The organism is Geodermatophilus sp. DF01-2, assembly GCF_004571065.1.
GTDB lineage: Bacteria > Actinomycetota > Actinomycetes > Mycobacteriales > Geodermatophilaceae > Geodermatophilus.
This window is the reverse complement of sequence record NZ_SPQN01000002.1, coordinates 1-54459: the sequence shown is the minus strand read 5'-3', so window position 1 is coordinate 54459 and position 54459 is coordinate 1. Positions and strand designations below refer to the sequence as shown.

Sequence of the window (54459 nt, the reverse complement as noted above, 5' to 3'; positions counted from 1 at the left end):
GCTCCCGGGTCGCCGGTCAGGACGGGAACCGCCGCGAGGGCCGCGCTCCGTGCGGCAGCGGCTGGGCGGTGCGGTCGGGAGGCGGTAGAACGAGGCCATGACCGTCAGCTACTTCGCCCTCTACCGGACGCCGGACGACCCGGCCGACTTCGAGCAGCACTACTTCGGCAGCCACGTGCCGCTGGTCGAGAAGACACCCGGCCTCGTGGCCAACCGGGTGCACCGGGTGACCCGCCAGTTCGTCGGCGAGCCCGGCTACCACCTGCTCGCCGAGCTCGTCTTCGAGTCGCCCGAGGCGATGAAGGAGGCGTTCCGCTCCCCGGAGTGGGCCGCGGCCGGAAAGGACCTGGGTTCGTGGGGCGGGACGGACCTGGTCACCATGTTCTCCGCCGAACCGCACCGGCCCGAGGGCGACTGACCTCCTGGTGGTGGGGCGGCTCCGCGCTGGTGGGGGACGGCGCTTGGCCGGGGTGGCCCGGTCGTGGGGGTCGGGAGGATCTCCCGGCCGGGACATGGGCAGCGGCTCCGCGCTGGTGGGGGACGGCGCCTGGCCGGGGTGGCCCGGTCGTGGGGGTCGGGAGGATCTCCCGGCCGGGACATGGGCAGCGGCTCCGCGCTGGTGGGGGACGGCGCTTGGCCGGGGTGGCCCGGTCGTGGGGGTCGGGAGGATCTCCCGGCCGGGACATGGGCAGCGGCTCCGCGCTGGTGGGGGACGGCGCTTGGCCGGGGTGGCCCGGTCGTGGGGGTCCGGAGGATCTCCCGGCCGGGACATGGGCAGCGGCTCCGCGCTGGTGGGGGACGGCGCCTGGCCGCGGTGTCGTCCGGTAGGACGACAGTGCTATTGGTCGAAGTCCACGGTCACGGCCTCCGACAGCGGCAGCGTCTGGCAGGTGAGCACGTAGCCGCCCTCGACCTCCTCCGGCTCGAGGGCGTAGTTGCGCCGCATCGCGACCTCGCCGTCGGTGACCCGAGCCCGGCAGGTGCCGCAGACGCCGCCCTTGCAGGCGAAGGGGAGGTCCCCGCGCACCCGCTGGGCCGAGTCGAGCACCGGGACGTCACGGGGAAGGGCCATGGTCGTCGTCCGGCCGTCGAGGACGACGGTGACCTCGCTGCTGGGCCCCGACACCGTCTCCTCGTCGCCGCGGACCGGCTCGGGCGGGACGTCGTCGACGTAGAACAGCTCCTGGTGGACCTTCTCGGCCGGGACGCCGAGCCGGGCCAGGAGCTCGCGGGCGTCGCTGACCATCCCGTGCGGACCGCACAGCCACCAGTGGTCGACGTGCTCGGCGTCGACGAGGTTGTCGACGAGCGTGCGCAGCCGGGCGCCGTCGAGCCGGCCGCTGGTCAGCTCGGCGTCCCGTGGCTCGCGGGACAGGACGTGCACGAGCTGCAGCCGGGTGCCGTAGCGGTCCTTCAGGTCGGCCAGCTCGTCGGCGAACATCACCGTGTTCGTACGTCGGTTGCCGTAGAGGACGGTCACCGTCGACTCCCCGTCGCGCAGCACGCTTGCGGCCAGCGAGAGGGCCGGGGTGATGCCGGAACCGGCGACGACGAAGACGTGGTCGGCCGGAACGGCGAGGTCGGCCGTGAAGGTGCCCGACGGCGGCAGCACCTCGATCTCGTCACCGACCGCGACCTCGTGCACCAGGTAGGAGGAGAAGAAGCCCCCGGGCACCTCGCGGACGCCCACGCGCGGAGCGGCACCCACCGGGGCGCAGATGGAGTAGGAGCGCCGCTCGTCCCGGTCGCCGTCGACGCGGCGCAGGGTCAGCGCCTGGCCGGGCTTGAACGCGTAGTCCTCGACCAGCTCCGACGGGACGTCGAAGGTGATCGCGACCGCGTCGTCGGTCAGCTGCTCGACGCGGGCCACCTTCAGCGGGTGGAACTGCGGCCGGCGCCGGGTGCTCGCGGTCACGCCGTTCCTCCCGTGCCACTCCGCGCCCGTTCCGCTCCTCGCTCGACCGCATGGGTCGCCTCCGCGCTCGCTCCGCTCCTCGCTCGCTGGCGCTCGCTGCGATGCTCACTCGCTGCCGGCTCCTGGTATCTCGCTGCGATGCTCGCTCGCTGTCGTGGCACCTAGATCTCCTTCACGTGCTCGAAGGGCTCCCGGCAGCTGAGGCAGCGGCGCAGTGCCTTGCAGGCGGTCGCGCCGAACTCGCTCAGCTCCTCGGTGTCGGGCGAGCCGCACAGGGGGCAGGACGCCGTCCGGCGCGGAGGCCCGAGCTGGAGCGGCACCGGGCCGTCGGCGCGGACCGGCGCACTGCCCGGCGGCGCGATGCCGGCCTCGGCGAGCTTGCGCCGGCCGGCTGCGGAGATCCAGTCGGTGCTCCACGCGGGGGCGAGCACGGTGCGGACGTCGACGTCGGGGAAGCCGGCCGCGTGGAGTGCGTGCATCAGATCGGCGCGCATCGTGCCCATCGCCGGACAGCCCGTGTAGGTCGGGGTGATCTCCACGACGACGATGCCCTCCACGACGCGGACGTCGCGCAGGACCCCGAGGTCGGCGAGGGTCAGCTGCGGCAGCTCGGGGTCGGTGACCGTCTCGGCGATCGTCCGGGGATCGACGGTGTCGATGTCGCGATATCGGCTGCTCACCGCGGTCACCAGGTCGCCGCCGGGTGCTGCCGCGCCAGCCCCTGCAGGTCCGTGAGCAGCTCGGCCAGCTCCGGGGTGTGCTCGCCGCGCCGGCCGCGGGGTGGTGCGGCGGCCGGCCAGTCGGGTGCCGTGAGGGTCGCCCGCTCGAGCACCTGGGTGAGCACGTCGCTGACCTCGTCCCGCACATCGGCCGGGTCGACCGCGACGCCGGCCGCGGTGAGCCGCACCTCGAGGTCGGTGGCGGTGCAGACGTCGTCCAGGAGCGGCCAGACCGTGTCGACGCCGGCCTGTGCGCGCCGGTGCGACTCCTCGGTGCCGTCCCCGAGGCGCAGCACCCAGCGGGCGGCGTGGTCGCGGTGGTAGGCCAGCTCGTTGACGCCCTTGGCGGCGATCGCGGCGAGCACCGGGTCGCGGGAGTCGCGGAGCCGGGCGAAGACGGCCAGCCGCACGGTCGCGGCCGCCAGCAGCCGGACCATCGTCCGGGCGAAGTCGCCGTTGGGTGCCTCGACCAGGCCGGTGTTGCGGTACTCGTCGGGGTCGCGGAAGTAGGCGAGCGCGTCCTCGTCGGGGATCGACTCGGTGGCCTGCTCCCGGGCCCGGCCGAGGACGCCGACCGAGCCGGCGCGGGCCAGCAGGAGACGGGCCTGGCCGAGCAGGTCGAGGGCGACGTTCGCGACGGCGACCTCCTCCTCCAGCTCCGGCGCCGCGGTGACCCACCGGGTGAGCTGCTGCGCCAGGACCAGGGCGTCGTCGCCGAGCATCAGGCAGTACTCGCCGAGGTCGGCCGGGTCGATGCCCTCGGGGACCGTGGTGTCGACGCCGGCCAGCGGCTCGTCGAAGCCGGTGCCGAAGGCCCAGTGTCCGTCGCCGCCGGAGGCGTGGTCGAGCGCCTCGTACACGGTCTCTTCGTGCGCCATGCGTGTGCTCCTCGTGCGGAGTCGCTCGAGTGCGGAAACCGTCACCGAGCGACTCCGCTCACATGTGGGGGACGTTCTCTGGAATCTCGTAGAACGTCGGGTGGCGGTAGACCTTGTCGCCGCTCGGGGCGAACATCGGGTCCTTCTCGTCGGGGCTCGACGCGGTGATGTCGGCGGCCTGGACCACCCAGATGCTCACGCCCTCGTTGCGCCGGGTGTACAGGTCGCGGGCGGCGTGCACGGCCATCTCGTCGTCCGCGGCGTGGAGCGAGCCGACGTGCACGTGGTTGATGCCGCGCTTGCCGCGCACGAACACCTCGTAGAGCGGCCAGTCCCGCCGGCTGGCCGCCGGTGTGGCCTCGACCGGCACCTCGGGGCCGGTGGGGACGGCGCCGTGCCCGCCCTCGGCGGTGACGTCGGTGCTCATGCCGAGTGCTTCCGTGCGGCGTGCTTGGTGGCGTAGGCGGTCGCGGCCTCGGTGACCCACGCGTTGTCGTCGCGGGCGGCCCGGCGGCGCGCGATCCGCTCGGCGTTGGCCGGGCCGTCGCCGCTGATGACCCGCTTGAACTCGTCCCAGTCGATGGCGCCGAACCGGTGGTGGCCGGTCTCCGGGTCCAGGCGCAGCTCCGGGTCGGGCAGGGTGACGCCGAGGAACTCGGCCTGCGGCACGGTCATGTCGACGAACCGCTGGCGCAGCTCGTCGTTGCTGTGCCGCTTGATGCCCCACGCCATCGACTGCGCCGAGTTGGGGCTGTCGTCGTCCGGCGGGCCGAACATCATCAACGAGGGCCACCACCACCGGTCGACGGCGTCCTGCACCATCGCCCGCTGCGCGGGCGTGCCGCGCATCATCGTCATCAGCAGCTCGTAGCCCTGCCGCTGGTGGAACGACTCCTCCTTGCAGATGCGGATCATCGCCCGCGCGTAGGGCCCGTACGAGGAGCGGCACAGCGGCACCTGGTTGCAGATCGCCGCGCCGTCGACCAGCCAGCCGATGACGCCGACGTCGGCGTAGGTGAGCGTCGCGTAGTTGAAGATCGAGCTGTACTTCTGCTTGCGCTCGATGAGCTTGTCGGTGAGGTCGGCGCGGTCGGCGCCGAGGGTCTCGGCGGCCGAGTAGAGGTACATGCCGTGCCCGGCCTCGTCCTGGACCTTGGCCAGCAGGATCGCCTTGCGCCGCAGGCTGGGTGCGGCCAGCAGCCAGTCACCCTCCGGTTGCATGCCGATGATCTCCGAGTGCGCGTGCTGCGCGATCTGGCGGATGAGCGTCCTGCGGTAGCCCTCCGGCATCCAGTCACGCGGCTCGATCCGCCGATCGGCGGCGATGGTGGCGTCGAAGTGCTCATGGAACGCCGCCTCGTCCAGCGAGTGCTCCACAGTCGGCGTGGACATCGCCCCTCCTCAGGTATTTACTGACCGCCTGGTCAGGAATAGTGTGGCCCAGGACACGGCGGGACACAAGCGCCCCAGAGGTGGGCGCCGGAAGGACGGGGGACGGCGGGCCATGACGACGACCGCGGACCGGCGCGTGGGCGCCGCCCCCGAGCCGGACACGCTCGACCCCGAGGAGCGGATGGGGGTCGACGAGCTGCGGGTCCTGCAGCTCGAGCGGCTGCGGTGGACGCTGCGTCACGCCTACGAGAACGTGCCGCACCACCGCCGGGCCTTCGACGCCGCCGGGGTGCACCCCGACGACTGCCGCGAGCTGGCCGACCTGGCGCGGTTCCCGACGACCGGCAAGGCCGACCTGCGCGACAACTACCCGTTCGGGATGTTCGCCGTCCCCCAGGAGCAGGTGCGCCGGGTGCACGCCTCCTCCGGCACCACGGGCAAGCCCACGGTCGTCGGCTACACGGAGAAGGACATCGACACCTGGGCCACGGTGATGGCCCGGTCGATCCGCGCGGCCGGCGGCCGCACGGGGGACCGGCTGCACAACGCCTACGGCTACGGGCTGTTCACCGGCGGGCTGGGCGCGCACTACGGCGCCGAGAAGCTGGGGTGCACGGTCATCCCCGTGTCCGGCGGGATGACGCCGCGGCAGGTGCAGCTGATCGCCGACTTCCGCCCGCGGATCATCATGGTGACGCCGAGCTACATGCTCACCGTCATCGACGAGTTCGAGAAGCAGGGCCTGGACCCGCGGGCCAGCTCCCTGGAGATCGGCATCTTCGGCGCCGAGCCGTGGACCGAGCAGATGCGCCGCGAGGTGGAGGACCGCCTCGACATCGAGGCCGTCGACATCTACGGCCTGTCCGAGGTCATGGGCCCCGGTGTCTCCCAGGAGTGCGTGGAGACCAAGGACGGTCTGCACGTCTGGGAGGACCACTTCTACCCCGAGGTCATCGACCCGCTCACCGGCGAGGTGCTGCCGGACGGCGAGCTCGGCGAGCTGGTCTTCACCTCCCTCACCAAGGAGGCCATGCCCGTCGTCCGTTACCGCACCCGCGACCTCACCCGCCTGCTGCCAGGCACCGCGCGGCCGGGGATGCGCCGGATGGAGAAGGTCACCGGCCGGACCGACGACATGATCATCCTGCGCGGGGTCAACCTCTTCCCCACGCAGGTCGAGGAGGTCGTCCTCCGCACGCCGGGCCTGTCCCCGCACTTCCGACTGGTGCTCACCACCCGCGGCCGGCTGGACCACCTCGCCGTCGAGGTCGAGGCCCGCCCGGACTGCCCGTCCGAGCGTCGCGACCCCGCGGCCCGGGAGGTCGAGCGCGCGGTCAAGGACACCGTGGGCACCAGCGTGGAGGTGGTCGTGGTGGCGCCGGAGAGCCTGCCGCGGTCGGTCGGCAAGCTCCAGCGGATCAGCGACCGGCGTGAGCGGACAGGGGCGTGAGCCTGTCCGGGACGACGACCGGACGGCGCGGCCGGCCCGGGCACTCGCTGGGGTCCCTGCTGGACGTCGCCGTCGCCGTGTTCAACGAGCGCGGCTACGAGGCGACCAGCATGGACGAGCTGGCCGCGCGGCTGGGGGTCACCAAGTCGGCCATCTACCACCACGTCCCCAGCAAGGTCGACCTGCTCCGGCTCGCCCTGGACCGCGCCCTCGACGCGCTCTTCGCCGTGACCGAGGAGCCGGGCGCCACCACCGGCCGGGCGATCGACCGGCTGGAGCACGTCGTCCGCGGCTCGGTCCGGGTGCTCGCCGCGGAGCTGCCCTCCGTGACCCTGCTGCTCCGGGTGCGGGGGAACTCCGAGGTCGAGCGCGCCGCCCTCGACCGCCGGCGCACCTTCGACCGGATCGTCACCGACCTGGTGCGCGCCGCCGAGGAGCAGGGCGACGTGCGTCCCGACATCGACCCCGCCGTCACCAGCCGACTGCTGTTCGGCACCGTCAACTCGCTCATCGAGTGGTACCGCACGGACGGTGGCCTCTCGGCGGACGACCTCGCCGACGCGCTGGTCGCCACGACCTTCCAGGGCTTGCGCGCCCGACCCTGACCTTCGGGCGTCGGGCGTCAGGGGTGTGCGCGGACGTGCTCGGTGACCAGCTCGGCGACCCGCTCGGGTGCCAGCTCGGGGATCCAGTGGGTCACGCCCTCGAGGACCTCCAGCCGGTAGGGCGCGTCGACGAACTGCCGGGTCTGCTCGGTGGCGGTGCGGCCGAGGAACGCGTCGCCGGTGCTCCACAGGTGCAGGGTCGGCACGCGCACCCGGCCGACCGGGTTCCGGGCGCCGAGCGGCAGCGCCCGGTACCAGGCGATCGCGGCCGAGAGCGCACCGGGCTCGCGCATCCGCTGCACGTAGTGCTCGGCCACGTCGGGTGGCAGGTCGCTGCGCAGGAGCATGCGGCGCAGCGGCTCACCACCGACCGCCAGCAGCAGCCGCTCGGGCAGCACCGGCACCTGGAACAGCGCCATGTAGTAGGAGCGCAGCGCCTGGTCGCTGGAGACGAACGCCTTGGCCATCGCCGCCGGGTGCGGCACCGAGAGCGCGGTGAGGGTGCGCACCCGTTCCGGGTGCCAGGCCGCCAGCGCCCACCCGACGATGCCGCCCCAGTCGTGTCCGACGACGTGCGCGCTGCCGAGCTCGGCCTCGTCGAGCAACGTCAGGACGTCGGCGGTCAGCTCGCGCAGCCGGTAGGCCGAGCGGCCCGACGGCCGGGCGCTGGGGGAGTAGCCCCGCTGGTCCGGTGCCAGCGTGCGCAGCCCCGCTTCGTGCAGCTCGCCGGCCACCGCGGTCCAGGCGGCGGAATCCTGCGGGAAGCCGTGCAGGAGCACCACCGGCTCGCCGTCGGCCGGGCCGCCGTCCCGGACGTCGAAGACCATGCCGTCGCGTCGGAAGCTGTCCACCCCGGGACGGTGCCCGGGGAGCACGGCGGTCATGCCCGCCGCTGGTCGTGATCGCCGACCGCACCGCCGGGTCTCCGTCCTCGCGCTCGAACCCGGGAACGGCTCCGGGCCGTGGTTGCGGTCGAGGAGGTGGGGCCGGAGGTTCCCCGAGGAGGCCGCGGACCGGCTCAGCGGCGGCCGGGAACGGCTCCGGGCCGCGGTTGCGGTCGAGGAGGTGGGGCCGGAGGTTCCCCGAGGAGGCCGCGGACCGGCTCAGCGGCGGCCGGGAACGGCTCCGGGCCGTGGTTGCGGTCGACGAGGTGGGGCCGGAGGTTCCCCGAGGAGGCCGCGGACCGGCTCAGCGGCGGCCGGGAACGGCTCCGGGCCGCGGGTGGAGTCCGGTAGGACGACAATGGACAGAGTGACGGCCACCTCCGATGAGCTCATCGTCCTGCTCGACGACGACGGGACGGCGATCGGCACGATGCCCAAGCCGCTGGTGCACCACGGCGAGACGCCGCTGCACCGGGCCTTCTCCGCCTACCTGTTCGACGACGCCGGCCGGCTGCTGGTCACCCGCCGTGCCGAGGTCAAGCAGACCTTCCCGGGCATGTGGACCAACACCGTCTGCGGCCACCCCGGCCCGGGTGAGGACGACGGCGCCGCGATCGCCCGCCGCGCCGCCTTCGAGCTGGGCCTGCAGGTGGACGACCTGCGCGCGGCGCTGCCGGGCTACCGGTACCGCGCCGAGTTCCGCGGCGTCGTGGAGAACGAGGTCTGCCCCGTCTACCTCGGCCGCTTCGGCGGCACCCCGGCGCCGGATCCCGGCGAGGTGGGCGACTGGGCGCTGCTCGACTGGGCCGACTTCCGCCGGCGCCAGGAGACCGACGCCGGTGACGCCTGGTCGCCCTGGTGCCGGGAGCAGGCCCGGCTCATCGAGGAGGCGGGCCTGGTCCCCGTCGGCTGACCGGCCGGGAGCCGCCCGGTCAGCGCTCGCGCACGTACGGCGCCAGCGGTGGCTCGTCGGGGACCTCCGCTGCGTCGCCCTCGCTGTTCCCGGCGTAGCGGACCATCGCCGTGTAGTCGGCGGCGAAGGTCGCCGGGTCCACCCCGGGCTGGAAGAGGCGCGCGCAGGTCAGCGGCGAGATGCGGCTGCGCTCGGCCGGCCCGTCGTGCTCCAGCGCGTCGACCACGATCGCGTAGCCGACCGGGTCGTAGCTGCCGATGGCGAAGTGGTCGGCGGCGTTGGCCGGGCAGACCTCCTGCAGCGCGATGTTGGCGATGGTGCCCTCGCCGGTGTACAGCGCCGAGCTCGGCGCCGGCGGAGTGTTCGGCACGACGATCTCGTCGGCGACCGTGTAGGCGACGGTGTAGTCGATGCCGGCGAAGGTCTCGGCGCCGCTGTTGAGCGCGGCGAGGAAGCGTGACTGCGAGGCCTGCTGGTGGTTGGCCGGGGTGCAGTCGGCGGCGGCGCAGGCGGCGTCGGCGACCACGGTGCCGTGGTTGGACGGGCTCAGGCCGACGACGTCGTCGACCAGCGCGCGGGTGTCGGGCCACCAGCGCAGCGCCCACCGCGGCACCATGCCGCCCTGGCTGTAGCCGACGACGTCGACGTCCCGCCGGGACTCCTTCGCCATCGTGCGCACGGCGTGCACGACGTACTCGCCGGCGACCTGGATGTCCCCGGTGGCGTCGAACGGCAGCGTGACGGCGCACCAGCGCCACCCGAGGGCGTCGAAGGCGCGCTGGTAGTTCCAGCCGAAGTTGACCTCCGGCGTGAGCGTGGTGCCCGGGACGAGCAGGATCGGGTCCCGGGCGGCGCCGCGGAGGGGGCCGTTGCACGACAGCGACGCGGCCAGGTCCCCCTTCGGCTCGCTCAGCTCGGGCCCGGACCGCGCCGGTGCCGAAGGGGCACCGGGCACGGACGGCGGTGCGGCCGAGGCCGGCGCTCCACCGACGAGCACCAGCGCCGCGACCGCGGCGACGACGACCCTGACCCGACCTGCACGCACGGCAGCTCCTCACGGACCCATGGCGTGCCGGAGGCGGTCCGGCACGCGCGGTGGCGACAGGCTACGGACGGTGGGTGTGGCGCGCACCACGAGTCCACCGTCGGGCGACGGGATGACGATGGGTCGCCGGCGCGACACGGATGGTGCCGGCCGCTCGGGCGCCCCGTGTCGGTGCGCGGGCGGGCCTCCGATGTTCCCTAGCGTCACGCTGCGTGGAGCGCCGTCGCTTCCTCCTCTTCCTCGCCGCGGGCCTGGCCGGGACGGCCGTGGGCCGCGGCACCGCGGGCCTAGTCGACCCCGAGCGGGCGCCGGTGAGCACGGCCACGGCGGCCGAGCCGGTGAGCCTGCCGGGGGCCGGGGTACTGCCCGCGCCCACCGGCGTCGTCGACCGTCTGCCCGGCGACGGCAACTCGCTCGCGCTGACCATCGACGACGGCACCAGCTCGGCGGTGGTCCGGGCGTTCTGCCGGTTCGCCGAGGACACCGGTGTCCGGCTGACCTTCTTCCCGAACGGCCGCTACTCCTCCTGGGAGGAGAACGGCGACCGGCTCCAGCCGCTCGTCGACTCCGGCCAGGTCGCGATGGGGAACCACACCTGGTCCCATCCCGACCTGACCACGCTCTCCGACGACGAGGTCGCCGAGGAGATCGGCCGCAACCGGGACTGGATCGAGAGCACCTTCGGCGTCCGGACGCCGTTCCTGCGGCCGCCCTTCGGGTCCCACGACGAGCGGGTGGACCGGATCGGGGCCGAGGCCGGGCACCCGACGGTCGTCATGTGGAACGGCACCCTCGAGGACAACCGGCTGCTCACTCCCGACCAGCTGATGGACGCCGCCCGGCGGTGGTTCGCCGCGCAGGCGGTGGTCGTGGGCCACGCCAACCAGCCGACGGTCACGACCGTCTACGACCAGCTGCTCGGGCTGCTCGGCGAACGGGGGCTGCAGACGGTCACCTTGGCCGACGTCTGGGGAACCGGCCTGGGCGGCGTGCGGACGACGTCGGGGAGTGCTCCCGTCGCGTGATCGTCCCGACCTGCGACGGGCGGCCGCATCCACCAGGCTGGTTGCCGACACCACGGTCGACAGACGGAGGAGCGGATGGCCGACAGCAGGACGTTGCAGGGGCGGGTGGCCCTGGTCACCGGCGGTGCGAGCGGGCTGGGCCGGGCCACCTGCGTGGCGCTGGCCGAGGCCGGCGCCCACGTGGCGATCGCCGACATCGACGAAGCCGGCTCGAAGAGCACCTCCGAGCTGGTGGCCGAGGCCGGTGGGTCGGCCGAGGTCGTCGCGCTCGACGTGACCGACGACGCCAGCCGCCGCTCGGTGGTGCAGCAGCTCGCAGGCGCCCACGGCGACGCCTTCGACGTCCTGGCCAACGTCGCCGGCATCGACCGGCCCGGCTACATCACCGACATCGACCTCGCCGACTACCAGCGGGTGCAGGCGGTCAACTGCGAGGGGCCGATCTTCCTGACCAGCGAGTTCATGAAGCGGGTGCAGCACCTGCCGGAGGGCCGCACCGCCGACGTGGTGCACGTCGTCTCGCTGTCGGCGATCACCTCGGGCAGCGGCGCGATCGCCTACAACGGCTCCAAGGCCGGCTTCCTCAACGCGACGCGGTGCATCCAGCGCGAGCTGCGCGAGAAGGCCGTCACGGCCGGCGACGGCAGCGAGCGGCCGTTCCCGTGCCGGGTGCAGGCGGTCATCCCGGCGGCGATGGACACGCCGATGATGGAGCAGTGGGGCATCCCGGCCCACCTGATGATGCCGCCGTCGGCGGTCGCGGAGATGGTGCGCTACCTGGTGACGCTGCACCCGGCCGCCTTCGTGCCGGAGATGCAGATCGTCCCGCGTCTCGAACCGAACTTCCCGCGCTGACGCGGCGGCCCTCCGAGGAGGCGACGATGACCAGCCCGGACGACCCCGACTCGGCCATGGCCAGCGGGTCCGACGCCGGTGAGCCCGGGGAACACCTCGGCACCGGCGACCTGAGCCCCGACGAGCGTCGGATGCTCGAGGAACTCGAACGCGGCGCCCCGACGGGTGGGCGGGACGACGACCTCTCCGACGACGCCGTGGTGCGCGCGGCGGAGGACGAGGCGCCGCTGCCCGGGGAGGGCGGCGACCAGGGCGACGGGCTCGATGCCCGCTTCAGCTCACCGCCGGGGGAGGACGCGGGCTGACCGTCCGCGCGGCGCGGGCTCCCCGGCCGGTGCCGGCGAGCCCGCGTCAGGACGCGTCGTCCGTGCCGGGTGACCGGCTGAGGTCGACCAGCCGCCACAGGCAGGAGTCGAGCAGCGGCTCGGGGAAGTCCACGGCCAGGCGGTAGTAGACGACGCGGCCCTCGCGGCGGTTGGTGACCAGCCCGGCGGTGCGCAGCACCCGCAGCGCATAGCCCACGGCGTCCTCGTTCACCTCCAGTGCGAGGGCCAGGTCGCCGACGCACAGCTCCTCGGCGACGTCGAGGGCGTAGAGCACCCGCGACCGGGTCGGGTCGGAGATCAGCGTGAGGATGCTCGCCAGCGCGGCGGCGTCCTCCCGGCTGGGCAGTCGCTCCTGCGCGCGGGCCACCCGCTCGGGGTCGATCGGGTGCTGGTGCGATTGCGTTCGGTCATCGTTCATGGTGTGTCGCCGTGGCTCCGTTGTCCGTACGACCGTCCGGGTATGCGGTCGCGGGCGGTCGGGCCGCGACCGCCAGCCACGAGCCTGCCCCATGGCGACGTGGGGCCGATGGAAGGACCAATCAGTGACCGTTGCCAGCCAGATGCTCGACACGTACCCGGCCGACCTCGGGGGCGTCGACAAGCAGAAGCTCACCGCCTGCATCGAGGCCTGTTTCGAGTGCGCCCAGGCGTGCACCGCCTGCGCCGACGCGTGCCTGAGCGAGGAGATGGTCGACCAGCTCCGGAAGTGCATCCGCAGCAACCTCGACTGCGCCGACATCTGCGACACCACCGGGCGGGTGCTCTCCCGGCACACCGGCTACGACGCCAACCTGACCCGCGCCGTGCTCGAGGCGTGCGCCGCGGCGTGCAAGGCGTGCGGCGACGAGTGCGCCGGCCACGCCGACATGCACGAGCACTGCCGGGTCTGCGCCGAGGCGTGCCGGCGCTGCGAGACCGCCTGCCGGGAGCTCATCGCCTCCCTCGGCTGAGACGCCGGGTGACACGAGGTCCGGACGGCGTTCGGCGTCGGACGCCGTCCGGACCTCGCGCTGGGATGGGCGTCTCGGCCGGAGCGCCGTCCCGCGGCGGCGCAGGCATGGCGGTCGACAGTCGCTCGGGGCGGAAGCGCGAAGGTGACCGGGCTCGTCGACCAGCGCGCCTATCACCGCACGGGAATCCCCGCGAGGCGCCCGGCCGCGCTACGCCGTCACTGCCCTTGCCGAGGTAGCTGTGGGCATCGCCGCCCTGGCCGTCCACGGGCGGGACGTCGTAGCGGCTACTGCCGCGGTCATCGACGGCCTCGCGCACGGGCGTGTGACCGCAAGGACGTCGGCGCCCGCAACCTCAGCGGTGACCTGACCGGCATCGCCCGCGTCAAGTCGGACGTCGCCGGCCAGCGGCCCCGGCGATTTCGGCTGTTGTACCGCCAACTCGACGACTCGTGCTGTGGCCAGGGCACCGGCGGTCAGCCCGGCGTAGGCGGCGTAGGACGTCCACATCCGCGCTGCGGTCGCCGTCCGCAGCCGACCGTGCTCGACCAGGTCGGCGCGCATGTTCCCCAGCAGCAGGGGTGTCCCGGCCAGCAGGACCGAACCCACCGCCGCGAGACCTGCGGCCCTGCCTGCGGGAAGGCCGCCGTGCTCGCCGACGTGGCGGCCGAGCCTGCTCACCCGACCTGCAGCGGCGCCAAGCTGACCCCACCGTCGAGCGAGTCGAGGATGCCGTCGGCGGTGACCACCAGGATCCGCAGCGTCCCCTCGGCGGTCGTCGAAGCGCCCACGGCCTGGGGCGGCCCGGCGACGGAGCCGCGCACGCTCCAGGTGGCTCCGGCGTCGTCGCTGACCGCGACGGTGCCGTCAGGGGTGACCCCGACCACGCTCTGGCCGCCGGCCCAGTCCACCACCTGCAGCAGCGGGGCACCCTCGATCACCGACCAGCTGGCGCCGGCGTCGGTGGAGCGGACCGGCCCCGACTCGGCCGTGGCCAGCAGCACCGCCCCGTCGGGGGAGGCGGTCAGCGCGTACGGCGCGACGGGCGGGTCCAGCTGCCGCCAGGTGACCCCGTCACTGGTTGCGCTCAGGGCGGTGCCGTCGAAGCCGACGACGCCGGCGGCCGAGGCGGTCAGGGCGTGGAAGTCGGACTGCCCCTGGCGGGAGAGCGGGGTCCAGGTCGCCCCGCCGTCGGTGGACTCGATCAGCCCGACCGGTTCGGGCAGGTCGGTGCCCGGGCCGGGGTGGCCGGAGGCGTAGAAGTGGTCCGGACCGGCGACGGTGAAGCCCATCAGGTCGATCACCGGCCCCACCCGCACCGGACCGGTCTCGTCGTAGCGGAACAGCCCGTCATGGGTGGCCAGGTGGACCCGGCCGTCGGCGGGGTCGACCGCGACGCCGTGCACGTGGGCGCTGGGCAGACCGGCCGTCCCGTGGCCGGCGCCGTCGGGGTGCTCGGCGGGCTGCTCCACGGCCGCGCCGGCAGCCGGAGCCGACGCGGCCGGGGTCTCTTCGGACGCGGCGCAACCGGCCAGGGCGAGGCCGGCGGCCAGAGCAGCAGGCAGGGCGGCGGACAGGAGCAGCGAGGGACGGCGGGTGAACTGGTGGGCGGGTGAGGCGGTCATGGTCCCGTTCTGGTTGGCGCGAGTCGAGGTGAGAAGCGCATCCGCGTGGCCGCGGGGATGCTGCTGAGGAGCTGCGCTCGGCGATGCTCGGTGGGCTACCGCGCGGTGACCGGCCGGGCCCGAGGGTGCAGGCGCCCGAATCCGGGGAGGAAGCGGCCGGTGCGGGCGGCGTAGGCGACGTAGTCGGCCCCGTGGACCCGACGCAGGTAGAGCTCCTCGATCACCCGCACCTGCAGCTCGATGGCGAGGATCAGGCAGGCCAGCGCCACGTCGGTGCGCTCGGTGTCGTCGACGCCGATGCGCCAGGAGGTGCCCATGCCGGTCTGGGCGATCAGAACCGCGGCGACGCCGGGAACCAGCAGCACCAGGCCCAGGACAGCGGCGGCCGTGCCCGTAGGACCGTCGGGGACGCCCATGACGCCGGCGAGGACCACCGCCGGACCAGCGAGGCCGAGGAGCAGCGCGAGGACGAACAGCACGCCGGCCCACCAGGACAGCGAACCGACCGGGCCGGAGATGCCGTTGAACCCCGAACCACCCGTGCGGCGGATCTGCAGCCAGGTGCACACCCCGAAGACCACGCCCAGCCCAGCCAGGTGGAGCAGGGACGCGACGGCGATCACGACGCGCTCGAGGCGCTCGAGCCACCCGGAGCGCTGGGAGCGCAGCAGGCGTCGGTGCAGCCTGCCGCGCAACCACAGGCGCCATCACCACGGCCGGCGGTGTCGTGACCGGCGCCAGGCGCACAGCACCCTTCCCCACGCCAGGCCTGGACACCTTCGCGCAGCGCGACCGCGGCGATGAGCAGCCCGGCGACCGGGTCGGCCCACGACCAGCCGAACGCGCCGTTGAGGACCAGACCGACCAGCAGCACCGCGGACAGGTAGGTGCACAGCAGGGTCTGGGTGCCGTCGGCCACCACGGCGTTCGAGCCGAGACGGCGCCCGGTGCGCCGCTGCGCCCAGGACAGGACCGGCATCACCACCAGCGAGGCGATCGCCACGCCGATCCCGACCGCGGAGGACTCCGGCTCGGCGTCACTGGCCAAGGCGCGCAGCGACTCCACCGTCACGTACGCAGCCAGGGCGAAGAAGGACAACGCGATCAACCGCAGCGCTCGCTGCTCGCGGGACTGCGGCATCGCGTGGCGGAACTGCCACAGGACGACCAGGCCGCTGGAGACCTCGACCACGGAGTCCAGGCCGAAGCCGACCAGCGCCACCGAGCCGGCCACAACGCCGGCGCTCACCGCGATCGCGGCCTCGAGGAGGTTGTAGGTCACGCTGGCCCCGGCCAGCAATTGAGCACGACGGCCCAGGCGGGACCGCTCGGCGGCGTCCAGCGGGCCACGTCCGATCGCCAGTGCGCTCACCGCGTCGCCTGCTCACCGTAGGTGGGGCACAGAGCGACCGCCGAGCCGGTCGCGGCCAGCACCTTCTCGGCCGCCGCGAGCAGGTCCAGCAGTTCGGGGCGGGCCAGGGAATACACCGAGGCCCGGCCCTGGGGTCGTGAAGCGACCAGGCCACAGTCGCGCAAGCAGGCCAGATGCCCCGACACCGTGGACTGCGCCAGGCCCAGGTGCCCGGTCAGCTCGACCACTCGGTGCTCACCGAGGGCAAGGTGCTGCAGAATCGCCAGGCGAGCCGGGTCCGCCAGGGACCGGAACAGGCACACCGCCGCCGTCGGGTCGTCCAGCCTTCGGGAATGCCCGGGAACCGCGACCCGCTGATCCATCGGCATAGGCCGATGATATCCCCGCCAGCCGAGCAGTGGTACACAGCCACACGGGTGATCCCCCTGTCCCACACGAGGACCCACAGGGATGACACGCGCCTTCACCGGTTCCTCACGAGAAGGCCGGACGGCTACCGCGGCGTGAGGCGGAGGGACACCTACCCGCGCAGCCGGACGGCGACGAGCGCGACGTCGTCCTCCGCGCCCTGCGGGAGCATCCGGTCGAGGACGTCGTCGCAGAGGTCCTCGACCGGCCGCGCACGGAGGGCGGCCAGCTCGCCGGCCAGCCGCTGCACACCGACGTCGAAGACCTGGTCGCGCCGCTCGACGAGCCCGTCGGTGTAGAGCAGCAGCGTCGAGCCGGGCTCGAGCAGCGCCTCCGACTCGGTCCGCCGCACCGCCGGGTCGACGCCGAGCAGCAGCTCGGCGCGCGCCGTGGTGAGCGTCCGCACGCCCTCGCGGGGCTGGGCGACCAGCGGCGGCAGGTGCCCGGCGCTGGACCAGCGCAGCAGCGCGCCGCCCGCCGGGTCGGGGATCAGTCGGGCGAGGAGGACGGTCGCCAGCGTGCGCAGCCCGAGCCCCGCCACGGCGCCGTCGAGCCGGCGCAGGACGGCGGCCGGCCCGTCGGCGCTGGCGTAGGCGATGCCGCGCAGCAGCCCGCGCAGCTGGGCCATGTCGGCGGCGGCCTCGGTGTCGTGCCCGACCACGTCGCCGATGACGACCACCGTCGAGCCGTCGGGCTGTCCGAAGACGTCGTACCAGTCGCCGCCGACCTGGGCCTCGCGCGCGGCCGGGACGTAGCGGACGGCGACCTGCAGCCGCGGGGACTCCGGCGGGTCGGTGAGCATGCTGCGCTGCAGCGTCTCCGCGGCGCGCACGATGCTGCGCGAGCGCGCGTAGAGGGCCTCCAGCAGGTGGGTGCGCAGCTCGCCGACCTCGGCCAGCTCCTGCGCCGTCCACGGCTCGGAGCGGTCGCGGACGGTCTCCCGCCACCGCGCGAAGCTCTTGCGCGGACTCAGCCGCACCCGGTCGCCCTCGCGCGCGGCGATCGCCTTGTTGTGCGGGTCGCCGCCCCAGTCGACCGTGCGCACCGCCTCGGCCCGGTGCCACAGCACGTACTGGCTCTCCGGCAGCGGCAGCACGAGCACCCCGCACGCCGGACCGACCGGCACCCGCAGCTCCGGGGCGGACCGCGGCAGCGAGTCGGTGGCGACGACGTCCTCTCGCCGGCCGGCGGCCCACGCGGCGATCGCCTCCGCGGCGCCGTCGGGCAGCGGGACGCCGCGGCTGCCGCGGTGGCCCTGCAGGTGGACGACGACGCCGTCCGCGGGCAGCAGGTCCAGCAGGCTGGGGGCGCCCAGCAGGGTGTCGGCCAGCGGGCGGTCCTCGTCGAGGGTGGCCGCGGTGAGCCAGGCGAGGGTCGAGCGCACCCGCAGCGCGCGGTGCACCTCGTCCTCCTCGGCCCGGTCGACCAGGCGCAGCGACAGCGTGGAGCCGAGGAACTCGGCGGCCGCCCGCGTCGCGTAGGGCGGCGCGTGCGGACCGGAGTAGTGGTGGCAGGCGATGAGCCCCCACAGCCGCTCCGCGCGCAGCAGCGAGATCGACATCGAGGCGCGCACGCCCATGTTCTGCAGGTACTCGACGTGGATCGGCGAGACGCTGCGCAGCGCCGAGAGGGTGAGGTCCAGGGGCTGCCCGGTCAGCGGGAGCAGCACCGGGCGCAGCGGCACCGGCCGGTAGTCGACGTCGGAGATCAGCCGGATCCAGTTCTTCTCGTACAGCGCTCGGGCCTGTGCCGGGATGTCGCTGGCCGGGTAGTGCAGACCGAGGAAGGAGTTGAGCCCGGGCGCCTTGGCCTCCGCGACCACCTCGCCGTTGTGATCGGCGTCGTAGCGGTAGACCATCACGCGGTCGAAGCCGGTGAGCTCCCGGACCGCCTGCGCGGTGATGTCGTAGAGCTCCTGCAGCGAGGTGGCGCGGTTGAGCTCGCCGAGGGTGCCGCGGACCGCCTGGTAGGTGTTCGGGAACGAGAACGGGCGAGGCCCGTACGCCGGCTCCAGCTCGACGACCAGCAGCGCCGTCGGCGGGCTGCCCTCCTCGGCGGGGCCCACGGCGACGCGGTGCAGCAGCGCGTCGACCGGCACCGGGCTGCCCTCGACGTCGAGCGTCATCTCGACCGGGTTGCGCTCGCGCAGGTCGCCGAAGGCGCTCGCCGACCGGGCCACCGCCTCGGCGGCGACCACCCCGAGGACCTCGGGCAGCTGCCGGCCCAGCGCGTCGTCGGCGGCCACGCCGACCAGGTCGGCCAGGTTCTCCGAGACCTGCACGACGACGAGGTCGGGCTCGGTCACCGCGAGCAGCACGCCGTGCGGCTGGATGCTGCCCGGCACGTGGATCGGTTCGCGCTCGCAGTTGCCCAGGTCGATCGGCGTCCCCGGCGGCAGCAGCTCCACGTCGGGCCCGGTCATGCCGCAGGCCCCGTCCCGAGGCTCGGCCCCGTCCGGGCACCGCCCCGAGCTTGCGAGGGGTGGGGAGACGGGGTCCTTCTCCGAGGCGCGAGGAGGACGGGGTTCTTCCGCGGCACGCACCAGGCGGCCAGCGCCGCGAAGGTGTCACGCGCGGCCCCGACCAGCCGGTCGGCGTCGCCGCCGGCGGCCACCCGCTCGCGGGTCACCCGGCGGTAGGCGTGCCACATGGCGCCGGTCTCGGCTCCGTAGGGGGAGAAGGCGCCCAGCCGTACGCCGGGGCCCAGGGTCGGCAGCGTGGCCAGGTGCCGGGAGATGAACGTGCCACCCAGCGTGGCGCCCTCGAGCACGTAGAGCCGGCCGAGGGCCTGATCGGTGTCTTCGACGGCGGGCAGCTCGGGCTGCACCGACGAGGTGTCCGGTGCGGCGTGCAGCGCCCGCAGGTCCGCGGCGAAGAGGTGGGCACGGCGGCGCTGCAGCCACGCGACGGTCTCGGCGTCGGTGGGGCAGCGGCGCGCCCAGGCGTCCAGGCCGGCCTCGGCCGCCGTCCAGAAGGCATGCAGCCGGGTGAGGACGGCGACCAACCGTTCGCGGCCGAGCAGCGGGTCCATCAGGCCGAGGGCCGTCTCCACCTGCTCGTGCTCGCCGGCCGTGGCCGTGCGCAGTTCGGTGAGGACGTCGGCGGCCCCCGCGTGTCGAGGCAACGCCTCTCCTCCCACAGCCATACCGATGCCGAGACTAGGTGACGCGGCCTGCCGCGGCGCGCGCTGAGGACGAGGGGGTGCCGCCGGTCCCGGCCGCGACCCGCCGTCCAGGGCCCTGGCGACGCAGCGCCGGGGGTGTCGTCGCTCCGCCGCTGGTGGCGGCGCCCCCGGCTGCCTAGCGTCGAGGGGTCGGGTCCCGGTGTCGGAGGTGCGCGTGCTCTCGCAGAAGGCCCTGTTGCTGAGCGCGTCGCGGCGACCGGAGCTGCGCCGGCTCGTCACCGGAATGCCGGCGATGCGGCGGGTGGTCGACCGCTTCGTCGCCGGCGAGACCCTGGACGACGCCCTCGCCGCCGTCCGCCGGCTGACCGGCGAGGGGATCGCGGTCACCCTCGACCACCTCGGCGAGGGCGTTCCCGACCCCGCGGCGGCCCGGCGTTCCCGCGACGCCTACCTGGCGCTGCTCGACGGCCTGGCTCCGCTCGGTCTCGGCCCCGCCGCCGAGGTGTCGGTGAAGCTCTCGGCCTTCGGCCAGGCCCTGCCCGGCGGCGGCACCGACCTGGCGCTGGAGCTGGTCCGCCCGGTCGCAGAGGCGGCGTCCGCAATCGGCACCACGGTCACCCTCGACATGGAAGAGTCGGCGACCGTCGACTCGACCCTCGCCGTGCTCGCCGAGCTGCGCCGCGACCACCCGGGCACCGGCGCGGTGCTGCAGGCCGCGCTGCACCGCACGGAGGACGACGCCCGCGCGCTCGCCGTCCCCGGCTCGCGGGTGCGGCTGGTCAAGGGCGCCTACGACGAGCCGCCGTCCGTCGCGCACCAGGGACGCCGGGACGTCGACGCCGCCTACGCGCGCTGCCTCGGCGTCCTCATGACCGGGCCGGGTTACCCGATGGTCGGCACCCACGACCCGCGGCTGCTGTCGGTCGCGCAGCGGCTGGCCCTGCGAGCAGGCCGGACGCCGGACTCGTGGGAGGCGCAGATGCTCCACGGCATCCGCACCGCCGAGCAGCACCGGCTGGCCGCCGCCGGCGTGTGCGTGCGCGCCTACGTCCCCTACGGTGCCGACTGGTACGGCTACTTCATGCGCCGGCTGGCCGAGCGCCCGGCCAACCTGCGCTTCTTCCTGCGCTCGCTGGCCACCAGGTCCTGACCGCGCGCGTCACGAGCGCGGGCGGTCGATCAGCCGGGACAGCACGATGACGCTCTCGGTGTGGTCGACGTTGGGCTCGTCGCGGATGCGCTCCATCGCCTGCTCCAGGTGCCGGACGTCGGAGGCGAGGACGTGCACCAGGGCGTCGGCCGAGCCGGAGACGGTGCAGGCGCCCACGACCTCCGGGACGTCGGCCAGGCTCCGGCGCAGCTCTCCGGGAGAGACCGTGCCCTTGCAGTAGATCTCAACGTAGGCCTCCGTCTGCCATCCGAACACCGCCGGGTCGACCAGCGCCGTGAACCCGCGGATGGCTCCGGAGTCCACCAGCCGGTCGACCCGTCGCTTGACAGCGGGGGCCGACAGGCTGACCTCCGCGCCGATTTCGGCGTAGGTCGCGCGGGCGTCCCGCAGCAGGCAGGCCACGATGCCGCGGTCCAGGTCGTCCATGCCGCTCCTCGTCTGCAACGAATCCGACATCGTGCTCATGATGACGCAACGGATCGCGGCCCGGCGTGCAACGGACGGCGCTTGTCGCGGGTCGGAGGGGATGCCTAGCGTTCGGGGAGTCCGCCGGCGCAGCTCCCCGGCGGCCATGCCGATCCGTGGAGGCGACCGGGCTGCCCGGACAGCTGCGGCAGCGCGGCCACCGGCCGGTCTGGTCGACCTCTCCGAACTGCCCGAGGCAGGGGGGAGCGTGACGTGCTGCACGTCGGAGCACCGCGGACGAGTCCGGAGAGCGGCGGTCGGGCGGCCTCGCCCGCGGCCCACGCGGCGCTGGTCGACCAGCGGGCCGCGCACAACTACGCGCCCCTGCCGGTGGTCGCGGCCTCCGGTGAGGGCGCCTGGGTCACCGACGTCGAGGGACGGCGCTACCTCGACTGCCTGGCCGCCTACTCGGCGGTCAACTTCGGGCACGCCAACCCCACCGTCCTCGCCGCCGCCCGGGCGCAGCTGGACCGGCTCACCCTGGTCAGCCGTGCCTTCGGCCACGACCAGCTCGGGCCGTTCGTGGCCGGCCTCGGCGACCTGGTCGGCAAGGAGATGGTCCTGCCGATGAACACCGGCGCCGAGGCCGTGGAGTCCGGCGTCAAGGTGGCCCGCAAGTGGGGCTACGAGGTCAAGGGCGTCGCTCCGGGCCGCGCCAACATCGTCGTGATGGCCGGCAACTTCCACGGCCGGACGACGACCATCGTCGGCTTCTCCGACGACCCGGAGGCCCGGGGCGGCTACGGCCCCTTCACCCCGGGCTTCCGGACCGTGCCGTACGGGGACGGCGCCGCCGTGGCGGCCGCGGTCGACGAGGACACTGTCGCGGTGCTGCTGGAACCGGTGCAGGGCGAGGCCGGCGTGATCGTCCCGCCCGCCCGGTTCCTCCCCGAGGTCCGTGAGATCTGCACCCGCGAGGGGGTGCTGATGATCGCCGACGAAGTCCAGTCCGGACTGGCCCGTACCGGCCGGACGCTGGCCGTCCAGCACAGCGGCGTGGTCGCCGACGTCTACCTGCTCGGCAAGGCGCTCGGCGGCGGCGTGGTGCCCGTGTCCGCCGTCGTCGCCGACGCGGATGTCCTGGGCGTCCTGCGGCCGGGCCAGCACGGGTCGACCTTCGGCGGCAACCCGCTCGCCTGCGCGGTGGGGCGGGCGGTCGTCGGCATGCTGGCCGGCGGGGAGTGGCAGGAGCGGGCCCGGCGGCTGGGGGAGCACCTCGACGGCCGGTTGCGCGAGCTGGTCGGCGCGGGTGTCACGGCGGTGCGCAGCCTCGGCCTGTGGGCCGGGGTGGACGTCGACCCCGGGCTCGGCACCGGCCGGGAGGTGTGCCTGGCCCTTGCCGAGCGGGGCATCCTGGTCAAGGACACGCACGGGTCGACGATCCGGCTGGCCCCACCGCTGGTGGTCGAGCCGGCCGAACTGGACTGGGCGGTCGACCAGCTGGCCGACGTGCTGGCGCGCCTCGCCGCGCACTCCGGCCACCGGTCCTGACCGACTCCCGAGGCTCCGAGGAGGGCAGGCAATGGACGCCATCACCCGGGTACCGCCGCCGCGCAACGAGCCGGTGCTCACCTACGCCCCCGGCTCCCCGGAGCGCGCGGCCCTGCAGCAGCGGCTTCCCGAGCTGGCCGGCGAGCCGCTCGAGCTGACCATGACCCTCGGCGAGGAGCAGCGCCTCGGCGGCGGCGATCGGTTCGACGTCGTCCAGCCGCACCGGCACGCCGCCGTCCTCGGCACCGCCGCGCACGCCACGCACGCCGACGCCGAGGAGGCGGTGGCCTGCGCGAAGGCGGCCGCCCCCGCGTGGCGTGACCTGTCGTTCGACGACCGGGCCGCGGTGTTCCTGCGCGCGGCGGAGCTGCTGGCCGGGCCGGAGCGGCAGACCCTCAACGCGGCCACGATGCTGGGGCAGTCCAAGACCGCGTACCAGGCCGAGATCGACGCGGCCTGCGAGCTGATCGACTTCTGGCGCTACAACGTGCACTTCGCGCGGCAGGTGCTCGAGGAGCAGCCGGTGTCCTCGCCCGGGGTGTGGAACCGGGTCGACCACCGGCCGCTGGAGGGGTTCGTCTACGCGGTCACCCCGTTCAACTTCACCGCGATCGCCGGCAACCTGCCGACCGCGCCGGCGCTCATGGGCAACACCGTCGTCTGGAAGCCCGCACCCACCCAGCAGTTCGCCGCCCACTTCCTGATGCGGCTGCTGGAGGAGGCGGGGCTCCCGCCGGGCGTCGTCACCATGGTCACCGGCGACGGGGTCGCCGTCTCCGACGTCGTCCTGGCCGACCGCGACCTCGCCGGCATCCACTTCACCGGGTCGACGGCGGTGTTCCAGCACCTGTGGCGGACGGTGGGGGAGAACATCGGGCGGTATCGCGGCTACCCCCGCATCGTCGGCGAGACCGGTGGCAAGGACTTCGTCGTCGCCCACCCCTCGGCCGACGTCGACGTGCTGCGCACCGCGCTGGTCCGCGGCGCGTTCGAGTACCAGGGGCAGAAGTGCTCGGCGGCGTCCCGCGCGTACGTGCCGCGGTCGGTGTGGGCGCGGCTGCGCGACGACCTGGTCGGCGTCACCGAGTCGCTGCCGATGGGCGACGTCACCGACCTGTCGAACTTCATGGGTGCGGTGATCGACCGCCGCTCGTTCTCGAAGCTGTCCGGGGTGCTCGACCGGGTGGACGACGACCCCGCGCTGTCCATCGTGGCCGGTGGCACCGCCGACGACTCGGAGGGCTTCTTCGTGCGGCCCACGATCATCGAGGGGACCGACCCGGAGCACGAGGTCTTCACCACCGAGTACTTCGGTCCGGTGCTGGCGGTGCACGTGTACGACGACGCCGACTACGACACGGTGCTGACCCAGATGGAGTCGGCGGCGCCCTACGCGCTGACCGGGGCGGTCATCGCGCAGGACCGCGCTGCCATCGCGCACGCCCAGCACTTCCTGCGCTTCGCCGCGGGCAACTTCTACGTCAACGACAAGCCGACCGGTGCCGTCGTCGGCCAGCAGCCGTTCGGCGGCGGGCGGGCCTCGGGCACCAACGACAAGGCCGGCGCCGCGCAGAACCTGCTGCGCTGGACGTCGACCCGGTCGATCAAGGAGACGTTCGTCCCGCCGACCGACCACCGCCACCCCCACATGCGCTGATGCGGAGTCGCTGGATGATGGAAACCGTCACCCAGCGACTCCGCATCAGCGGGCGGGCCAGTGGACGAGGCCGTCGACGCCGAGCACCGCGCCGGCCGACGGGGTGTGCGGGCTGAGCCGGCCGTCGGGCATCAGGTGGGTCACCGGCACCCCGCGGCCGAGGACGGCGACGTCGGCGACCAGCCGCCGGTGACAGCGCCACCAGACGTACTCGCTGCACATCACCGCCACGGTCGCCGTCGCCGCCTCGGCCAGGACCTCGTCGAGCGCCGCCGCGAACTCCGGCGTCCGGGTGTGTGCGGCGTAGGCGGCGAACTGGGCGACGGTCCACCAGCCGTCGGCGACCGGGGCGTCCGCGGGCAGCCGGCGACGGCCGCCGAGCCGCGCCTCCCACCGGTAGCCGATCCCCGCGGGCGGCAGCCACTCCTCGAGCGCCTCGCGCCGGACGTCGGGGTTGCTGCGGCTGCCGGGGAAGCGGCGGACGTCGACGAGCAGCCCGACCCCGGCCGCGGTCAGCCGGGCGCCGAGGCGGGTGCGGTCGTCGGGCCCGTGGCCCACGGTGAACAGCGGCACGGGACCTGCCTACCCGGCTCCGGACCGGCACGCCGCGCCGGTCATGCTGGTCGGCCCGGCCCCGTCCAGAGGCTCGCCGCGAGCCTGCGAGCGGTGAGGAGGACGGGGTCCTTTCACGAGGGGAGCGGTGTGGCGCAGGGGACGACGGAGGTGCGGGGCTCGCTGTGGCGGCTGCCGGCGATGCGGGCGCTGGTCGGCGCCACGGCGCTCGGCTTCGCCAGCTACTGCCTGACGCTGGCCTCGCTGCCGGCCTACGCGGTCGCCGGTGGCGCCGCCGCCGACACCGCGGGGCTGGTCACCGCGGTCCTCCTCACCGTCACCATCGCCGTCCAGTCGGTGGTGCCGGCGCTGACCGCGCGCTACGGCCCCGGCCCGGTGCTCGCCGTGGGCCTGGTCGCGCTGGGCGCCCCCTCGCCGCTCTACGCGATCGACGACGGGCTGCTCTGGCTCTCGGCGGTCTCGGCGGTGCGCGGTGCCGGGTTCGCGGTGCTCACCGTGCTGGGGGCGACGCTGGCCGCGCGGATCGCCCCGCCGGAGCGGCGCGGGGAGTCCATCGGGCTGTACGGGCTGGCGATCGCGGTGCCCAACCTGGTCGCCGTCCCCGCCGGGGTGGCGCTGGTGCTCGACGGGCACGCCACCTGGCTGGCCTGGCTGGCCGCCTCGCCGGTGCTCGCGCTGCCGCTGGTCCCCGGCCTGGTCCACGGGGCCCGCGGGGAGCCCCGGACCGGGACGACGTCGTCGCGGGCCGCGGTGCGCGCCGCCCTCGCCCCGTCGGTGGTGCTCCTGGTGGTCACCCTGGCCGGCGGCGGGCTGGTGACCTTCCTGCCGATCGAGCGGCCCGACGGCGCCCTGGCGACGGCAGCGCTGCTGGTCTTCGGCGTCACGGGTGCGCTCACCCGATGGCGGGCGGGCGTGCTCGCCGACCGGGTGGGCGCCCGGCTGCTGCTGCCGCTGGCCCTGGTCGTCGGCGCGGCAGGCCTGGCCGCCGTCGCGCTCGGCCTGGGCGTCGGTGCCGGCTGGGTGCTCGCCGGTGCCGGCCTCTTCGGCGCGGGGTACGGAACGGTGCAGAACCTGACGCTGCTGACCGCCTTCGCCCGGGCCGGCGAGGGTGGGGCGACCGCCGCCAGCGCGATGTGGAACGCCTCCTTCGACGCCGGCACCGCCGTCGGCGCGCTGGCGCTCGGGCTGGTGGCGGCCGACGTCGGCCTGCCGTGGACCTACGTCCTCGTGGCCGGCGCGCTGGTGCTCACCCTGCCGGTGGCGCGGGCGGCCACGCGCCGGTGATCAGCCGGCGAACCGGTCGGCGACCGCCCGCTGCCGGCGGATGAGCAGGACCTCCTCGGCAGCGCGGAGCAGCCAGGCCCGCAGGCCCTCGGGGTCGTCGCGGTTGGCGTCGCGGGCGGACCCGAGGCGCAGCTGACGGGTGCTGGCCTGGGCGCGCTGCGCGGGCGGCAGCCGGCGGCCCTCGGTCCGGGCGATCGAGGTCAGGCCGGCGCCGACGAAGACCAGATCGCGGATCTCGGGAATCCCGGCGAGCAGCTCCTCGGCTCCTGCGGTGTCGTCCTCGGCGAGCCGGCGGACCAGCTCGTCGGCGGTCCGCCGTCCGGCGGCCTGCGGGTCGGGTGCAGTCACGGGAAGACATTGTCGTCCTGCCGGATTGCCGGTGTTCCTCGTGCTCTGCCGGTGCTGCACAGGACCCGCAGTTCACGGGGAACGCCGGCAATGCGCCGTGGTCAGGCCGATCGGGCGCAGCTCGCGGGCGGCGGGCTTCCGGCGTCCGCATCTTGCGCGTTCCTTGCGGTTGCCTGGCGGGCCGCCTGCGGATGGGCCCGCAGAGTTCTCCCCGTCGCCAGGACGGACCAGCATCGAGGAGAGACACCGTGACCGCCCAGAACGCAGGACAGTCCCGCCGCACGCGGGCGAGGATCGCCGCGTCGGTCGTCGTCCTGGGGGCCGCCGCCTCCGTCGCCGGACTCGGCACCTTCGGGACCTTCACCGACAGCACCACCCCGGTGGTCAGCCGGCTCGACTCCGGCGTGCTGTCCATCGCGCTCACCGAGGCCGCCGACACCGCCACGCTGTCGCTGTTCGACCGGGGCGTGTTCCTGGCCGGCGACGCGGAGAGCTCACCGATCGACCTGGTGAACGACGGCACGGCGCCGCTGGCGGAGCTGCGGCTCGGGTCGGTGGCGACGGCGTCCAGCGTGCTCGACGCCGACCCGGTCCACGGCCTGCAGCTCGCGGTCGACTCCTGCTCCGAGGCCTGGACCCCGGTCGACGGGGGCTGGACCTGCGGCGGGACGACGACGCGCCACTACTCGGGCCCGATCGTCACCGACGTGCCGCTGACCGGAGCCGCGTCCCTGGCGCCGGGCGGCGTGGACCATCTGCTCCTCACCGCCGGACTGCCGTCGACGACGAGCGCGGAACTGGTCGAGGGCGCCACCAGCTCGCTGGACTTCGTCTTCCGCGGCGTGCAGCGCGACGGTGCACCGCGGTGAGCAGGGCCTGACGGACAGCCGGCGTCTCCATCGCACGGGGGGACGGAGCCGCCGGCCGGTTCGCCCGGCGGCGTCGTGGGGGACGGCGCCGCCGGGCGGACGACCGGGACACCGTGGGGGACGGTGCACCGGCCGGGCCGGAACGCCGAGGGGGACGGCGGAGCCGGTCGAGGGGGAAGTACGGGGCCGGCCGCGGAGGATCGCGGTCGGCCCCGCCGCGTCCCTCAGGCGCTCCGGCGCTCCCGCCGCAGGCCCGCGACCAGGTGGTCGACGAGCTCGTCGAGGTCGACGGGGCAGCGCGGGTTGGCCGCCCGCAGCCGGTCGAGGGCCAGGCTGCGGAGGATCCAGTTGAGCGTGTGCACCCGCGACGCCGGCACCTGCCCGTCGGCCACGGCCCCGGCCAGCAGCGCCCCCACGGCCTGGGCCAGGGGACGGTCGAACGCCTGGACGACGGCGCGCTTGATCCGCGGTTCCCACTCCGCGGCGCTGAGCACGGCGGCGACCGCACGCTCGTCCCGGCCGCCCCGGGCCAGCCATGGCCGGAGCAGGGCCGCGAGGTCGGCGCACAGGTCCCCGGTGGGACGGAGCGCGGGGACCACCTGCACCGCCTCGAGGGCGGTGGCGACGACCTCGACGAGGTCGGCCTCCTCGACGAGGGCCCCGGCGGCGCCGGCGCGGGCGCGGACCTCCTCGAGCGTCAGCCCCTCGTAGCCGACCTCGCTCAGGGCGTCCAGGGCCGCCGACAGGACCAGCCGAGAGCTCGGCGACCCCCAGTCGAAGCGTCGTTCCATCGTCCTCCTCGCAGCTGTGCCGCCCGCCGTCCACGGGTTCCCGCACGGTAGGAGATGGGTGCCGGAACGTGCAGGTCTCGTTGCGCAGCGTGCTGCGGGCGGGCGCCGGTTCTCCATCCTGCCCGGCGCTGCAGGGTGTCCGCCGGCTGCCGCTGGCCGACTGGGACGAGGCGTGGGCCGCCGTCCTCGCCCGCGCGGTCGATCGCGGGGAGATCGCCGCGGAGGCGGCCTCGTCCGTGGCCGCCGAGGTCGGCCCGGCGGTGCTCGCCCTGCGCTGGCTGGTCACCGGCCGCCCGCTGGACGACGCCGTGGTCACCGAGCTGGTCGACCGGGTGGTGCTGCCGCTGCTACGGCGGCCGTAGCCGGTGGCGCCGGAGGCCCGGGACGGGGATGCTCAGCTCCTCGTCGGGGCGGGGGGAGGTCCGGGGTGAACCTGGAGAAGGTGGTCTTCGGGTTCTTCGTCCTGCTCGCCGCCACCCTCAACTTCGGGTTCTTCATCGGCGACATCGACGATCCGGCCCACCACAACCGCTACGAGCTGTTCGCGGCGGTGGTCGTCAACCTCATCGCCACCGTGCTGAAGTTCGGCGACCGCACCCAGATCGGCGCGGTGCACCTGTCGACGAGCCTGGTGGCCGACCTCCAGCTCATCGGCGCCGCGCTGATGTACGGCTACGCGGAGTACGTCTCCACGGTCGGCATGACGCCCGGCTGGACGGCGAGCATCGTGTCGCTGTCCGGTGGCGCGCTGCTGGCCAACATCGTCTCCGTCGTCCTGCTCGTCATCGAGACGGTGTCGTTCCACCGCGGCTGATCGGAGGCAGGTCGTGGGCAACCCCCTGCTCACCTTCTGGCACGACGCCTTCGGCCGGGAGGACGACGAGCGGCGGGCGCGCCGGGTCGCCCTGCGCGCGGCCGCGGCCTCGGCGGCGCAGGCCTCGGAGACGGTCTTCCTGGTGATGCGGCGGATGCGGGCGCCGCTGATCGTGCTGATCGGCATCTTCGCCGTCAGCGTGCTGGGGCTGACCCTGATCCCCGGCGAGGACCCCGAGGGCCGGCCGTGGCAGATGGGCTTCTTCGACGCCTTCTACGTCATGAGCTACACCGCCACGACGATCGGCTTCGGCGAGATCCCGTACCCGTTCACCTACAACCAGCGGATGTGGGTGACCATCTCGATCTACCTGACGGTGATCGGGTGGGCCTACGCCATTGGGTCGCTGCTGGCACTGCTGCAGGACCGTGCGTTCCGCTCCGCCCTCGCCCTGCAGCACTTCACCCGCAAGGTCGCCCGGCTGCGCGAGCCCTTCGTCCTCGTGGCCGGCTACGGGCGGGCGGGGGAGCTGCTGGGGGCCGGGCTCGATGCGCTGGGCCGCCGGTTCGTCGTCCTGGACCTCGACGACGAGCGGATCGACGCCCTGGAGGTCGGCTCCTTCCACGCCGACGTCCCGGGCCTGGCCGCCGACGCCCGTGATCCCGGGCACCTGGCCGTCGCCGGGCTGAACCACCCGTGCTGCGAGGCGGTCGTGGCGCTGGCCGCCGACGAGGAGGCCAACCTCGCCGTCGTCATGGCAGCGGGGCTGCTGCGCCCCGACCTGCCCGTCATCGCCCGGGCGACCTCCCGCGGGATGGTCGAGCGGATGCGGGCCTTCGGGTCGCCGAGCGTGGTCGATCCCTTCGACCGCTTCGGGGACCACCTGCGGCTGGCGCTGCGAGCGCCGGCGTCCTACCAGCTGCTGACCTGGCTGGAGAGCGGGCCGGGGGCCGACCTGCCGTCCCGCGCCACACCGCCGCGGGACGGTCGCTGGGTGGTCTGCGGGTACGGCCGGCTGGGCCGCGAGCTGACCGCGGACCTGGGCGCCGAGGGCATCCCGGTCACCATCGTCGAGCCCTCGGGGGACGCCGGCGTGCAGCCCGTGGACGGGGCCGTGGCCGGCGCGCCGGCAGAGGTGGGCGCGGAGGACGCGGTCGGCTTCGTCGCCGGCACCGACAACGACACCACGAACCTGTCGCTGGTGGCCGCGGCGCGGCGGGCGAACCCGTCGCTGTTCGTCGCCGCCCGGCAGAACCGGCCGGAGAACGCGCCGCTGTTCGCCGCGATGGAGGTCGACGCGCTACTCGTACCGACCGAGGTGATCGCGCACGAGGTCTACGCGCAGCTGTCCACGCCGCTGCTGTGGCGGTTCCTGCGCGAGCTGCCGGGCCGGGGCGACGCGTGGGCCGCCGCCCTGGTGGACCGCCTCACCGGGCTGTGCGGCCGGCAGCTGCAGGCGCTGTGGAAGGTGCGGCTGACCGCCGTGGAGGCGCCCGCGCTCACCGGCTGGCTGGCCTCCGGCGCCGCGCGCCTCGGCGACCTGCTGCGCAACCCGGAGGACCGCGCGGAGCCCCTGCACGCGGTGGTGCTGGTCGTCCTGCGCGGCGACGAGGCGCTGCTCGCGCCGGACGACGACCTGGTCCTGCGTCCCGGTGACGAGCTGCTGCTGGCCGGGTGGTCCGCGGCACGCCGCGCGCTGGACACGACGCTCGTGGTCGACGCCGTCCGCGAGTACGTGGTGACCGGCCGTCGAGTGCCGTCGAGCTGGATCTGGCGCAGGCTCAGCCGCCCGGCCGCCGCTCCCGAGGAGACGGTGCCGACCGCGCCCACGCCGTCCCGACGGTGACGCGAAGGCCTCCCCGGGAGGCCGGCCGGTGCTTCACTGGAAGCCGGCGGGGCCGACTCGCCGGCCGGGTCCTCGGCGCGGCCGGAACGACGGGCCCGAGCTGGAGCCGCACCGCGAGGAGCCGCAGATGGACACGCTGAGCGCATCGCTGACGACCGTCGCCGAGCGGTCCCCGTGGCCGTGCGTGGCCGGTGACATCGGCCCCGAGCGCCGGGAGATCGAGTGCGAACCGGTGGCCGACCCGGCTCCGGTCGCGCCGAGCCCGGCGCCGGCGCCGGCACCGGCAGCGCCTGCGCCGGCGTGACCGCACCGCCCGACCCGCCCGGCGACCCGCCTGCGCTGGTCGCCGGGGAGCTGCGGGGCTACCGGCGCTTCCGCCTGGCCGAGGACGGGCTCCGCCCGCCGGTGCACGTCGGCGCCGGCCCCTGGAGCTGGCCGATCGAGCACGCCCGGTGCGCGGTGGACGACGGGCACGCGCCGCCCGCGCGGGGGTGCGGATGTGGCCTCTACGGCTGGTACCACCCCAGCCACACCGGCCTGGGGACCGGTTGGGGGGACGTGACGGCGGTGGTCGCGGCTCGTGGGCGCATCGTCCTCGGTGACTCCGGCTTCCGGGCCGCCGCGGCGCGCGTCCAGGCCGTCAGCCTCCCGCGCCGCACCCGGCTGTCCCCGCGCCGTCGTCGCCGGTGCGAGCAGGTGCTGGCGGAGCGGTATCCGGAGGCACTCGTCTACCGGTCCCGGCGGCGCATGCTGCGCCGGCACCCACCCGAGGACCTGTCCGCGCTGGGGATCGCCGTCCGGCCCAGCACGGCCGTGCGCTACCGCTGGACCGCCCTGGTCGTGTGGCTCGGCGGCGTCCTGACCCTGTGCTCGGTGGCGGTGGTCCCGCGGCCCGTGCTCCACGGGATCGGCCTGGCGCAGTGGCTCGGCCTCCTCGCCTGCTTCGTCCTCTGGCAGGTGGCCCTGGCCTGGTTGGTGTTCCGGGCCGCCCCGCCCCCGGGTCAGGCGCCGCGGTAGGTGCCCACCGTCCAGAGGTTGCCGTCGGCGTCGCGGACGTCGAACTGGTGGGAGCCGTAGGCGGTGTCGTGCGGCTCGCGCAGCACCTCGACGCCGGTCAGGCCGCGGACGCGCTCCCAGGCGGCGTCGACGGTGGCCGGCTCGGCGGCGACGACGTAGACGCCCTGCGGTCCGAGCGCGCCCCAGGCGCCGGGCTTGCCGCGGCTGCCGAACATGACGCCACCGCCGTCCGGCCAGCGCGCCTCGGCGTGCTCGACGGTCCCGTCGTCGCCCCGGTAGCAGGCGGTGACGGCGAAGCCGAGGCCGTCGGTGAGGAACCGGATGCCGGCGTCGACGTCGGTGAAGCCGACGCTGGGCCAGACGGTGGGTGCGGGGGGAGGAGTCGTCATGCCCCGGAGCCTCCCCCGGCGAGGGCGTCGGCGTCTTGGACGAATGGGAGCTCCTCGCGCAGCCAGGTGCCCACGCTGCAGCCGGCGAGGGCCCGCCACTCCCGGGCCAGGTGCGGCTGGTCGGCGTAGCCGCAGCGGGCCGCGACCTCGGCCAGCGGCGGACGACGCCGGTCGACCAGCAGCCGGCGGGCGGCCTCGAACCGGGCGATCCGCGCGGCCTGCTTGGGGGTGAGCCCGGTCGCCAGCCGGAACCGCTCGGTCAGGTGCCGCCGGCTCCAACCGACGTGCGCCGCGAGGTCCCCGACCCGGCAGCGGCCGGAGCTGCCGTGCACCAGGCGCCAGGCCTCGCGTACCTCGGGTGGCATCGGGGTGACGCGTTCGGAGAGCCGCTCGGCCAGCGCCGCGTCGAGCACGGCGAACCGCTGGGTCCAACCGGTCGCGGTCCCCAGGTCGTCGACGAGCCGGTCGGCTGCCGGGCCGAGGACGTCGGCCAGGTCGAGGGTGCGCTCGGCGAGCTCGGCGGCGGGCACTCCGAGGAGCGCGCTCGCCGCCGGCGGGGTGAGGGCGTACTGCACGCCGTCCTGCGGACGGGTGGCGTCGATGAGCGCCGCCTGCGTGTGCAGGCCGCCGACGACCGCGTGCGCGGCGACCGCGGAGCCGGGGCCGCTGACCCGCAGCGGCGCGGCCAGCTCGACGACGAGGGTGAGGTAGCGCGACGGCAGCCCGCGGTGGACGCCGGTCGGGTTGGCCGGGGAGCGGTAGCCGTGCGCCGCCGCGACGAACGGCCGCAACGGCGCCGGGGGTGCGTGGCGCACGAGGGACAGGGGGCCGGTCCTCCCATCGCTCGCTCGCCGGTGGTGCGGCCATCCTGCCGTCGTCCGCCGAGCGGCGGGAGGACGCTCAGTCCGATCGGGGGTTGCGGCGGGCGATCTTCCCGGTGAGGGCCGTGGCGAAGAGCACCCATGCGCCGTAGGGCAGGAGGGCGGCGCCGCCGGCCGGGTCCAGTCGCCACGTGCGCCGGGTCAGGTCGACCGTGGAGGCGGTCAGCACGGCCGACTCCACCGCGGCCAGCCGGGGCCGCTCGGCGCGGAAGAAGACCCAGGTCCACGCGGAGTTGAGCACCAGGTTGGCCGCATAGGCGCGCAAGTAGCGCCGTCGCCCCCGGCGGTCCGGTGACCGGACGAGGGCACGTCCGCCCGCCCAGGCCAGCATCGCGTACAGCGTCGTCCAGGCCGCGCCGAAGGCCCAGCCGGGCGGCTGCCACGGCGGCTTGTCCAGGTGCCGGTACCACCGGGAGGTCACGTCGGTGCCGACCGTTCCGGCGACGGCGGCCAGGCCGACCGCAGCCGAGGTCAGTGCGAAGGGCGACCTGGACCGGGTCGTCGGCGCGCGGTTCACGGGGCCTTGGGGATGAGGATCCAGAGCACGATGTAGGCGATCTCGCCGACGCCGAAGAGTCCGAACAGGACGAACGCGATGCGCACCAGCAGTCGCGAGACGCCGAACCGATTCGCCAGCGCGGCGCAGACACCGGCGATGACGCGTTGCGAACGGGGCCTGACCAGTCGGGATGCCATGCGGCCCTCCTACCCGCTCCGACGTCGGGGCAACGTAACGATGTGCTGGGATGTGCCCGCCGGCGCGCCACGGGTCGAGGTGCCGCGGAGGGACGACCGCGTCGAGGGGAGTAGTGGGCGTCATGGTGGAGCGGGATCGCATCGACCCGGACGTCCTGCACCGCCGTGCTCAACTGGCGGCGCTCGCCGGCCTGGCCCGCGGCGACGACGTGCCCGACCTCATGGTGGCGGTGTCCGCGAACGACGTCCGCGGACACTTCACCCCGGACGTAGCGATGCTGGAGCTGGCCGGCACGGCGCTCGGGCTCGCCTGCCCGCCTGGTGTCGAGCCGCTCGCCTACGAGGGCCTGCGCGAGCGGTACCTGCCGGAGGTCCGGTTCCGTGGCCGGGTCGAGCACCGGAACAATCAGTACGCCCTTTACGTCGCCGCCTCCATGCGCGGCGGTCTGGAACCCGACCTCTCGAGCGACGCCGGCTGGTGGCAGACGCCGCTGTGGACCTACGCCCTCTACGCCGTCACCATCTACAGCCGGGCGGCCGCGGACCGCCTGGGTGTGACGCTCGGGGAGGTCGCCGCGCGGATCGCCCAGCGGCACGGGTTCCAGCTCGCCGCAGGTGCTTCGCCCACTGACTGATGGGGGTGTCCCTGCCGTGACGTGTCGGTCGGGATGGTGATGCGAGTGTCCAGTGCGTGTCTTCTGGTTCCTCTTGCAGCCCACCGGACGGGCCTGTCCGTCCCGTACGGCGAGGGACGAGACAACCGGCCTCTGACTCGGTGAGGGATCCCCACCGGGACCAGGGGCGGCGTGGTGGACTCTGCGCCCAGGCTCCACACTCCTGGCACGCTGATGGGCTCCTGGCACGCTGATGGGGAGGTGGGAACCGTCCGATCCGGCTGTGGCGGGCCCAGTGGCCGCAAGCCAAGGGCTTCGGTCGTTGTCCCGATGCGCGCGTCGGCGGGGCTACTCTCCGAGCATGTCTTCCGCCGAGCAGCAGCCCGAGGTCCTGGACCTCGTGATCGGCGCTGACGGCTCCGGCGTCATCGACGCGACTCAACTCGCTCGTTTGGGCGTCGAGCCAGGTACTCACCTGAGCGTCGTGCCCGTCGGACGGACTCGGGCGGCGGAGCGCCGCCGCCCTGTGCGCGGAGCCCTGGCCGGCTCGGGGCCAGCCCCGAGCCCGGACGACTTCGAGGCCGCTAGTTCCGCCGCTGCCCGGGACTCGGCCGATCGCTACCGGGACGGCGGTGCCTGGGACACGGCGACCCGGTGAGGGTCGTCGCCGACACCCACGCGCTGGTCTGGTATCTGCTCGACGACCCGGATCGCAGGCTCTCCCCGGCTGCGCTCGTCGCGCTGGAGGACGCGGAGTCGACCGACGGCATCTCTGTCTCCGTCGCCTCCGTGGTCGACCTCTGGTACGTGGTCCGCACGCGCGGAACGTTCACCGACGATCAGCTGGGCCAGGTCGTAGGGCTGCTTCGCGACCCCGAGTCCCCGCTCGAGGTGGAGCCGATCACCCTTGAGGTCGCTGCGGCGTTCCAGGAGATTCCCCGGGACAGGCTCGGCGATCCGTGGGACCGCTTCATCACCGCGGCCGCGATGGCCCTCGGCCTGCCTCTGGTCACGCGCGACCGGCGCATCACCGAACTGGGGTTCGTGGAGACGATCTGGTAGCTCGAAGCGCCTCGATCAGCAAGCACCTGTGGGTGCGCAGCGCCAAGGGGCGGTCCTGTCCCTGGTCCCTCGAGCGCCACACGCGGGAGTTTTCGATGACCTCGCCCGGACGGCAACCATCGCGGAGAGAGGCCGCCGGGCCACCCCGCAGGTCAGAAACCTGAAATCTGTGAGGGAGTGCGCCATCAGGGACTCGAACCTCGAACCCGCTGATTAAGAGCCGGTATTCCGTGCCATTCTGCGCCCATTCCGGGCGGCACGTCGCTGCTGCTGAAGGGGCTGTCCCGCGTCGCTGACCTGCGGTGGCGGGAATGTTGGTGATGATTGGCTGGCGTCGGCTGGAAATGGCTGGAGACGGCTCTGCTGCGGACTCCCTGCGGACAGCTGCAATTGTTCGTTCCACTGGTGGCCGCGATCGACAGGCGCCGGCGGCAGGCGCCGGCGGCAGCGTCGTGCGGGCCTGACGGTGGCCAGCATCGCGCGGCGGCCCAACGGGCGCTGGCGGCCGCGCTACCGCGACGCGGCGGGCAAGGAGCACGCCCGGCACTTCGAGAAGAAGGCGACGCGCAGGCGTGGCTAGACTCGGTCACCACCTCGGTGCTCACCGGCGCCTACGTCGACCCCAAGCGGACCCGGGTCACCGTCGCCGAGTGGGCCGGTCAGTGGCTGGAGAGCAAGGTCGACCTCAAGCCGACGACGCGGCGCTGCTACGAGACCTCGCTGCGGGTGGACATCCTCCCGACCTGGGGCCCGGTGCGGCTCGGCGACATCACCCACCAGGGCGTCGCCGCCTGGGTGGCCCGGCTGTCCGGGTCGGACAAGAGCGCCTCCACCGTGCGCCACGCCCACCGGGTGCTGTCGCTGATCCTGGGCCTGGCAGTGCGCGACGGCCGGCTGGCCCGCAACCCCGCGGTCGGCGTGCCGCTGCCGCGGAAGGTGGGCGGCGAGCAGATCTTCCTCACCCACGCGCAGGTCGACGACCTGGCCGCGGCCGCCGGCCGGGACCGGCTGGCCATCCTGTTCCTGGCCTACACCGGCGTGCGCTACGGCGAGATGGCCGCACTGCGGGTGCGCAACCTCAACCTGCTGCGCCGCCGCGCGCTGATCGCCGAGGCGGTTGCCGACGTCAACGGCCACGCGGTCTTCGGCACGCCGAAGAACCACCAGCGCCGCCAGGTGCCGGTTCCGCGATTCCTGGCCGAGGAGCTCGCCGCCCACGTCGCCGGCAAGCAGCCCGGCGACTTCGTGTTCGCCGCGGAGAAGGGCGGCGTGCTGCACCTGCGCAACTTCCGCCGCGAGAGCTTCGACCCCGCCGTCCGCGCCGCCGGCCTGGACGGGCTCACCCCGCACGGGCTGCGGCACACCGCCGCCTCGCTGGCCATCGCCAGCGGAGCGAACGTCAAGGTGGTGCAGACCATGCTCGGCCACCAGTCGGCGACCATGACTCTGGACCTGTACGGCCATCTGCTGAACGACCAGCTCGACGAAGTTGCCGACGCGATGGACGCCGCGCGCGCCGCCGAGGCGGCGGCGCGTCGGCCGGCCGGGACCGTGGCGGCGCTGCCCACCGGTCGCTCGGTCGGCGGCCCGGTCGCATGACGCCCACCTGCGGGCGTCGCGGTTCCCGGCGATTGCGGCCTCAGGCCGACGCCGCGCAGGAGGCGTCTCGGGCAGCGCGTTCGGTCGTCGGCGTGGACCGGCCGCTTTCCACCCCCCGAGCAGGATGCCGGCTGCCTTGGTCGCCGGAAGGGCGCTGTCGCGTCGCTGCGCGATGGGCCTTCGGCCCATCCTTCCCCCGACCTGCGCCAGCCGGCGGGAGACGGGTTGTGGGATGCGGCCAGGAGTGCGGGACGCCACCCGGGGGCCGCGAGGACGGTCCTGCCGCGGGGCCTGCTCGAGCCGGTCGCGCACGCTGAAGCGAACGGCGACCTCCGTCGTCCAGGAGGGCTGTGGACGACGAACGAGCCATCCACAACTACCGGGATGAAGCGCGCGGGCGGCACCGCGGTCGCCCACTGTCCTCGCCAGGGGACCGGCGCCGATTTCGAAGGCCGTGGCGTCCGTCAGACCCGAGAGGACACCCGATGAACGACGCCAACAACAGCTCGCAGGACGGACTCCGCGCGGCCCCTGGATGACCCCGGCGCGGGCTCGGGAACTGGCCGCCGCGGCCGGCAACCTGTACCACCAGCTCCGTGAGGCCGATCTGGCACGCGACGCCGACCCCGACACGGCTCGGTGGCGCGCCGGCTGGCGGTTGGACGTCGCCGCCGGAGGTCTGCACAGCGCCGCCGAGGAGCTGCTGGACACCGCCGACGAGCTCATCCGACTGGCCGCCCGGCGGACCGACGCCTGTTCCGTGCCGTGGGGCGCCTGCCCCGAGCACGGCGCGACCCTGCGGTCCACCGCAGGGCGCTGCTGGTGCACCACCCCCGGCTGCCTCCGCCGGTGGTTCCACGACCGACTCGGCGAGCCGTGCGCCGAACCGGTCACCCAACCCGTCATCGACGCCGACGGCGATCGGCTCGACCTTTGCGACGGGCACGCCACCGACGCCCGGACACGCATCGTCGGCGCCGCGGTGATCCCGCTGTCTTAATCGATGGCTCGGACTCCTCATGGTTCGTACCTGATAAGGTATGGTCACGTTCGTGGCCGTCAGGGGACCGAAGCGGACTCGGGATGCGCAGGCGTTCGCCGGGAACCTACTCAAGCTCGCCCGGACCAAGACCGGCGTGAGCCAGGCCGAGCTGGCCCGCCGGGCCGGCGTGCCCGCGTCCACGGTCTCGAAGATCGAGAACGGCCAGCGACAACCGAGCTTTCCCCTGCTCGACCGGCTACTCGCCGCCGTCGACCTGGAGATGCGCGCGCGGCTGGAGCCCTACGACGACCACGACGACGTCCTCGACGCTCGCTACGCCGCCGTCGGTCCCGAGCAACGCGCTCGCCTCGACGCTCAGCATGACGCCATGGTGGAGGCATTCACCGACGCCCGGCCTGTCTAGCCTCGCCGGTCATGGTCGCGGGACAACCGTTCGACGCCGAGCCGGTGCTGGCCGTGCTCGAGCGGCACAACGTCGAGTTCGTCGTCGTCGGCGGCTACGCCGCCCGGCTGCACGGGGCGGCCCGACCCACCAGCGACGTCGACGTCACGCCGCGCACCACCCGAGACAACCTCGACCGGTTGGCGTCCGCACTCCGCGAGCTGGGCGCGCGCATCCGCTCGGACGCCCACCCGGACGGCTTCCGCTTCGACGTCTCCGGTGAGTCGCTGGCCGGTGTCCGGATGCTGCAATCTGCAGACCGACCACGGTGACCTGGACCTGGCCATCCGGCCGGCGGCCTTCGAGAACGGCTACGACGACCTGATCGACCGGTCGACGATGCACATCGTCGGCCCCGGTTGCAGGTGCGGATCGCTGCACTCGATGACGTCATCAAGTCCAAGGAGACCGCGGCGCGCCTCAAGGACCTCCAGGCGCTGCCCGAGCTCTACCGGCTGGCCGGCAACCCGGCTCCGGCCAGCCTTCCGGCGCCGGCCCAGAAGGCCGCCGCCACGCCCTCGAGCAGGCCGACCGCCGCCGAGCGCATCGCCGCGGCCCGCGCCCAAGCGCAGCGCCGCCAGGACATCGACGGCGAACCGGGTGTCGAGCGCGACCGATGGGCGCCTTCGACTCCGACGTCATCGCCCGCCGACGTGCACCAGGCAGCCGCCGAGTTCACTACGCGTGCCCGAAGGGCAGGGGTGGACGAGGAGACCATCGGTCTCCGTTCAGCGCTCGTCGCCGTGCGCTCCTGACGCCGGTCGCGATTCGGCCGGTGTGACAAGACCCGAAGATCTCGCCCCTGTCTGCAGGTCGGCATCAGCCGCAGCGTGTCCCGGTTGAAGCACCCCCACGGGACCGGTCACCGGGCGGGTCTTACGGGACGGCGTCCGGGGGATACGTACCCCGTCCGGCGATGTTCCCGATTGAGGTTCCCTTCCGTACGCAGCATCCGCTTGGCGCGGTGGTCAACCGGCCCTCGGTGTGGTCTGACCGATCAATCTTCCGCGCCGTGTTGGTCTCTACGCCGAGTACCGCCTCGCGGGAGGCTACGCCATGCGGAAACTGACCTTTGGCATGAACCTGAGCCTGGACGGCTACATCGCCGCGCCCGGCGACGACCTCGGCTGGAGCGTGCCGAGCGACGAGCTGTTCCAGTGGTGGTCCGACCGGGTGGGGGCGACGGGCCTGGCGCTGTACGGGCGCAAACTGTGGGAGACGATGAGCTCCCACTGGCCGACCGCCGATCAGCAGCCTGGCGCCACACCGGCGCAGATCGAGTTCGCCCGCCGCTGGCGGGACATGCCGAAGGTGGTGTTCTCCTCGACGCCCAGCGCGGTCGACTGGAACGCCCGCCTGGCCACCGGCGACGCGGTCACCGAGATCACCCGGCTCAAGACCGAGGATGGCGGTCCCATGGACGTCGGCGGCGCCACCCTCGCCGCGGCGGCCATGCGGGCCGGGCTGATCGACGAGTACGCGATCGTCACCCACCCGGTCCTGGTGGGCGGCGGCACGCCGTTCTTCACGGCCCTGGACAACTGGGTGAACCTGAACCTGGTGGAGACCCGGACGTTTCCCGATGGCGTGCTCCTGACCAGGTACGAGACCAGGCGGTGAATACCCGACCTCGGATCGGCGCGGGCTCGGGCCACCCAAGGATCTCGTAGCCGTTAGGAGCCCTCGCCAGTCGGCGTGGTCGCGCTGTTCGGCGTGGCTGATCGTTGAGGGCAGGCACGAGGGCCACGCTCGCGAAGGTGCTAACGCTCCGTGAGATGTGGACCGCTCGTGCCTGCCGTCCCATCGTGCATCCTTGACCCGCTGCGCGAGGAGTTCCTCGCCCTATTGCCTGTGCGTGTCGATGAGCACCCGCTGGGCTGTCACCGACCCCGGATCGACGACGCGGTGGTGTTCGACAAGCTCGTCGAGGCGCTGGTCTTCGGCGCCGGATATGAGCGGATCGCCGACGGCAGCTGTTCGGCGACCACCATGCGCCGACGCCGCGACGAGTGGATCGCCCTGGGTGTGCTCGACCGGCTGCGACTGGCCTGCCTGGACGCCTACGACAAGATGATCGGCCTGGACCTGGGCGACGTGGCCGTCGACGGCTGCATCACCAAAGCCCCGTGCGGCGGCGACTGCGCCGGCCGCAGCCCGGTCGACCGCGGCAAGGGCGGGCTGAAGCGCTCGCAGCTGTCCGACGGAGGCGGCATCCCGATGGCCACGGTGTCCGCGCCGGCCAACACCGTCGACCACGCCCTGCTGGGCCAGGCCCTGGACGCGCTCAAGGACTTTGCACCGCTACCGGCCGATGCGACGGTGCATCTGGACGCCGGCTATGACTACCGGCCCTGCCGAGAGGCACTCGACGAGCGCGGCCTGCGCGGCCAGATCGCTCATCGCGGCGAACCCGCCCCCATCCAGGTCGGCAAGCGATGGGTGGTCGAGCGGACCCACTCCTGGCTCAACGACTTCGGCAGACTCCGCCGCTGCACCGAACGCCGCCGCGCCTGCGTCGACGCAAACCTCAGTGGTCAGAGCGGTGTCCGCGCTCAGGTCCACATCCACGCGCGCCTTCGACCTCCTCGATCGTTCGCTTGATCGGACCGTAGCGGCAGTCGGTGCGCGACCCCGGACTCTGACGACACCTCCATGACGGGTCGGCGACGCTCGTGAGGCGACGGCCTCAGGACCGCCTGGTGAGCAGGGTTGCGCTGGCCAACCGTCAGGCGTGCCGTGGGCTCGGCCAGGCGTCGTAGAAGTGCCGACCGCGGACTTCTGCGGACCGTTTGCGGACAGCTGGGCGGTCCGGCGCCTCGTCGATCTTGGCGGTGAGGGATGAACCCGCAGGTCAGCCGCGTGCTGTGTGGGTGCGCCATCAGGGACTCGAACCCCGAACCCGCTGATTAAGAGTCAGCTGCTCTGCCAATTGAGCTAATGGCGCGTGCCGGCCGGGCGCGCCGGGCGACGGGGGAGAACGATACCAGCGCCGTCCGGCCCGCCGGTGGGTGGTCCCGAGACCTGACGGCCGCTCCCGTTCGGCACCTCCCGGTGGACACTGGTGGGTCGGTGCAGGTCGGCCGTCAGGGGGGACGCCGACCCACGACGCGGAGAGGATGGCGATGCGACGGACGTCGGCGCTGGTCACGGCGGGGGCACTGGTCCTGCTGGCGGGGTGTCAGGGGGGTGGCGACGGCGGGACGGCGGCTGCGCCGACCACCGTGGAGGCGACCCCGGCGTCGGTCGAGGTGTCGCCGGCCGACGGGGCGACCGACGTCTCGCCCATCGTCCCGCTGGAGATCTCCGTCACGGACGGTGAGCTCACCGACGTGAGCGTCGTCGACGGCGCCGGCGCAAAGGTGGCCGGTGAGGTGGCCGACCCGCCCGGCGACCCGGCCGTCGACGTCTGGACGCCGGAGGCACCGCTGGAGTACGGCACCAGCTACACGCTCACCGCGACCGCCGAGGGCGCGGACGACGAGCCGGCCGAGGCCACCACCACGTTCACCACGGTCACCCCGGACACGCTCTCCACGCCGTCCATCGGCCCGCTGGACGGCCGGACCGTCGGCGTCGGCATGCCCATCCGGGTCTGGTTCGAGGACCCGGTCGCCGACAAGGCCGCCGTCGAGAGCCACCTCCGGGTCACCAGCTCCACCCCGACCGACGGCGTCTGGAACTGGTTCAGCGACACCGAGGTGCACTTCCGCCCGTCGGAGTACTGGCCGGAGAACACCGACGTCACGCTCGAGGCCGACCTCTACGGCGTCGACTTCGGCGACGGCGTGTGGGGCGAGAAGGACCGCACGATCGACTTCCGGATCGGCGAGCGGCACGTCTCGATCGCCGACGCCGCCACCCACCAGATGCAGGTCTACGACGGCGACCGGCTGGTGCAGACCTTCCCGATCAGCGCCGGCAGCCCCGAGAACCCGAGCTACAACGGTCCGCACGTGGTCACCGAGATGAACCGGCACATGGTCATGGACTCGAGCACCTACGGCGTGCCCGTCGACAGCCCGGACGGGTACCGCACGCCGGTCGAGTACGCCGTCCGGCTGTCCAACAGCGGCGAGTTCGTGCACGCCGCACCCTGGTCGGTGGCACAGCAGGGGCGGGAGAACGTCTCGCACGGCTGCATCAACATGTCGACCGAGAACGCCCGCTGGTTCTTCGAGTTCTCGCAGCCGGGCGACGTCGTGGAGATCCGCAACTCCAGCGCCGGCACGCTGCGCTCACCCGTCTACGACTGGACGATCCCGTGGGAGCAGTGGCAGGCCGGCAGCGCGCTCGAGTGAGCTGACGGCCGTTTCCCCAGGCCACGCCGGGGGAATCGACCATCCCGGTTCCCCGAGCGGAGGAGAGTGCCGTGGACACCTGGGTGATCGTGCTGATCGTCGTGGTCGCGGTGGCGTTGCTGGCGGTGCTGGCCCTCGCGATGGCCAAGCGCAACCGGATCAACGGTGCGCGCAAGCGGGAGCAGGCCCGTGACCACCTGCGCGAGGCGGAGCTGCGCGCCGCGCAGGCCGAGAGGGAGCAGGCGGCGGCCGAGGAGCAGGCCGCCCGCGCCCGGCGGAAGCGGGCCGAGATCGAGGAACGAATCCGGGTGGCCGAGCACGAGGCGGTGCAGCGGGCCGCCACGGCGCAGGAGCACGCGTCGGCTGCCGAGGAGCTGCGCGCCAAGGCCGAGAAGCTGGCGCCGGGCCTGGCCGACGAGCACGGCCGGTATGCCGACGGCCGCGCCGCGGAGGCCGCCGGCCCCGACCAGCCCACCGGCGGCGCCACCCGCCGCTGATTCTGTCGCCCCCCGGGAGTTTCATCTCCCGCGGGGCGCGCCGGCGCCCCGCCCGACGACCGGAGGGGCGCCATGACCGACCTGCTCGCCATCGGCACGCGCAAGGGCCTGTGGCTGGCCCGCAGCGACGACGACCGCCGCACCTGGAGCCTGGACGAGCCGCACCTGCTCGCCCAGGAGGTCGCGGCGGTCTCCATCGACACCCGTCGCCCCACGCCGCGCGTGCTCGCCGGCATCCAGTACGGGCACTGGGGCCCGACCGTCATGTGGTCCGACGACCTCGGCGCGAGCTGGCAGGAGACCGACTCCGGCGCCATCCGCTTCCCCGAGGACACCGGCGCCGCGCTGGCCCGTGTCTGGCAGCTGCGTCCCGACAGCGCCGACCGGCCCGACGTGGTCTGGGCCGGCTGCGAGCCGCACTCGCTGTGGCGCAGCACCGACGGCGGCTGCAGCTTCGACCTCGTCCGCGGCCTGTGGGACCACCCGCACCGGCCGACCTGGGAGCCCGGCGGAGGGGGAGGGGCGGTGCACACCGTGCTGCCGGACACCGCGTCGGACCGGGTGACGGTCGCCATGAGCACCGGCGGGGTCTACGTCAGCGAGGACGGCCGCACCGGCTGGACGCCGCGCAACTCCGGCATCAGCGCGGTGTTCCTGCCCGAACCGCCGCCGGAGTACGGCCAGTGCGTGCACAAGGTCGCCGTCGACGCGGCCGGCCCGGACCGGATGTACGCGCAGAACCACTTCGGCGTCTTCCGCACCGATGACGCCGGGAGGGCCTGGACGTCGATCGCCGAGGGTCTGCCGGCCGACTTCGGCTTCCCGATCGTCGCCTCGCCGTCCACCCCCGGCACCGCCTGGGTCGTGCCGCTGGTGGCCGACATGCAGCGGGTGCCCCCGGAGGGCCGGCTGCGGGTGCACCGCACCCGCGACGCCGGCGAGACGTGGACCGCGCTCGGCACCGGCCTCCCCGACGACTTCTGGGCGGCGGTGATGCGGGACGGGTTCTGCGCCGACGAGGCCCGCCCGACCGGCCTCTACGTCGGCACCCGGGACGGCTGCGTCTACGCCAGCGCCGACGAGGGCGACACCTTCGCCCTGGTCGCCGACCACCTGCCCGACGTGCTCGTCGTGCGCGCCGCCCGGATCGACTGATGGGCGTGCAGGTGGTGCTGCCCGGCGTCCTGGCCGACCTGGCCGGCGGGACCAGGCACCTGGAGGTCGACCCGGGCGGCGGGACGCTCGCCGAGCTGCTGGACACGCTGGCCGCCGTCCACCCGCTGCTCGGCCGCCGGATCCGCGACGAGGCCGGCGCGCTGCGGCGGTTCGTCAACGTCTACGTGGACGGCGACGACGTCCGGTACGCCGGTGGGCTGGGCACCGCCGTGCCGGACGGCGCCGTCGTCCAGGTGCTGCCGTCGGTGGCCGGGGGCTGAGCTACAGGGCGGCCAGCGCGGTGCACTCCGCGCACAGCTGGGAGCTGTCGTAGTCCTCCGGCGGCCACACGATCTGCTCGTCCACCGCGACGTAGGCGCCGCACAGCGCCTTGCGGCTGCGGCCGTTGACCTTGCCGATCGTCGCGTGCGCCGGACCGATCTGCCGGGGGATGAGGCCCTCCGCACTGCCCACCGAGCCGACCATCACGACGGCGTGCGCGGTCCCGTAGGAGTAGGCGAGAGTCATGGCCCCAGGGTCACCAGCGGCGCCCGCGGCGGGCCAGCACCCCGGCGAGCGTGTCCGGTGCATCCGCCACATCCGTCGCGCCCGTCCCACGGGACCTTCGCCGATCTCGTCGGGCGCGGCTGCGGGGTCGGGCGCAGGATGGACGGCGGGCGGCCGGGCAACGGGCCGTTCCCGACGAGACGACACAGGGGGAGTTCCACGTGCTGTCCGATCGAGCGCGCCCGGTGGTGGAGGCGACACTGCCGCCGGTGGCCGAGAACATCGGCGAGATCGCCCGGCGGTTCTACGAGCACATGTTCGGGGCCCAGCCGGAGCTGCTGGACGGGCTGTTCAATCGGGGTAACCAGGCCGAGGGCACCCAGCAGATGGCCCTGGCCGGGTCGGTGGCCGCGTTCGCCAGCGCCCTGGTGAAGACGCCGGAGCAGCTGCCGGAGCAACTGCTGAACCGGATCGCGCACAAGCACGCCTCGCTCGGGCTGCACCCCGACCAGTACCGGGTCGTGCACGAGCACCTGTTCTGGGCGATCGCCGACGTGCTCGGCGACGCGGTCACGCCCGAGGTCGCCGCCGCCTGGGACGAGGTCTACTGGCTGATGGCCTATGCCCTCATCCACCAGGAGCGGGGCCTGTACAGCGCTCGCGGAGTCCGTCCGGAGACCGTCTGGCGGGACTGGCAGGTCGAGGAGAAGGTCGCCGAGACCGACGACGTGGTGACCTTCCGGGTCCGGCGGGTCGACGACCGGCTGGTCAAGACCTCCCTGCCGGGCCAGTACGTGTCGGTCAAGGTCCGCCTGCCCGACGGCGTCCACCAGCCGCGGCAGTACAGCCTGACCCGCGCCGACGACGGCGAGCACCGGCAGTTCTGCGTCAAGCGGGTCCGCGGCGGGGACGAGCCCGACGGCGAGGTCTCCAACCACCTCTGCGACACCGTGCAGGTCGGCGACGTCCTGACCCTGTCGCTGCCCTTCGGTGACGTGGTGCTCGACGACTCCCGGCCGGCGGTCTTCGCCAGCGCGGGCATCGGAATCACCCCGATGGCGGGCATGCTGTCCCACCTGCGGCACGCCGGATCCGGGCTGCCGATCACGCTGCTGCACGCCGACAGCGACGAGGCGTCCTTCGCCCTGCGCGGGCAGGTGCTCGACGACGTCCGCGCGCTGCCGAACGCGAGGGCGCACGTCTGGTACGAGTCCGGCGCCGACAGCGCGCTGCCGGTCGACGGCGTGCACGCCGGAACGATGGACGTCGGCGCGGTCGACCTCCCCGACGGGGCGGCCTACTACCTGTGCGGTCCGTTACCGTTCATGCAGGCGGTGCGTAGCGCCCTCGTCGGGCGCGGCATCCGGCCCCAGGACATCCAGTACGAGGTGTTCGGGCCCGACCTGTGGCAGGCCGACTTCCGCACCGAGCCCGCACCCGGGAGCGGCGCGGACGTCTGACCACCGAGACAGGAGGACGTCGGACGGCGCGGGGACGGAGGTGCTGGTGGACATCCCGGCGATGCGGGCGAGCTTCGCCAAGGCGGCCGCCACGGGGGACGAGGCTCCCCTCTACTTCTACGCGCACCTGTTCCTGAGCCACCCGGAGACGCGCACGATGTTCCCCGTCTCGATGGCCCACCAGCGTGACCGGTTCTTCCACGCCCTGGGCGACGTCGTGGCGCACGTCGACGACCTCGACCGGGTCGTGCCGGTGCTCCAGGCGCTCGGCCGCGACCACCGCAAGTTCGGCGTCGTCCCCGAGCACTACCCGGCGGCCGGCGCGAGCCTGCTGGCGACCCTGCGCCACTTCGACGACGAGTGGAGCCCCGAGCTCGAGCGGGACTGGTCCGACGCCTACGGGCTGGTCGCGAAGGTCATGATCGAGGCCGCCGCCGAGGCCGCCGACCAGCCCCCGTGGTGGGACGCCGAGGTCGTCACCCACGAACGTCGCACCGTGGACACCGCAGTTCTGTGGCTGCGGCCCGAGCCGGAGTTCCCCTTCCGGGCCGGACAGTCGGTGTCCCTGGAGACCGACGTCCGGCCCAAGCTGTGGCGCTACTACTCGCCGGCCAGCGCCCCCCGCCAGGACGGGCTGATCGAGTTGCACGTCCGGGCCTACGACGGGGGCCCCGTGAGCACCGCCCTCGTCCGCCGGGTCGGCTCCGGTGACGTCCTCCGCCTCGGGCCGCCGATCGGGCACATCTCCTTCGACGCCGAGTCCGACCGCGACCTGCTGCTGGTCGCCGGCGGCACCGGTCTCGCGCCGCTCAAGGCCGTCGTCGACCAGGTCGCGCGCCACGGTCCGCCCCGGCGGGTCGACCTGTTCGTCGGCTCGCGCACCGAGGAGCGGATCTACGACCGGGCCGACCTCGAGCGGCTGGACGAAGAGCACGGCTGGCTGACGGTGACCTTCGCCGTCTCCCACGACGACCTGTCGACGCTGGAGCACGGCGACGTCGGCGAGGTCGTCGTGCGGCACGGTCCGTGGAACAGCCGCGACGTCTACGTCGCCGGGCCGGCCCCGATGGTCGAGGACACCACCGCGCGGCTGGTGCAGGCCGGTGTCCGCCCCGAGCGCATCCGCAGCGAGGTGTTCGCACCCAGCCGGCTGAGCCCCAGCCTGGACGGAGAGGTGACCGAGTGACCGTCGACCAGCACGGGCGGGGGCACGCCGAGCGGCGTCTGAGCCCCGCCGACGTCCGCAACGTGTCCCTACCCCGGGCCACCATGCTGCGACCCGGGTACAGCGACGTCGAGGCGGACCGCTTCCTCGATCGGCTGGCCGACGAGCTGGCCCGGCTGCACGCGGAGAAGGCCGAGCTGCGCGACGAGGTGCGCGCGCTGCAGGAGCAGGTGGCCGGTGCGGCCGCCGCCCCGGAGCCGCCGAGCGACCAGGCCGTGCGCATCCTCGCGACCGCGCAGCAGACCGCGGACAGCTACGTCGCCGAGGCCGAGGACTTCAGCCGGCAGATGACCGCCGACGCGCGCGCGCAGTACGAGGAGCAGCTGCGCCAGGCGCGGGAGAACGCCGGCGCCATCATCTCCGCGGCTCAGGAGGCGGCAGCGCGGCTGACCTCCGGCGGGCGTCCTCCCGCGGCGGACGCTTCCGGTGCCGGGGAGCGGACCGCCGAGGAGCTCGAGGAACAGGTGGCCTACCTGCGGGCCTTCGGGCAGGCCTGCCGGACGCAGCTGCGCGCCTACCTCGAGGCGCTGCTCGCCGACGTGGAGGCCGAGTGGGGCCGGGCCGACCCCGGGGCCCTTCCGACGGCACCCCCTCGGACGCCGGCGCCGAACGTGGCACGGGAGGTGTCGAGGGACGACAGCGCCGCCGACGACGACCAGCGCACCAGGACGTCGGCGGCCGCCCCGGAGGCCAGGACGCGGAGGTGACCGTGTCGCCGTGCCCGGCGGGACGCCGTCAGCGCCGGGCGTCGAGGTGGCCGGCGAGGGTGTCGGCGAAGCCCTCGGCCACGGCGAGCTGCTCGCGCAGCGCGGTGACGCGGGCCGTGGCGGCCTCGTGGAACATCCGCAGCCGGTCGAGCAGCTGCGCCCGTCCGCCCGTGCCGGCGTCGAGGTCGGCCAGGAGGGTGAGCAGCTCGCGCATCTCCTCCAGGGCGAAGCCCAGCGGCTTCATCCGCTTGATGACCTCGAGGCGGGCGACGTCGTCCTCGCTGTAGAGCCGGAAGCCGCCCTCGGTGCGCGCTGTGGGGACGACGAGGCCCTCCTCCTCGTACCAGCGGATGGTGCGCAGGCTCAGCCCGGTGCGCTCGGCGACCTGGCCGATCTGCACCAGCTCGCTGCGCGGCGTCCCGGTCATCCGTCCTTCATACGCAACCTGGTGCCCGGCCGCCGGCGTGCCGCGCATCAGTGGGCCCCGGCGAGCTGGCCGGTGTGCCGCTCGTACCGGTCGGCCGAGTGCCCGGTCAGGCCGACGATCTCCACCTTCTTGCCCCGGGTCCCGTACTTGTGGGTGACCGCGTCGAGGACGGCGACGGTGGAGGCGTCCCAGACGTGGGCGTCGGACAGGTCGATGACCACGTTCCGCGGGTCGTCGTTGTAGCCGAACTGGGAGATGAGGTCGTTGCTGGAGGCGAAGAACATCGCGCCGTGCACCGAGTAGACGCGGGTACCGCCCTCCGGGTCCAGGACGCTGGTGACCTCCACCAGGTGGGCCACCCGGCGGGCGAAGAGCACGCAGGCGACCAGGACGCCGACGCCGACACCGATGGCCAGGTTGTGGGTGAACAGGGTGAGCGCGACGGTGGAGAGCATCACCGCGGTCTCGCTCCGGGGCATCCGGTGGATGGTCCGCAGGCTGTGCCAGTCAAAGGTGGCGATCGAGACGAAGACCATCACCGCGACGAGGGCGGCCATCGGGATGATCGCGACGACATCGCCCAGGACGACGACCAGGAGCAGCAGGAAGACGCCGGACAGGAACGTGGACAGCCGGGTGCGGGCCCCGGACCTCACGTTGATCATCGTCTGGCCGATCATGGCGCAGCCGCCCATGCCACCGAAGAAGCCGGTGACGATGTTGGCCACGCCCTGGCCCCAGGACTCGCGGGTCTTGTCCGACCCGGTGTCGGTGAGCTCGTCGACCAGCTTGGCGGTCATCAGCGACTCCATCAGCCCCACGAAGGCGACGCCGAGGGCGTAGGGTGTGATGATCGCCAGGGTCGCGTAGGTCAGCGGGACGTCGGGCAGCGCGAAGAAGGGCAGGCTGTCGGGCGGTTCGCCCTGGTCGCCCACGTCCGGGATCGTGAGCCCGGCGGCCACGGTGAGCCCGGTGAGGACGACGATCGAGATCAGCGGAGCCGGGACGACGGTGGTCAGCCGGGGGATCAGGAAGATCATCGCCAGGCCGGCGGCGACCAGCGGGTAGACGAGCCACGGCACGTCGACCAGGTGCGGCACCTGGGCCATGAAGATCAGGATGGCCAGCGCGTTGACGAAGCCGACCATCACGCTGAGCGGGATGAACCGCATCAGCCGGGCGACACCGGCCGCGGCCAGCAGCACCTGGAACACCCCGCCGAGGATGACCGCGGCGAGCAGGTACTCCAGGCCGTGGTCGCGGGCGAGCGGTGCGACGACGAGCGCGATCGCGCCCGTCGCGGCACTGATCATCGCCGGGCGACCGCCGGTGAAGGCGATGACGACGGCCATCGTGAACGAGGCAAACAGCCCGACCCGCGGGTCGACCCCGGCCAGGATGGAGAAGCTGATCGCCTCGGGGATGAGCGCCAGCGCCACGACGAGGCCGGCCAGGACCTCGGTGCGGACGACCTTCGGGGAGAGCCAGGCGGGGCGGCGCAGCCGCGGCTCGGGCGGGGCAGGCAGGACTGAGGACATGGATCCGTCTCGGTCTGTGCGCCGTCACCGGCGCGAGCGGGCAGCACCGGGTGCGGTGCCGGATCGGTGGAGTGCATCGGTGCACCCGCGGGGCGACGCGCCGGCCGGGAGCAGCGATGCCGGTCGGCATCTGCCCACCGGGGTCATCGGTGCCGGTGATCGCGTCGCCGGTGTCCACGGCAGTCTGCCGGGAACTCGTCCCTGACGTCAGGGTCAGGTGGTGAGCCGTTCGTCACTGTTCGGCAGGGGAAGGCCTCGATCGTCGTCATGCCTCCGCCGGCCCGCGCCGAGCGCCGCGTCGGCCTGGCCTCGGCGGCGATCAGCTGGTCCTCGCCGACGCCGCTGAGACCAGGGTCTGTGTGCTCCTCAGCATCCGGGCGTGCGCGGAGCGCGCCCCCTGGCCGGCCTCGGCTTGTTCACCCTCACCGGGCAGGCCTGGCTGGACCCTGTCGCGGGGTTCGTGATCGCGGCCTTCGCCGTCCCCGAACGGCGGGAGGCGTGGAAGGAGAGCTCGTCGAGGGCGACGACGACTGACCTGCCTGTTCTGCGTCTGGGCTACGCCGGGCGCGGCGCATACATGATCACCGCGACACCGACGAGGCAGGTCAGCGCGCCGATCACGTCGTAGCGGTCGGGTCGGAAGCCGTCGACGACCATCCCCCAGGCGAGGCTGCCGGCGACGAAGACGCCGCCGTAGGCGGCGAGGATCCGACCGAAGTTGGCGTCGGGCTGCAACGTGGCGACGAACCCGTACGCGCCGAGCGCGACCACGCCCAACCCGATCCACAGCCACCCCCGGTGCTCGCGGACGCCCTGCCAGACGAGCCAGGCGCCGCCGATCTCGGCGACCGCGGCCAGGACGAACAACAGGATCGAGCGCGCGACGGTCATGGTCCGCAGCGTGTCAGGTGCCGGCCGCGCGGCGCGGTGACGCCCAGGCCGTCGTCGGCGCTCGCGCCGGGAAACGGAAGAGGCCCCGGTCAGTCGCCTGACCAGGGCCTCTCCGCGCGGGGTGAGTGACGGGGCTCGAACCCGCGACACCCAGGATCACAACCTGGTGCTCTACCAGCTGAGCTACACCCACCACGTCTCCCGGACGGCCGCTTCGGCGAGCGGGTCGTCCGGGGAACGGGCCCACGATACCGGAGACCCTCAGGCGCCCGACGCGGCCGGGGGGGCCTCGCCCGGGGAGCCGGCGTCCTCGGCCGCGAACAGGTCCGCGAACGACCGGGTGACTCGGGAGGCGACCGCCTGCGCCTGGGACGTCGAGGGGCCGGGGCCGTCGACGAAGAGCGTCTGCCGGTAGTAGGCGAGCTCGCGCACCGACTCGATGATGTCGGCCAGCGCGCGGTGCGCCAGCCCCTTCTGCGGCTGGGCGAAGTACACCCGGGGGAACCAGCGGCGGGCCAGCTCCTTGACCGAGGAGACGTCGATCATCCGGTAGTGCAGGTGGTCGTCGAGCTCGGGCATGTCCCGGGCGAGGAAGCCGCGGTCGGTACCGATCGAGTTCCCGCACAGCGGCGCCGTCCGCCGCTCGGGCACGAACCGCTTCACGTAGGTGAGCAGCTGCTGCTCGGCCTCGGCGACGGTGAGCGTCGAGGCGCGGACGGCGTCGGTCAGCCCGCTCTTGGCGTGCATCTCGGCGACGACGTCGACCATGCCGTCGAGGTCGGCGTCGTCGGCGGAGATGACCAGGTCCAGGCCGGGGTCGAGGACGTTGAGCTCGGAGTCGGTGACCAGCACCGCGACCTCGACGAGCTTGTCCCGGGTCAGGTCCAGCCCGGTCATCTCGCAGTCGATCCAGACCAGGTGTCCTGCGCTGTCCGCCACGAGCGCCGACCCTACGTCCCGCCCGTCCCGGCTGCCCTCGCCCGTACCGCATCCGCCACTCCGGGGCCACTCGGAGGCCCGGAGGAGGGTCGCCCCGGGGCTAGGCTCCGCCAGGACGGCCCCGAGACCAGGAGTCCCACCGTGCCCTACGCCGCCCCCGCCGTGACCGCCGGAGCGGTTCCGCCGGCCCCGGGGTCCGCTGCCGCCGCGCTCCGGCACCCGTTCGACACCCTCCGGTGGCTGTGGCCCGCCTACGTGACGCCGGGGCAGCCGGGCCGGCCGACCACCCAGCGGGAGCTGCGGTGGATCTACGCGGCCTGGCTCGGCGCGTTCCTGCTCAAGATGCTCGGCTCGTCGTGGGACGTCTCCTGGCACTTCAGGTGGCTGCGCGACGACCTGGCCCCGCCGCACCTGCTCAACACCGCCGGCACCGCGGTCGTCGTCGCCCTGGTGCTCTTCCACGGCTACACCGGCTACGGCGTCGACCGGCGCGCCCTGCGGCTGATGCAGGCCGGCACCGCGACCTTCCTCGTCGCCGTCCCCGTCGACATCGTCAACCACCGCATCAACGGCCTGGACATCACCAGCTGGAGCCCCAGCCACGCGCTGCTCTACCTCGGGACGGCGCTTCTGCTGGTCGGGGTCGTCCGCGGCTGGTGGCTGTACGCCGCGCCGGGCCGGGTTCGGGACGTCGTCGCGCTGGGCCTGTGGCTCTTCGCCGTGGAGAACGTCCTCTTCCCCAACCAGCACCAGGAGTACGGCGTCCTCTCCCTGCAGGCCTACCAGGCCGGCCGGACGACGGCCGAGCCCCAGCTGCTGGACTTCGCCGCCGCCCAGGGCCAGACGCCGGCGATGTTCATGCTCCCGGTCCCCGCCTGGGTGCACCCGGCCTGGCTGCTCTGCGCCGGGCTGCTCTCCCTCGTCGTCGCCCGGCGGGTCACCGACCTGCGCTGGGCCGCCACCGCGATCGCCGGCACCTACCTGGCCTACCGGGCGGCGATGTGGCTGGGCCTGGTGGCGCTGGACTTCCCGCCGTCGGTGCTGCCGCTCGCGCTGCTGGCCGGTGCCGTCGTGGTCGACCTGGCCGTCACGCGCCGGCTGCCCGGCTGGCTGGCCGCACCGCTGGTCGCCGGGGCGACCTACGCGGCAGGCGCGGGGCTGGACGCCATCGGTTTCCTGCCGCCGTGGGACTGGCGGGCGGAGGTCGTCCTGGCGACCGCCGGGGCGTTCACGCTCCTCTGGGCGGCGGTCGACGCGGCCGCCCGCAGGCGGTGGCCGGCCACCTGGCCGGCGCCGGTGGAGCCCGGCCGTGAGGCCGACGAGGAGGTGCCCGCCCTCTCGGCGACCGGCGGCGCGCCGACCCGCTGAAGAGCGGGACCGGCCCGTCACATGACGTAACGTCGGTCGAGAGCCCCTCCCGGTGAGGCGTCCGGATTCGGCGCCATCCGCGGCCCGACCGCCGCCCCACCGCCACCCTGCGACACCGCCCCGGAGGACGACGTGCTGGCCCTCACCCCCACGCCGCTGCAGACGGCGGGGGAGCGTGCGCTCTTCGCCGAACTGGCCCGCTGGGACACCGGCGGGGCGGTCCGGGGCGCGGTCGTCGCCTCCCTCCCGGTCGTCGACGGGCCGATGGGCCGACGGCTGTCCGACGCCGTCCTCTTCGTCCCCGAGGGGATCGCCGTCGTCCGGGTGGCCGAGGTGGTCCGGCAGAGCGGCGTGGTGACCGCGCTGCCCGAGGGGTCCTGGACGGTCGGCCCCGAGGCCGGCCGGCCGGGCGACGTGCTGCAGCTGGCCGGCGGCGGGTCCACGCCGCTCGACGGGCTGATGCGGGCCGGGATGGACGCCGCGGTGCGGCTGCGCCGATCCGGCCTGGAGCCCGGCCGGATCGCCCGCCTCACCGTGCTGGTCGGCGACCTCACCGGCCTGGTGCCGGTGGACGGCGACCTGGGGGAGGGCGACCAGGTCGCGCTGCTGGAGCCGCGCTCGCTGCTGCTCGGCATCGCGCGCTCGGCCCGCTACACCGGCGTCGACAACCCCCGCCTCTGGACGACGGCCGACGTGCGCGCCGCGCTGGAGGCACTCGGCCTGGCCGGCCGGACGCCGACCACCCAGCAGCTCAACGGCGAGGGCTTCCCGTACTCGCCCTACGTCCTGCGCACGCCCGGGCTGCTCGCGCCCGCCGCGATGGCGGCCGGGCCGCAGTACGCCGCACCCCAGGCCGCCCCGCAGGCGCCCGCGCCCGGCCCGGCCGGCCCGCCGTCCCCGCACCACCGGGCTCCGCAGGCCGCGCCCCCGGAGCCCGGCCGCCCGAGATC

The 54459-nt window shown here is 74.0% G+C and carries 62 protein-coding genes, 2 tRNA genes and 2 pseudogenes; 37 read left to right on the top strand and 29 right to left on the bottom strand.

Going from position 1 to position 54459, the window contains the following annotated elements:
- The first annotated feature begins 97 nt into the window (after window positions 1-97).
- Complete coding sequence (locus E4P41_RS01150; RefSeq protein WP_135139043.1) at window positions 98-418, top strand: EthD family reductase; 321 nt, start codon at window positions 98-100, stop codon at window positions 416-418.
- A gap of 420 nt (window positions 419-838) precedes the next feature.
- Here E4P41_RS01150 and paaE read toward each other — a convergent pair whose 3' ends face one another.
- From paaE to paaA, 5 genes are all read right to left on the bottom strand, one after another.
- On the bottom strand, window positions 839-1915 hold the full coding sequence (gene paaE, locus E4P41_RS01145; protein ID WP_135139042.1) for a 1,2-phenylacetyl-CoA epoxidase subunit PaaE: 1077 nt from the start codon (window positions 1913-1915) through the stop codon (window positions 839-841).
- A gap of 161 nt (window positions 1916-2076) precedes the next feature.
- On the bottom strand, window positions 2077-2595 hold the full coding sequence (gene paaD, locus E4P41_RS01140) for a 1,2-phenylacetyl-CoA epoxidase subunit PaaD (protein ID WP_245177032.1): 519 nt from the start codon (window positions 2593-2595) through the stop codon (window positions 2077-2079).
- A gap of 5 nt (window positions 2596-2600) precedes the next feature.
- A complete protein-coding gene (gene paaC / locus E4P41_RS01135; protein ID WP_135139040.1) occupies window positions 2601-3512 on the bottom strand; it encodes a 1,2-phenylacetyl-CoA epoxidase subunit PaaC in 912 nt (303 codons plus the stop codon).
- A gap of 58 nt (window positions 3513-3570) precedes the next feature.
- Complete coding sequence (gene paaB, locus E4P41_RS01130; RefSeq protein ID WP_135139039.1) at window positions 3571-3939, bottom strand: 1,2-phenylacetyl-CoA epoxidase subunit PaaB; 369 nt, start codon at window positions 3937-3939, stop codon at window positions 3571-3573.
- Entirely contained in the window at window positions 3936-4904 is a 969-nt protein-coding gene (gene paaA, locus E4P41_RS01125; RefSeq protein WP_135139038.1) for a 1,2-phenylacetyl-CoA epoxidase subunit PaaA, read from the bottom strand. The genes paaB and paaA overlap by 4 nt, the downstream gene beginning before the upstream one ends.
- A gap of 112 nt (window positions 4905-5016) precedes the next feature.
- On the opposite strand from paaA, the gene paaK reads away from it, so the two are divergent.
- A complete protein-coding gene (gene paaK, locus E4P41_RS01120) occupies window positions 5017-6354 on the top strand; it encodes a phenylacetate--CoA ligase PaaK (RefSeq protein ID WP_135139037.1) in 1338 nt (445 codons plus the stop codon).
- Window positions 6351-6959 (top strand): TetR/AcrR family transcriptional regulator, encoded by a 609-nt coding sequence (locus E4P41_RS01115; RefSeq protein ID WP_245177031.1) that lies wholly within the window; start codon window positions 6351-6353, stop codon window positions 6957-6959. The genes paaK and E4P41_RS01115 overlap by 4 nt, the downstream gene beginning before the upstream one ends.
- A gap of 17 nt (window positions 6960-6976) precedes the next feature.
- Here E4P41_RS01115 and E4P41_RS01110 read toward each other — a convergent pair whose 3' ends face one another.
- Window positions 6977-7810, bottom strand: coding sequence for an alpha/beta fold hydrolase (locus E4P41_RS01110; RefSeq protein WP_209307460.1), 834 nt, complete (start codon window positions 7808-7810; stop codon window positions 6977-6979).
- A 391-nt stretch (window positions 7811-8201) separates the two neighbouring features.
- Between E4P41_RS01110 and idi the strand changes: the two genes are divergently transcribed.
- Window positions 8202-8756 carry an isopentenyl-diphosphate Delta-isomerase gene (idi, locus tag E4P41_RS01105; protein ID WP_135139035.1) on the top strand — a complete coding sequence of 185 codons (555 nt, stop codon included), beginning with the start codon at window positions 8202-8204 and terminating at the stop codon, window positions 8754-8756.
- 19 nt (window positions 8757-8775) lie between these two features.
- On the opposite strand, the gene E4P41_RS01100 is transcribed toward idi, so the two are convergent.
- Window positions 8776-9801 (bottom strand): lipase, encoded by a 1026-nt coding sequence (locus E4P41_RS01100; RefSeq protein WP_135139034.1) that lies wholly within the window; start codon window positions 9799-9801, stop codon window positions 8776-8778.
- A 212-nt stretch (window positions 9802-10013) separates the two neighbouring features.
- Between E4P41_RS01100 and E4P41_RS01095 the strand changes: the two genes are divergently transcribed.
- From E4P41_RS01095 to E4P41_RS01085, 3 genes are all read left to right on the top strand, one after another.
- Complete coding sequence (locus tag E4P41_RS01095) at window positions 10014-10826, top strand: polysaccharide deacetylase family protein (RefSeq protein WP_209307459.1); 813 nt, start codon at window positions 10014-10016, stop codon at window positions 10824-10826.
- Between the two features lie 75 nt (window positions 10827-10901).
- Window positions 10902-11681, top strand: a complete 780-nt coding sequence (locus E4P41_RS01090) for an SDR family oxidoreductase (protein WP_135139032.1) — start codon at window positions 10902-10904, stop codon at window positions 11679-11681.
- Window positions 11682-11707: 26 nt separating this feature from the next.
- The gene (locus E4P41_RS01085) at window positions 11708-11986 is read left to right on the top strand and encodes a hypothetical protein (protein ID WP_135139031.1); all 279 of its coding nucleotides are present in this window, start codon (window positions 11708-11710) and stop codon (window positions 11984-11986) included.
- Window positions 11987-12032: 46 nt separating this feature from the next.
- Here the strand turns inward: E4P41_RS01085 and E4P41_RS01080 are convergent, their stop codons facing one another.
- The gene (locus tag E4P41_RS01080; protein WP_135139030.1) at window positions 12033-12425 is read right to left on the bottom strand and encodes a metalloregulator ArsR/SmtB family transcription factor; all 393 of its coding nucleotides are present in this window, start codon (window positions 12423-12425) and stop codon (window positions 12033-12035) included.
- 124 nt (window positions 12426-12549) lie between these two features.
- On the opposite strand from E4P41_RS01080, the gene E4P41_RS01075 reads away from it, so the two are divergent.
- Complete coding sequence (locus E4P41_RS01075) at window positions 12550-12957, top strand: four-helix bundle copper-binding protein (RefSeq protein WP_135139029.1); 408 nt, start codon at window positions 12550-12552, stop codon at window positions 12955-12957.
- Between the two features lie 677 nt (window positions 12958-13634).
- Here the strand turns inward: E4P41_RS01075 and E4P41_RS01065 are convergent.
- The 6 genes from E4P41_RS01065 to E4P41_RS01035 all read right to left on the bottom strand — a co-directional run bounded on the left by E4P41_RS01065 (window position 13635) and on the right by E4P41_RS01035 (window position 19485).
- Complete coding sequence (locus E4P41_RS01065; RefSeq protein ID WP_245177030.1) at window positions 13635-14582, bottom strand: F510_1955 family glycosylhydrolase; 948 nt, start codon at window positions 14580-14582, stop codon at window positions 13635-13637.
- Between the two features lie 95 nt (window positions 14583-14677).
- The gene (locus E4P41_RS01060; RefSeq protein ID WP_135139027.1) at window positions 14678-15205 is read right to left on the bottom strand and encodes an isoprenylcysteine carboxylmethyltransferase family protein; all 528 of its coding nucleotides are present in this window, start codon (window positions 15203-15205) and stop codon (window positions 14678-14680) included.
- The gene (locus E4P41_RS01055; RefSeq protein ID WP_245177029.1) at window positions 15202-15954 is read right to left on the bottom strand and encodes a cation transporter; all 753 of its coding nucleotides are present in this window, start codon (window positions 15952-15954) and stop codon (window positions 15202-15204) included. Before E4P41_RS01055 ends, E4P41_RS01060 begins: the two co-directional genes overlap by 4 nt.
- Complete coding sequence (locus tag E4P41_RS01050; RefSeq protein ID WP_135139026.1) at window positions 15951-16322, bottom strand: metalloregulator ArsR/SmtB family transcription factor; 372 nt, start codon at window positions 16320-16322, stop codon at window positions 15951-15953. The genes E4P41_RS01055 and E4P41_RS01050 overlap by 4 nt, the downstream gene beginning before the upstream one ends.
- 152 nt (window positions 16323-16474) lie before the next feature.
- Window positions 16475-18784 (bottom strand): SpoIIE family protein phosphatase, encoded by a 2310-nt coding sequence (locus E4P41_RS22525; protein ID WP_209307458.1) that lies wholly within the window; start codon window positions 18782-18784, stop codon window positions 16475-16477.
- The gene (locus tag E4P41_RS01035; RefSeq protein WP_245177028.1) at window positions 18781-19485 is read right to left on the bottom strand and encodes a biliverdin-producing heme oxygenase; all 705 of its coding nucleotides are present in this window, start codon (window positions 19483-19485) and stop codon (window positions 18781-18783) included. The genes E4P41_RS22525 and E4P41_RS01035 overlap by 4 nt, the downstream gene beginning before the upstream one ends.
- Window positions 19486-19699: 214 nt before the next feature.
- On the opposite strand from E4P41_RS01035, the gene E4P41_RS01030 reads away from it, so the two are divergent.
- A complete protein-coding gene (locus E4P41_RS01030; protein ID WP_209307457.1) occupies window positions 19700-20635 on the top strand; it encodes a proline dehydrogenase family protein in 936 nt (311 codons plus the stop codon).
- Between the two features lie 9 nt (window positions 20636-20644).
- Here the strand turns inward: E4P41_RS01030 and E4P41_RS01025 are convergent, their stop codons facing one another.
- Window positions 20645-21112, bottom strand: a complete 468-nt coding sequence (locus E4P41_RS01025; protein ID WP_245177027.1) for an Lrp/AsnC family transcriptional regulator — start codon at window positions 21110-21112, stop codon at window positions 20645-20647.
- Between the two features lie 222 nt (window positions 21113-21334).
- Between E4P41_RS01025 and rocD the strand changes: the two genes are divergently transcribed.
- Together rocD and pruA are read left to right on the top strand one after the other, a co-directional pair.
- Window positions 21335-22612, top strand: coding sequence for an ornithine--oxo-acid transaminase (gene rocD, locus E4P41_RS01020; protein WP_135139023.1), 1278 nt, complete (start codon window positions 21335-21337; stop codon window positions 22610-22612).
- A gap of 31 nt (window positions 22613-22643) precedes the next feature.
- Window positions 22644-24269, top strand: coding sequence for an L-glutamate gamma-semialdehyde dehydrogenase (pruA, locus tag E4P41_RS01015; protein WP_135139022.1), 1626 nt, complete (start codon window positions 22644-22646; stop codon window positions 24267-24269).
- Between the two features lie 45 nt (window positions 24270-24314).
- On the opposite strand, the gene E4P41_RS01010 is transcribed toward pruA, so the two are convergent.
- Window positions 24315-24842 carry a DUF488 domain-containing protein gene (locus E4P41_RS01010; RefSeq protein ID WP_135139021.1) on the bottom strand — a complete coding sequence of 176 codons (528 nt, stop codon included), beginning with the start codon at window positions 24840-24842 and terminating at the stop codon, window positions 24315-24317.
- A 129-nt stretch (window positions 24843-24971) separates the two neighbouring features.
- Between E4P41_RS01010 and E4P41_RS01005 the strand changes: the two genes are divergently transcribed.
- Window positions 24972-26126, top strand: coding sequence for an MFS transporter (locus E4P41_RS01005; RefSeq protein ID WP_135139020.1), 1155 nt, complete (start codon window positions 24972-24974; stop codon window positions 26124-26126).
- Here the strand turns inward: E4P41_RS01005 and E4P41_RS01000 are convergent, their stop codons facing one another.
- Window positions 26127-26474 (bottom strand): hypothetical protein, encoded by a 348-nt coding sequence (locus tag E4P41_RS01000; protein WP_135139019.1) that lies wholly within the window; start codon window positions 26472-26474, stop codon window positions 26127-26129. It abuts the gene before it with no gap.
- Window positions 26475-26722: 248 nt separating this feature from the next.
- Here E4P41_RS01000 and E4P41_RS00995 point away from each other — a divergent pair, with 248 nt between their 5' ends.
- The gene (locus tag E4P41_RS00995) at window positions 26723-27343 is read left to right on the top strand and encodes a hypothetical protein (RefSeq protein ID WP_135139018.1); all 621 of its coding nucleotides are present in this window, start codon (window positions 26723-26725) and stop codon (window positions 27341-27343) included.
- A 224-nt stretch (window positions 27344-27567) separates the two neighbouring features.
- On the opposite strand, the gene E4P41_RS21835 is transcribed toward E4P41_RS00995, so the two are convergent.
- Window positions 27568-28134 carry a hypothetical protein gene (locus E4P41_RS21835; protein ID WP_167760864.1) on the bottom strand — a complete coding sequence of 189 codons (567 nt, stop codon included), beginning with the start codon at window positions 28132-28134 and terminating at the stop codon, window positions 27568-27570.
- A 68-nt stretch (window positions 28135-28202) separates the two neighbouring features.
- Between E4P41_RS21835 and E4P41_RS21830 the strand changes: the two genes are divergently transcribed.
- From E4P41_RS21830 to E4P41_RS00970, 5 genes are all read left to right on the top strand, one after another.
- On the top strand, window positions 28203-28496 hold the full coding sequence (locus tag E4P41_RS21830; RefSeq protein WP_167760863.1) for a TetR-like C-terminal domain-containing protein: 294 nt from the start codon (window positions 28203-28205) through the stop codon (window positions 28494-28496).
- Window positions 28497-28561: 65 nt separating this feature from the next.
- On the top strand, window positions 28562-28948 hold the full coding sequence (locus tag E4P41_RS00980; RefSeq protein WP_135139015.1) for a DUF6394 family protein: 387 nt from the start codon (window positions 28562-28564) through the stop codon (window positions 28946-28948).
- A 13-nt stretch (window positions 28949-28961) separates the two neighbouring features.
- Complete coding sequence (locus E4P41_RS00975; protein WP_209307456.1) at window positions 28962-30794, top strand: NAD-binding protein; 1833 nt, start codon at window positions 28962-28964, stop codon at window positions 30792-30794.
- A gap of 127 nt (window positions 30795-30921) precedes the next feature.
- Entirely contained in the window at window positions 30922-31098 is a 177-nt protein-coding gene (locus tag E4P41_RS21825; RefSeq protein WP_167760862.1) for a hypothetical protein, read from the top strand.
- Window positions 31095-31811, top strand: coding sequence for a hypothetical protein (locus tag E4P41_RS00970; RefSeq protein WP_135139014.1), 717 nt, complete (start codon window positions 31095-31097; stop codon window positions 31809-31811). The genes E4P41_RS21825 and E4P41_RS00970 overlap by 4 nt, the downstream gene beginning before the upstream one ends.
- On the opposite strand, the gene E4P41_RS00965 is transcribed toward E4P41_RS00970, so the two are convergent.
- The 4 genes from E4P41_RS00965 to E4P41_RS00950 form a co-directional block, all read right to left on the bottom strand.
- On the bottom strand, window positions 31796-32200 hold the full coding sequence (locus tag E4P41_RS00965; protein WP_135139013.1) for a VOC family protein: 405 nt from the start codon (window positions 32198-32200) through the stop codon (window positions 31796-31798). The two genes, E4P41_RS00970 and E4P41_RS00965, sit on opposite strands and share 16 nt — an antisense overlap.
- Window positions 32197-33015 (bottom strand): helix-turn-helix domain-containing protein, encoded by an 819-nt coding sequence (locus E4P41_RS00960; RefSeq protein ID WP_209307455.1) that lies wholly within the window; start codon window positions 33013-33015, stop codon window positions 32197-32199. The genes E4P41_RS00965 and E4P41_RS00960 overlap by 4 nt, the downstream gene beginning before the upstream one ends.
- 85 nt (window positions 33016-33100) lie before the next feature.
- A complete protein-coding gene (locus tag E4P41_RS00955) occupies window positions 33101-33598 on the bottom strand; it encodes a TspO/MBR family protein (protein ID WP_135139012.1) in 498 nt (165 codons plus the stop codon).
- Window positions 33595-33777 (bottom strand): PspC domain-containing protein, encoded by a 183-nt coding sequence (locus E4P41_RS00950; RefSeq protein WP_135139011.1) that lies wholly within the window; start codon window positions 33775-33777, stop codon window positions 33595-33597. The genes E4P41_RS00955 and E4P41_RS00950 overlap by 4 nt, the downstream gene beginning before the upstream one ends.
- 122 nt (window positions 33778-33899) lie before the next feature.
- Here E4P41_RS00950 and E4P41_RS00945 point away from each other — a divergent pair, with 122 nt between their 5' ends.
- From E4P41_RS00945 to E4P41_RS00900, 10 genes and pseudogenes are all read left to right on the top strand, one after another.
- A complete protein-coding gene (locus E4P41_RS00945; protein WP_135139010.1) occupies window positions 33900-34412 on the top strand; it encodes a hypothetical protein in 513 nt (170 codons plus the stop codon).
- A 340-nt stretch (window positions 34413-34752) separates the two neighbouring features.
- A complete protein-coding gene (locus tag E4P41_RS00940; protein WP_135139009.1) occupies window positions 34753-35049 on the top strand; it encodes a hypothetical protein in 297 nt (98 codons plus the stop codon).
- The gene (locus E4P41_RS00935) at window positions 35046-35453 is read left to right on the top strand and encodes a type II toxin-antitoxin system VapC family toxin (protein ID WP_167760861.1); all 408 of its coding nucleotides are present in this window, start codon (window positions 35046-35048) and stop codon (window positions 35451-35453) included. Before E4P41_RS00940 ends, E4P41_RS00935 begins: the two co-directional genes overlap by 4 nt.
- Before the next feature lie 597 nt (window positions 35454-36050).
- Window positions 36051-37052 (top strand): site-specific integrase, encoded by a 1002-nt coding sequence (locus E4P41_RS00930; RefSeq protein ID WP_245177026.1) that lies wholly within the window; start codon window positions 36051-36053, stop codon window positions 37050-37052.
- Window positions 37053-37587: 535 nt separating this feature from the next.
- Window positions 37588-38052 carry a hypothetical protein gene (locus E4P41_RS00925; protein WP_167760860.1) on the top strand — a complete coding sequence of 155 codons (465 nt, stop codon included), beginning with the start codon at window positions 37588-37590 and terminating at the stop codon, window positions 38050-38052.
- A 52-nt stretch (window positions 38053-38104) separates the two neighbouring features.
- Window positions 38105-38458 (top strand): helix-turn-helix transcriptional regulator, encoded by a 354-nt coding sequence (locus tag E4P41_RS00920; protein WP_245177025.1) that lies wholly within the window; start codon window positions 38105-38107, stop codon window positions 38456-38458.
- 11 nt (window positions 38459-38469) lie between these two features.
- A complete protein-coding gene (locus E4P41_RS00915) occupies window positions 38470-38769 on the top strand; it encodes a hypothetical protein (protein WP_135139005.1) in 300 nt (99 codons plus the stop codon).
- Window positions 38770-38862: 93 nt separating this feature from the next.
- Window positions 38863-39252 (top strand): hypothetical protein, encoded by a 390-nt coding sequence (locus E4P41_RS00910; protein WP_135139004.1) that lies wholly within the window; start codon window positions 38863-38865, stop codon window positions 39250-39252.
- A 301-nt stretch (window positions 39253-39553) separates the two neighbouring features.
- On the top strand, window positions 39554-40117 hold the full coding sequence (locus E4P41_RS00905) for a dihydrofolate reductase family protein (protein ID WP_135139003.1): 564 nt from the start codon (window positions 39554-39556) through the stop codon (window positions 40115-40117).
- A gap of 168 nt (window positions 40118-40285) precedes the next feature.
- Window positions 40286-41029: pseudogene (locus tag E4P41_RS00900) on the top strand (IS5 family transposase); the annotation flags it as partial.
- A 339-nt stretch (window positions 41030-41368) separates the two neighbouring features.
- On the opposite strand, the gene E4P41_RS00895 reads toward E4P41_RS00900, so the two are convergent.
- Window positions 41369-41441, bottom strand: a tRNA-Lys gene (locus E4P41_RS00895).
- A gap of 178 nt (window positions 41442-41619) precedes the next feature.
- On the opposite strand from E4P41_RS00895, the gene E4P41_RS00890 reads away from it, so the two are divergent.
- The 4 genes from E4P41_RS00890 to E4P41_RS00875 all read left to right on the top strand — a co-directional run bounded on the left by E4P41_RS00890 (window position 41620) and on the right by E4P41_RS00875 (window position 44728).
- Window positions 41620-42795, top strand: a complete 1176-nt coding sequence (locus tag E4P41_RS00890) for an Ig-like domain-containing protein (RefSeq protein ID WP_245177024.1) — start codon at window positions 41620-41622, stop codon at window positions 42793-42795.
- A gap of 71 nt (window positions 42796-42866) precedes the next feature.
- Window positions 42867-43292 carry a hypothetical protein gene (locus E4P41_RS00885; RefSeq protein ID WP_135139000.1) on the top strand — a complete coding sequence of 142 codons (426 nt, stop codon included), beginning with the start codon at window positions 42867-42869 and terminating at the stop codon, window positions 43290-43292.
- A 72-nt stretch (window positions 43293-43364) separates the two neighbouring features.
- Window positions 43365-44447, top strand: coding sequence for a sialidase family protein (locus E4P41_RS00880; protein WP_135138999.1), 1083 nt, complete (start codon window positions 43365-43367; stop codon window positions 44445-44447).
- Window positions 44447-44728, top strand: coding sequence for a MoaD/ThiS family protein (locus tag E4P41_RS00875; protein ID WP_135138998.1), 282 nt, complete (start codon window positions 44447-44449; stop codon window positions 44726-44728). Before E4P41_RS00880 ends, E4P41_RS00875 begins: the two co-directional genes overlap by 1 nt.
- Before the next feature lies 1 nt (window position 44729).
- On the opposite strand, the gene E4P41_RS00870 is transcribed toward E4P41_RS00875, so the two are convergent.
- Window positions 44730-44975: a hypothetical protein gene (locus E4P41_RS00870; protein ID WP_135138997.1), complete on the bottom strand. Its 246-nt coding sequence runs from the start codon at window positions 44973-44975 to the stop codon at window positions 44730-44732.
- Window positions 44976-45175: 200 nt separating this feature from the next.
- Here E4P41_RS00870 and E4P41_RS00865 point away from each other — a divergent pair, with 200 nt between their 5' ends.
- From E4P41_RS00865 to E4P41_RS00855, 3 genes are read left to right on the top strand one after another with little or no spacing between them, the layout of a single operon-like run.
- Window positions 45176-46414: a globin domain-containing protein gene (locus tag E4P41_RS00865; protein WP_135138996.1), complete on the top strand. Its 1239-nt coding sequence runs from the start codon at window positions 45176-45178 to the stop codon at window positions 46412-46414.
- Window positions 46415-46460: 46 nt separating this feature from the next.
- On the top strand, window positions 46461-47600 hold the full coding sequence (locus tag E4P41_RS00860) for a globin domain-containing protein (RefSeq protein ID WP_135138995.1): 1140 nt from the start codon (window positions 46461-46463) through the stop codon (window positions 47598-47600).
- Window positions 47597-48346 (top strand): DivIVA domain-containing protein, encoded by a 750-nt coding sequence (locus E4P41_RS00855; RefSeq protein ID WP_245177023.1) that lies wholly within the window; start codon window positions 47597-47599, stop codon window positions 48344-48346. Before E4P41_RS00860 ends, E4P41_RS00855 begins: the two co-directional genes overlap by 4 nt.
- 28 nt (window positions 48347-48374) lie before the next feature.
- Here E4P41_RS00855 and E4P41_RS00850 read toward each other — a convergent pair whose 3' ends face one another.
- From E4P41_RS00850 to orn, 5 genes are all read right to left on the bottom strand, one after another.
- Complete coding sequence (locus E4P41_RS00850; RefSeq protein WP_135138994.1) at window positions 48375-48773, bottom strand: MerR family transcriptional regulator; 399 nt, start codon at window positions 48771-48773, stop codon at window positions 48375-48377.
- Between the two features lie 47 nt (window positions 48774-48820).
- Complete coding sequence (locus E4P41_RS00845) at window positions 48821-50311, bottom strand: SulP family inorganic anion transporter (RefSeq protein WP_135138993.1); 1491 nt, start codon at window positions 50309-50311, stop codon at window positions 48821-48823.
- A 555-nt stretch (window positions 50312-50866) separates the two neighbouring features.
- Window positions 50867-51202 carry a YnfA family protein gene (locus E4P41_RS00835; RefSeq protein ID WP_135138992.1) on the bottom strand — a complete coding sequence of 112 codons (336 nt, stop codon included), beginning with the start codon at window positions 51200-51202 and terminating at the stop codon, window positions 50867-50869.
- A gap of 120 nt (window positions 51203-51322) precedes the next feature.
- Window positions 51323-51395: transfer RNA gene (locus E4P41_RS00830), tRNA-His, on the bottom strand.
- A 68-nt stretch (window positions 51396-51463) separates the two neighbouring features.
- Complete coding sequence (orn, locus tag E4P41_RS00825; protein WP_135138991.1) at window positions 51464-52141, bottom strand: oligoribonuclease; 678 nt, start codon at window positions 52139-52141, stop codon at window positions 51464-51466.
- Between the two features lie 141 nt (window positions 52142-52282).
- Between orn and E4P41_RS00820 the strand changes: the two genes are divergently transcribed.
- Window positions 52283-53509, top strand: coding sequence for a hypothetical protein (locus E4P41_RS00820; protein ID WP_245177022.1), 1227 nt, complete (start codon window positions 52283-52285; stop codon window positions 53507-53509).
- Between the two features lie 132 nt (window positions 53510-53641).
- Window positions 53642-54459: pseudogene (locus tag E4P41_RS00815) on the top strand (hypothetical protein); the annotation flags it as partial.

What these genes read in the sequence shown, in the direction of transcription:
- paaC (WP_135139040.1), bottom strand. Translation starts at nt 3,512, where the DNA reads ATGGCGCACGAAGAGACCGTGTACGAGGCGCTCGACCACGCCTCCGGC.
- E4P41_RS01085 (WP_135139031.1), top strand. Translation starts at nt 11,708, where the DNA reads ATGACCAGCCCGGACGACCCCGACTCGGCCATGGCCAGCGGGTCCGAC.
- E4P41_RS01080 (WP_135139030.1), bottom strand. Translation starts at nt 12,425, where the DNA reads ATGAACGATGACCGAACGCAATCGCACCAGCACCCGATCGACCCCGAG.
- paaA (WP_135139038.1), bottom strand. Translation starts at nt 4,904, where the DNA reads ATGTCCACGCCGACTGTGGAGCACTCGCTGGACGAGGCGGCGTTCCAT.
- paaB (WP_135139039.1), bottom strand. Translation starts at nt 3,939, where the DNA reads ATGAGCACCGACGTCACCGCCGAGGGCGGGCACGGCGCCGTCCCCACC.
- E4P41_RS00870 (WP_135138997.1), bottom strand. Translation starts at nt 44,975, where the DNA reads ATGACTCTCGCCTACTCCTACGGGACCGCGCACGCCGTCGTGATGGTC.
- E4P41_RS00890 (WP_245177024.1), top strand. Translation starts at nt 41,620, where the DNA reads ATGCGACGGACGTCGGCGCTGGTCACGGCGGGGGCACTGGTCCTGCTG.
- E4P41_RS00945 (WP_135139010.1), top strand. Translation starts at nt 33,900, where the DNA reads ATGGTGGAGCGGGATCGCATCGACCCGGACGTCCTGCACCGCCGTGCT.
- E4P41_RS01150 (WP_135139043.1), top strand. Translation starts at nt 98, where the DNA reads ATGACCGTCAGCTACTTCGCCCTCTACCGGACGCCGGACGACCCGGCC.
- E4P41_RS00875 (WP_135138998.1), top strand. Translation starts at nt 44,447, where the DNA reads ATGGGCGTGCAGGTGGTGCTGCCCGGCGTCCTGGCCGACCTGGCCGGC.
- idi (WP_135139035.1), top strand. Translation starts at nt 8,202, where the DNA reads ATGGACAGAGTGACGGCCACCTCCGATGAGCTCATCGTCCTGCTCGAC.
- E4P41_RS01025 (WP_245177027.1), bottom strand. Translation starts at nt 21,112, where the DNA reads ATGTCGGATTCGTTGCAGACGAGGAGCGGCATGGACGACCTGGACCGC.
- E4P41_RS00845 (WP_135138993.1), bottom strand. Translation starts at nt 50,311, where the DNA reads ATGTCCTCAGTCCTGCCTGCCCCGCCCGAGCCGCGGCTGCGCCGCCCC.
- E4P41_RS21825 (WP_167760862.1), top strand. Translation starts at nt 30,922, where the DNA reads ATGGACACGCTGAGCGCATCGCTGACGACCGTCGCCGAGCGGTCCCCG.
- E4P41_RS00915 (WP_135139005.1), top strand. Translation starts at nt 38,470, where the DNA reads ATGGTCGCGGGACAACCGTTCGACGCCGAGCCGGTGCTGGCCGTGCTC.
- paaK (WP_135139037.1), top strand. Translation starts at nt 5,017, where the DNA reads ATGACGACGACCGCGGACCGGCGCGTGGGCGCCGCCCCCGAGCCGGAC.
- E4P41_RS22525 (WP_209307458.1), bottom strand. Translation starts at nt 18,784, where the DNA reads ATGACCGGGCCCGACGTGGAGCTGCTGCCGCCGGGGACGCCGATCGAC.
- E4P41_RS01090 (WP_135139032.1), top strand. Translation starts at nt 10,902, where the DNA reads ATGGCCGACAGCAGGACGTTGCAGGGGCGGGTGGCCCTGGTCACCGGC.
- E4P41_RS00905 (WP_135139003.1), top strand. Translation starts at nt 39,554, where the DNA reads ATGCGGAAACTGACCTTTGGCATGAACCTGAGCCTGGACGGCTACATC.
- E4P41_RS00850 (WP_135138994.1), bottom strand. Translation starts at nt 48,773, where the DNA reads ATGACCGGGACGCCGCGCAGCGAGCTGGTGCAGATCGGCCAGGTCGCC.
- E4P41_RS00925 (WP_167760860.1), top strand. Translation starts at nt 37,588, where the DNA reads ATGACCCCGGCGCGGGCTCGGGAACTGGCCGCCGCGGCCGGCAACCTG.
- E4P41_RS01050 (WP_135139026.1), bottom strand. Translation starts at nt 16,322, where the DNA reads ATGCCGATGGATCAGCGGGTCGCGGTTCCCGGGCATTCCCGAAGGCTG.
- pruA (WP_135139022.1), top strand. Translation starts at nt 22,644, where the DNA reads ATGGACGCCATCACCCGGGTACCGCCGCCGCGCAACGAGCCGGTGCTC.
- E4P41_RS00880 (WP_135138999.1), top strand. Translation starts at nt 43,365, where the DNA reads ATGACCGACCTGCTCGCCATCGGCACGCGCAAGGGCCTGTGGCTGGCC.
- E4P41_RS21835 (WP_167760864.1), bottom strand. Translation starts at nt 28,134, where the DNA reads ATGGAACGACGCTTCGACTGGGGGTCGCCGAGCTCTCGGCTGGTCCTG.
- E4P41_RS00950 (WP_135139011.1), bottom strand. Translation starts at nt 33,777, where the DNA reads ATGGCATCCCGACTGGTCAGGCCCCGTTCGCAACGCGTCATCGCCGGT.
- E4P41_RS01065 (WP_245177030.1), bottom strand. Translation starts at nt 14,582, where the DNA reads ATGACCGCCTCACCCGCCCACCAGTTCACCCGCCGTCCCTCGCTGCTC.
- E4P41_RS00940 (WP_135139009.1), top strand. Translation starts at nt 34,753, where the DNA reads ATGTCTTCCGCCGAGCAGCAGCCCGAGGTCCTGGACCTCGTGATCGGC.
- E4P41_RS00835 (WP_135138992.1), bottom strand. Translation starts at nt 51,202, where the DNA reads ATGACCGTCGCGCGCTCGATCCTGTTGTTCGTCCTGGCCGCGGTCGCC.
- E4P41_RS00965 (WP_135139013.1), bottom strand. Translation starts at nt 32,200, where the DNA reads ATGACGACTCCTCCCCCCGCACCCACCGTCTGGCCCAGCGTCGGCTTC.